This window comes from Azospirillum sp. TSH64 (assembly GCF_003116035.1).
In the GTDB taxonomy this organism is placed as follows: domain Bacteria; phylum Pseudomonadota; class Alphaproteobacteria; order Azospirillales; family Azospirillaceae; genus Azospirillum.
The window spans coordinates 2,720,348-2,763,475 of the sequence record NZ_LGQW01000015.1; the positions used below are offsets into that span (position 1 = coordinate 2,720,348).

The window sequence follows — 43,128 nt, forward strand, 5'->3', positions numbered from 1 at the left end:
AATGGGGCTGGGCACCGGAGTTCGGGCTGCTCGCCGCCACCGCGGTCGCAGGCCTGATGGGGCTGGTCTTCGGACTGCTCGCCATCCGCCGCCAGGGCATCTATTTCGCCATGATCACGCTGGCGCTGAGCCAGATGGTGTTCTTCCTGGCGCTCCAGCTTCCCTTCACCCATGGCGAGGACGGCATCCAGGGCGTGCCGCGCGGCACCCTGTTCGGGCTGTTCGACCTCAGCCAGCCGTTGACCATGTACTACACCGTGCTGGCGATCTTCGTCGCCGGCTTCGCCCTGATCTGGCGCACGGTGCATTCGCCCTTCGGCCAGGTGCTGAAGGCGATCCGCGAGAACGAGCCGCGGGCGGTGTCGCTCGGCTACCGCACCGACCGCTACAAGCTGGTGGCCTTCGTGCTGTCGGCCTCGCTGGCAGGGCTTGCCGGCGGCACCAAGGCGCTGGTGTTCCAGCTCGCCAGCCTGACCGACGTGACGTGGCAGATGTCGGGCGAGGTGGTGCTGATGACGCTGTTGGGCGGCATGGGCACCTTGTTCGGGCCGGTGGTCGGTGCCGGGCTGGTGGTGACGCTGGAAAGCTATCTCGCCTCCACCAGCCTGCCGGTGCCGGTGGTGATCGGCTGCATCTTCGTCGTCTGCGTGCTGGTCTTCCGCCGCGGCATCGTCGGCGAGATCGTTGCGCGGAATGGCCGCGGCAGGAAGCCGTCATGACTCCGGGATGACGTTGGAGATGACCCCTGGGATGACCCCCGGGATGGCCACGGGCGATGGCTGCCAAGCCGCACTGTTATCGGAGAGTGTCATGACGAGCAGAGACATCCTGGCCCATCTGGTCGGCTTCAACACGGTCAGTTCGACGTCCAACCTGGCATTGATCGACTGGGTTCGCGGCTACCTGGAGCGGCACGGCATCCGTTCCGAGGTGATCCGTGACGGGACCGGGACCAAGGCACATCTGTGGGCGACCATCGGCCCCGACCGCGACGGCGGCATCGTGCTGTCCGGCCATACCGACGTGGTGCCGGTGGACGGCCAGCCCTGGACCAGCGATCCTTTCACCCTGACCGAACGCGGCGGCAGGCTCTACGGCCGCGGCACTGCCGACATGAAGGGGTTCATCGCGGTCGCGCTGAATGCGGTGGAGCGCTTCAAGGCGGCGGCGCTCGACCGACCGGTGCATCTCGCCTTCTCCTACGATGAGGAGATCGGCTGCCTCGGTGTGCCGAGCCTGCTGGAGGCGATCGGCCGGCTCGGTATCCGGCCGGCCGCCTGCATCGTCGGCGAACCGACCATGATGAAGCTGGTGGTCGGACATAAGGGCATCCTGTGTGCCCGCGGGCATGTTCGCGGTCTGGAATGTCATAGCTCAATGGCCCCGGAGGGCGTCAATGCCGTCCAGTATGCCGCCAGGGTCATCGATTTCGTCCGGCGGGAGACCGAGCGGCGATACAAGGAGGGGCCGTTCGACCACCGCTTCGCCCCGTCCTCGACCACGCTGCATGTCGGCACGGTGCAAGGCGGCACCGCCTTCAACATCGTGCCGCGGGATTGCCGGTTCGACCTGGAGATCCGCCATCTGCCGACCGAGGATCCCCATCGCATCCTGCAATCCGTCGAACGCTATTGCCGCGACGTGCTGGAGCCGGAGATGCGCGCCGTCGCTCCTGAAACCGGGATCACGTTTTCAGTGTTCTGCGATACCCCCGGCCTCGTCGCCGACCCCGGCTCCGACATCGCTGCGATCGTACGGCGAATCACCGGCGACAATGACAGCGCCGTCGTCGCCTATACCACCGAGGCCGGCCATTACAGCCGGGCGGGCTACCCGACCATCGTCTGCGGCCCAGGGTCGATGGAACAGGGCCACAAGCCTGACGAGTTCATCGAAGCGTCGCAGCTTGAGGCCGCAGACCGCTTCATGCAGGCGCTGGCCGTCATGCTTGGGAAGCCAAGCTAGCAGCTGCTCACCGAGGGAGACCTGACGGAACCGAACTGTGCCGCAACGTCGATCGGCGGCAGCCCAGGTTCCAATGGACCGGGGCTGCCGCCGGCTTTATCAGGCGACGAGGAAACCCGATCCGACCGGGTCGTTGCGGTCGATGACCCAGCGGGCCGTCCCCAGGATGCTGGCGGTGCCCTTGACGGTCGGCCGCACCGCGCGCACGCCGTTCAGGCGGGTCTCGCCGAGCAGGCAGCCTTCAAAGGTACCGCTGCCCAGCAGGCCCTCGGAGCGGATCGTCTGGCCGATGGTCATTTTGCCGCGCGCCTCGAACATCGCCATCATGGCGCTGGTGCCGGTGCCGCCCGGCGAGCGGTCCAGCTGGCCGGCGCTGAACACATGGACGTTCTTGTAGAAGGCGCCCTCGATGGTCGGCTCATGCCAGAAGGTCACGAAGTTGAAGTTGTTGATGTGGGCCGAGGCCGGGTGCTGGATGGCGACCTTCTGGCGCAGCTGCTCGCGCGCCAGCACGCCGTAGCGCGACAGCGCCGTGCCGTTCTCCGGACCGATGCGGAGCGCGGTGCCGGTCAGGTCGATGATGCCGAAATAATTGCCGCCCCACACGATGTCGGCCTTCAGGGGGCCGATCTCGGGCAGCTCGAAAGCCACGTCCTGGGCTGCGACATAGGCCGGCACATTCTCGAACCGGGTCCACAGCACGGCGTCGCCGTCCGTCGCCACCTCGGCCACCACGAGGCCGGCGGTGGTCTCGAAGCGGATGGTGGTGCGGTCGCCCTCGCCGCGCCGGACCAGCCCCAGCGCCACCATGGCCATGGCCACGGCAATCGTGCCGTGCCCGCACATGTGCGAATACTGGGTGCCGTCGATGTAGATCAGCCCGGCGTCGGCATCCGGACCGGACGGGGGCGTCAGGAAGACACCGAACATGTCCTTGTGCCCGCGCGGTTCGCGCATCAGGGCGCAGCGCAGCCAGTCGTAGTGGGTTTCCAGGAACTGGCGCTTCTCCAGGATGCTGGAGCCGGGAGGATAGGGAATGCCGCTGTGGACGATGCAGAGCGGCTCACCCTCGGTATGGGTGTAGACAACGTCGAACACGTCTTGCTTGCGCATGACTTGGGGCCTCTCGGGGTGTTGGCGGGAAGAAAGGGGATGGAGGACCGGGACGGGGTCAGCGCCGCTTCGACAGCACGTGGAGCCCCACGGTCAGGTCGAGAAGAACGATGGTGACCGCCGCCACCGCGATGGTGATCGACGAGACTGCGGCGATGACCGGGTCGATGGTGTACTGGACGTAGTTGAACAGCTTGACCGGGATCGTCGTCAGCTCGGCGGTGGTGTTGAAGATGCTGAGCTCGACGTTGATCCAGGACGAGATGAAGGCGAAGATCGCCCCGCTCGTCAGCCCGCCGCGGATCTGCGGCAGGACCACCAGCAGGAAGGTCTCGAAGGGCCGGGCGCCGAGATCGGCCGAAGCCTCCTCCAGGGCGCGCTGCTCGGGCGTCAATTGCGGCAGGACGGAGCGCAGCACGAAGGGCGTCACGATCACCACATGGCCGACCAGCAGGGCCGCGAAGCTGCGCATCAGGCCCAGGGCGGCGCAATATTGCAGCAGGGCCGCGCCCAGCACCACGTGCGGCAGCACCAGCGGCGACATCAGCAGCGACAGCAGCGTCCGCTTGGCCGGAAAATCGTAGCGCGCGATGGCCAGGGCCGCCGGCAGGGCGAGCAGCACCGCCCCCGCCGTGGCCGCCAGCGCCAGCGCCGTGCTGGTCCCGAAGGCCGCCACGTAGGAGGTGTCGGCCAGCATCCGCCCGTACCAGTCCAGCGTGAGGCCCTGCGGCGGGAAGGCGAGATAGCTGGTGGCGGTCAGCGACGCGCCGACGATGACCACAAGCGGCAGCACCAGATAGGCCATCACCGCCCAGGCGACGATCCGCAGGAGAATGCGCGCGATCATGACCGGTTGCCTCCGCCGTTGCCGATCCGCCCGGCCAGCGCCACCAGCACCAGCGTGACGACCAGCAGGGTGATGCTGAGCGCGCCGCCGTAATGGACGTCGAACACCGTGCTGTATTGCTGGAAGATCAGCATCGGGAAGACGGTGATCTTGCCGCCGCTCAGCAGGGCCGGCGTCACATAGGCGCTCGCCGCCAGCGTGAAGACCATGATCACGCCCGCGATCAGGCCGGGAAGGCACAGCGGGAAGGTCACGGTCCAGAAGGTGGTGAAGGGGCTGGAGCCGAGATCGGCCGAGGCCTCCTCCAGCGTCGGATCCACAGTGGCCAGCGCGTTGCCGACTGCCAGGACGATGAAGGGCAGGAGGATATAGACGAGGCCGATCACGATGCCCGTCTCGGTGCCGAGGAAGCGGACCGGCCGGTCCAGCAGCCCGATCCCGACCAGCGTGTCGTTGACCAGACCGTTGCGGCCGAGCAGGATCATCCACCCGAAGGAGCGGACGATGTTGCTGGTGAACAGCGGCAGCAGCAGCAGGATGACGCAGCTTCGCCGCAAGGCGTTCGACGACACCACCCGCACCAGATAATAGGCCAGCGGATATCCCAGCAGCGTGACGGCCAGCGTGGTCAGCGCGGCGATCCGGAAGGTCACCGCCAGGACGTCCCAGTGATACTGGTCGAGCAGCACGCGGGCGTAGTTCGCCAGGGACGGCGCGCCGCCGGCCATGAGGCTGGAGGACAGCACGACGACCATCGGCACGGCGAAGAAGGCCACGAAGAAGGCGACGGGGGCGGCCAGCAACGGCAGGGCGCGGCGTAGGGCGGTGGGCGGCGCGGCGGCGGGGACCGTCGCGGGGTCGCCGGTCAGGGCGGCGGTCATGGCGCCGGCTCGCCGGCGACGACGTGCAGATGCTCCGGGCGGAAGCCGACGACGACCTGGGTTCCCCGGCCGAGGCCGGCGCCCGGCATGCCCAGGCGGCGGCTCGCCAGCAGGGCGTCGCCGACCCGGACCATCACGAGGGTCTGGCCGCCGGTGTTGATCACGTCCTCGACGATGCCGCGCTCGGTGAGGAAACCGGGCGCGTCGGCGCGGTCGAGAAGCTCCAGATGCTCAGGCCGCAGCACGCCGGTGCGGCTCTGCCCGGCACCGGTGCCGATGCCTGTGCTGGCGCCGGGACCAGGATGAGGAACCGCCGCCGTCCCGAAGGCCAGCCGAAGCCCGCCGTCGCCGTCCGCAGCACCGGGCAGAAAATTCGCTTCCCCGATGAATTCGGCGACGAAGCGCGTTGCCGGCGTGGCGTAGACCGCCGTCCCCGACCCGACCTGCTCGATCAGGCCGCGATTCATCACGACGATCCGGTCGGCCATGCTCATCGCCTCCTCCTGGTCGTGGGTGACGAACACGAAGGCGATGCCCAGCTTCTCCTGCAGATGCTTCAGCTCGATCTGCATCCGCTTGCGCAGCTTCATGTCGAGCGCGCTCAGCGGTTCGTCCAGAAGCAGCAGCTTGGGCCGGTTGACCACCGCGCGCGCCAGGGCGACGCGCTGCTGCTGTCCCCCGGACAGCTCACGCGGGTACCGCGCGCCCAGCGCCTCCAGCCCGACCAGTTGCAGCGCCTGCGCCGCGCGCTCCGCCGCCTCGCCCCGCGGAACCCCGTGCCGGCGGGGGCCGTAGGCGATGTTGTCGAGGACGCTCATGTGGGGGAACAGAGCGTAGTTCTGGAAGACCGTGTTCAGGGGCCGCCGGTGTGGCGGCAGCCGCGTCACGCTGTCGCCGCCGATCCGGATGTCGCCGGAATCGGGGGTGAGAAAACCGGCGATGCAGCGCAGCAGCGTGGTCTTGCCGCAGCCGCTGGGACCGAGCAGGGCGATGAACTCGCCATGCTCAACCTCCAGCGAGACGCCCTTGAGCGCGTGGAATCCACCGAAATGCTTGCCGAGATCGCGGATGGACAGCAGGGCCGGGGGCATGCCTCGTCCCCCTTACTGGCGCGCGAGTTCGCGGTTCCAGGCGTCGGTGATCGCGCCCCGGTCGCGGTTGATGTCGGCCCAGTTGAAGAGCTGCAGGTTCTTGACCGATCCGCCGACGCCCCAGGGCAGCTTGCGCTCGATGTCCGGCGCCACGGAGACGCCTTGCACGGACGGGCCGAGATAGAGCTTCTCGGCGAGGCAGGTGGCGGCTTGCGGAGTCAGGGCGGTGTCGATGAAGCGTGCGGCTTCGGCCGCGCGGGGCGTGCCCTTCACCAGATGCAGGCGCGCGTCGGTCGCCCACACGCCTTCCTTGGGAACGACGAAGCCGATCGGCAGGCCCTTGTCCGCCAGATCCCAGGCGCCGACGCTGAAATGGGCGCCGACGATCGCCTCGCCGCTCTGGTAGGCGTTGGAGGCGGCGCCCGAGCTGTCGAAGTAGAGCGCGGTGTCGAGGGTCTTCAGCTTCGCGAAGGTCTTGGACAGGTCGTTGGCCGGGTTGCCCCAGATCTTGTTGAGGAACAGGATGAAGGGAACGCCCGACGAGTTGGCCGGGGACGGGATGGTGACGGCGCCCGCGAATTCCGGGTTCCAGAGATCGTTCCACGAGGCCGGGGGCGTCTTGACCTTCTGGGTGTTGTAGGTCAGGCCCAGCGAATAGTAGCCGGTCCCCACCGCGAAGACGGCGCCGTCGGCCTTGTAGACCGCTTCGGGCGAGACCTTCGCGAGGTTGGGCACGGCCTGCGGGTCGATGGCGCCGGTGACGCCGGCGGCCTGCGCCAGTTCGCTGATGCCGCCGTCCATCCAGGCGACGTCGATGGTCGGCGCGCCCTTCTGCTGCTGGAGCTTGGCCAGCGTCACCGTCGAAGTCCCGATCTCAGGCACGACCTTGATGCCGGTCGCCTTGGTGAAGGGCTCCGCGACGCAGCTCCGGAAGGCCTCGCCCCAATTGCCGCCGTACCAGGCGACGGTCAGGGAGGTCGACGCGGCGGCGGATTGGGCGGCGGCGGGCTGGGTGGCGGCAATTGGGGCGAAGGCGGCACCGGCCATCAGAGCGGCGCAACAGGTGGCAGCACGCAGAGAAGTCATGACGCTCTCCCTCAATGTCGGCCCTTGCGGGCGTGAAACCCTTGCAACAGGGTCGATGCTAGCCAGGGGGCGGCTTTTTCCGATAGAAGAATGCGGACGGATGCTTGAATAATTCCGACATGAGCAGCGAACACCCCGGCACCCGATCCCCTCCCGGCGCGGACTCAGCCATGGTCTCCGGCACGGTCCCCCGCCTGCGGATCGGCTTCGTCCTTCTGGATCAATTCACGCTGACCGCCTTTTCGGGGTTGATCGACGCGGTCCGGCTGGCCGCCGACCTCGGCGGGCGCAGCCGGCAGATCGACGCCAGCTGGACGGTGATGAGCGTCGGCGGACAGGCCCGGCGGTCCAGCTGCGGCGTGCTGGTCACGCCGAACGAGGATCTGCGCGATCCGACCTCCTTCGACTATGTCGCCGTCTGCGGCGGCAACGATTACCTGAACGATGTCCAGCCGGCGCGGCTGACCGACTATCTGCGGCGGGCGGTGTTCGGCCGCGTCCGGCTGCTCGGCGTCTGCACCGGGACCTTCGCCATCGCCCATGCGGGTCTTGTCGGCAGCCGTCGGGTGTGCGTCCATTGGAACGTCCTGGACGCCTTCCGCGAGCGCTTCCCGACCGTCAACGCCGCGGTCGACCAGCTGTTCATCGACGAAGGCGACCTGATCACCTGCGCGGGATCGACCGCCGCCATCGATCTCGGCCTCTATCTCGTCGGCCGGCATTGCGGGGGCCAGAAGGCGCGGCAGGCGGTCCGCCACATGATGCTGCAGGACATCCGGTCCGCCGCGCTGCCGCAGGCCCATTTCTATGCCAACCTGGACGGCATCGCCGACATCCGCGTCCGGCAGGCGTCGCATTTCATCGAGCAGCGGCTCGATTCCCCGCCGTCGGTCGAGGCCATCGCCCGCTATGTCGGGGTGAGCGCCCGGCAGTTGGAGCGCGCCTTCCAGGCGGCGCTCGGCGTGTCGCCGGCGGCCTTCCAGCGCCGGTTGCGGCTGGATTACGGGCGCTGGCTGCTGGAGAACACGCGCCGCTCGATCACCGACATCGCGTTCGACTGCGGGTTCGCCGACACCGCGCATTTCTCGCGCGATTTCAAGGCCCAGTTCGGCCGGATGCCGAGCAAGGCGCGCGGCCCCGCGCCGGGCTCGTGACGGTCCCAAGGGCAAGATGCCGTGTGATGAGTGACATTCGGCCTATCGTTTTTGTGAGGATCGGACCGGACGCTCGAACGATCCTCGGTGCTCAGTTGAGTGAAGGATCATCGTCGGCACAGCGCCAGAGTTCATGCCGCAGCCGTTCGGAGACACGGGGAGTTCGCGTTGATCGACATCTTGGATACACGACCCATGGCAGATGGATCGAACCGTGAGGAGCGACGAGCGGACCATTTCGGCATAGACACCGCCGAGTGCAAGCAACTCATCATGTCCGCCCTGCTCGACGAGTTGCCCATGATCCATCACAACGATGGGATCGGCATGTCGGACCGCGCAGAGCCGGTGGGCGATGGTGATTGTCGGCGATGGTCGCGTTGAGCAGGTACGGTTCCTGGGTGACCATGCCGAGCATGTCGTCAACACCTGAAAACTCAGATCGCAAACATCGACGCCGTCGTAGCAGGTCGAGCCCGCATCCACATCGTAGAGCCGGGTAAGAAGGTGGCCGGGCATGGCGATCATCGTCATCACCACCGTGCTGACGTTGCGCGTCAGCTCGCTTGCGGTGTGGGTGACGAGCGCCTGCAGGTTGCCGATGTCGCTGGCGATGCGGGACTGCACCTCGCCCGTCCGCGTCGTCGTGAAGAAGCCGAGGGACAGGGCTTGCAGATGCGCATGAACCCGCACCCGCAGGCCATGCATGATCGCCTGTCCGACCCTTGACGTGATCGCCACCTGAAGGGCACCGATCACGGCTCCGAAACAGGCAAGGGCGATCAGGCTGCCGGCGAGACGTGCCAAAAGCCCGAGATCGCCGTTCAGCAGCGCGTCATCGATGATGGCGCGCAACAGGAAAGACGAGGCGATGCCCAAAGCCGACGACGCAACGATCAGGATGAGCAGCAAGATCAGGCGGGCGGCATAGGCCTTGAACAGACCAGGCACGCGGCGCACGGAAACGTGCTTCGCTGCAAGATCGTCGTGAGGACTCCTCGAATTCCTGACGTCTATCTACCATAGGTCATCTCTGGTCGAACTGTAGGTTTTGCCTGGCGCCGAGGCGGGCGCACGGGCGCAAGGCAGCTCGTCCGGCGCCGGACCTGCCGAGCGCCGGGCAGCACTTGCGGGTGTATGGTCAGAGTTTCGGTAAGCGGATCTCGAAGGTAACGCCTTGCGGTTCCGATGCCATGGCCACCGCAACGCCGCCATGGGCCTGTGCGATGGCCTGCACCACCGCCAAGCCCAGGCCGCTGCCGCCGCTCTCCCGCGAACGGGACGCGTCGCTCCGCCAGAAGGCGTCGAAGACCTGGGTCTCCGCCCCCTTCGGCAAGCCGGGACCGTGATCGCAGACCCGCAGGATGGCATGGTCGCGGGTCACACGGGTTTCGATGCGAACCTCGCAAGGGGCGGCGTAGCGCCGGACATTGTCGAGCAGTGCGGTCAGGGTCTGACGGATGCGGGCACCATCGCCGCGGATCACCACCGATCCAAGATCGACATGGACCGACACGCCGGCCAGCTGAAGCATGGGCGCGGTGACGGCCACCACCGAGGCGACTTCCTGGGCAAGGTCGATGGTCTCCAGCCTCAGTTCGAGACGCCCGTTCTGCGCCAGGGTCAGAACCTTCAGGTCGTCGACGATCCGGCTCAGCCCCTCGACCTGGACAAGCAGCCCCTGAAGCGACGGGGTGTCGGGTGTGAACACGCCATCGACATACCCCTGGATCTGGCCGCGCAGAATGGTCAGGGGCGTGCGCAGCTCATGGGCGATGGCGGCATGCCACGCCCGCATCTCCGTTTCCGCCCGGTTCAGCTGCCCGGCCATGTGGTTGAAATCCTCGATCAACTGGCGGGTTTCGGCAAACGACGCTTTCGTCGGCGCGGCGCGCGCGCTCAGATCGCCCGCGGCAACCCGCCGCGCCGCCGTCGCGACCGCCTCCAGCGGCTGGATGAGCCGGCGGGCGAAGCGCATCGCCGCAACGATTGCCCCTCCCAGTCCGATGGCCCACAGCCCAAGGAAGGCGACCCACTCCGGCGTCGTCGGCCAGTAGCTGTCCGGTTCGGGAAGGCCCTCCAACCCCTCGGGTGCCCAAAACCGGAAATAGACGAACTCGTAGAACAGGAAGGACCCGGCGCACATGATGATGAGCGCCAGCCCGGTCACCCCCGCCATGGACGCAACCAGCTGCCGGTTCAATGACTTGGCCGCTTTCATGGAATGGTCGACAGCCGATAGCCGACGCCCCTGATGCTCTCGAAGAGAGTAAGGTTTCCGGCGGCATGGAGCTTGCGCCGGATGTTGCTGGCGTGCGTGTCGATGGTCCGCTCCAGCGTGTTGCCTTCCGGCAGGCAGGCGTCGATCAGGTCGGCGCGGCTGAAAACGCGCGTGGGCTGGCGGGCCATATGCGACAGGATGCGGAACTCCGTCGCCGTCAGGTCGATGCGGACCCGGCCGTCGGCGCCTTCGACGACGACGGCATGGGCCGTCAGGTCGATTTCCAGCGGACCGACCCGCAGCACCGCGATGTCGCTCCGGCCCATCGCGCGACGCAGGACCGCCTTGACCCTGGCAACCACCTCCAGCGGGTTGAACGGCTTGACGATGTAGTCGTCTGCACCGATCCGCAGCGCCTGGAGCTTGTCGAGGTCCTCGTCGAGCGCCGTGACCATGATGACAGGGGTATCGCCGCGCCGTCTGATCGCCGCCAGAACCTCGTAGCCGTCGAGCTTGGGGATCTTGACGTCGAGGAGCACGATGTCGGGCTGCAGCTGACGATGCAGATCGAGGGCGATCTGGCCGTTCTCCGCACGGACCGTCCGCAGCCCCTCACGGTCGAGATATCCCGTGATGATCCGGGCAACGTCGGGCTCGTCCTCCACAACCAACACCAGCACGCTCATTTCCAACTCCAGATTTCGGCCGTGAGGCTCATGGTAGCGCCGCTTTATGGAGGTTCCGTGGAGAACGTGCAGAGACTGTCGCGCCGTCCGCAGAATGACGGGCCCGACCTATCCGGAAACCGCCGGACAGCCGCCCAAGGCGCGGTAGAGAGATGCGGCAGTCTCCAGCCGCGCCCGCCTGGCGTCCAGCAGCGCCTGATCGGCGGCGAACAGGCTGCGTTCGACGTCCAGAACCTCCAGGTAACCGACCGCGCCGGCCAGATACCGGTTCATCGTCATCGTGCGGCGACGTGCCTCGACCTCGCGCAGGGCGGTGCGGGCCGCGATATCGCGCTCCAGAGACGCCTGCCCGGCCAGGGCATCGGACACCTCACGGAACGCCGTCTGGATGGTCCGCTCATATTCGATGACGGCGGAGTTTTCGCGCGCCCGCGCCAGATCCAGGTTGGCTTGGTTCCGCCCGCCGTCGAAGATCGGCAGGCTCACCTGGGGAACGACCTGCAACGCAGCGCTGCCGGCGGTGAAAAGGCTGCTGAGTTCACCGGACGCGACACCTCCCATGGCCGTGAGCCGGATCGAGGGGAAGAAGGCGGCGCGGGCGGCGCCGATCTGGGCATTGGCGGCCTGGAGCCGCTGCTCCGCCGCGACGATATCGGGACGCGCCGTCAGCAGTTCGGACGGCAGGCCGGCCCGCATCACCCCCCATCCCGCACCGAAAGCGGCGGCGGTGAAGGGCGGCGCATCCTCGGTTCCACCTCTGTCGCCATAGCCGGTCAGCAGGGCCAGGGCCTGTTCGGCGCGCGCATGGACCAGCTGCTGCTCGATCAGGTCGGTGTCGGCCGCCCCGACCAGCGACCGGGCCTGCTCCAGCTCCAGCGGGGAGGAAACGCCGGCCGCGACGCGCCGCGTCAGCAAGGCGACCGCCGCCGTCCGCGACGCGGCGGCACGCCGCGCAAGCTCGACACGGGCCGTCGCCGCGCGCTCCAGCACGTAGCCCCGCACCACCTCGGCCACCACGCTGATCCTCGCCGCCCTCTGCGCCTGCTCCGTCGCCAGATACTCGTGCAGGGCCGCATCGGACAGGCTCTGGGCCTTGCCGAAGAAATCCAGCTCATAGGCAGCCAGGGTGACTCCCGCCTGATGGGCGGACTCGTTGTTTCTCGCCGGATGGGTGGTCGTGGCCTCCAGGGCGACGGTGGGGAGGCGGGAGGCCGATTGGATGCCATGCAGAGCCCGCGCCTCCACGACCCGTGCCGCCGCCAGTTTCAGATCGCGGTTGTGCTCAAGCGCCGCCGCGACAAGGCGCCTCAGCACGGGTTCGGGGAATTGCGTGCACCAGGCCGTGCTGCGGAAGACGGATGCCGCCTTGCCTCCCGGCTCCGGCTGATTGGCCGACCGGGGATCGGACGATTGTGCCGCAACCGGATAGCTGGCGGGGATCGGCGCTGCGGGCCGCTCGTAAAGGGGGGCCAGCGAACAACCCGATAGCAGGGCAACGGCGCAGACGGCGGCAAGGGCCGCGGCCCGGCGATGAGGCTTCGACGGAGCGGTCATCCCCGGACCTCCTTCGGGGTCCGCAGCGACGGCGTCTCCGGCCGTGCGTCGCCGGGAACCTGGCGGGCGGTGAGGAACTTCGCAAGTCCGCGCTGTCCGATCAGGAAGCGTTGGCCGGCGCGGGCCGACAGGGCGACCACCACCTCCACCACGCGCTCGTCGACACGCTGCGTGGCATCGCTCGGGTCGATCTTCCTTTGCCCGAGGATCTCGCCGATGCGCAGAACCTCGCCGGACAGCGGCTCGGGCGTGCTGTCCAGCGTGACCGTCACCGGCTGGCCGGCATGGACCTGCCGCATCAGCCGCTCTTCGACATCGACGCGGAAGATGAAGCGCTCGTTGGGCACCAGGGTGAACAGCGTCGAGACGCTGAGGGTCGAGGCGCCGCTGCCCGGCCGGGCCTGGAGCCGGACGATCCGTCCATCGACCGGCGCCCGGATCTCGCGCTGGGCGATCTCCATGTCCGCGGTCGCCAGCCGTGCCTGGGCGAGGCGGATCGCCGCCTTGTGGACGGCCAGATCGGCCTCGGCTTCCTCCAGGCGGCTCTGGGCCTCGTCGACCAGCTTGACCGCTTCGGCGCCATCCCGGCGCAGGCGGTCGAGCCGGTCGCGTTCGCGGCGGGCGGCGGCGGCACGGACCCGCAGAACAGCAAAGCGGGCCTCCGTTTCGGCAAGGGCGGCACGGGCTTCGTCCAGCGTGGCGCGGGCCGCCCGGTCGTCCTGCCGCGCCAGCAGATCGCCGGCCCGCACGTCGGCGCCTTCGGACACGAAGATCGCAGAGATCACGCCGTCCCGCTGGGCGGCGATCTGGATCATGCCGCCTTCGACATCGATCCGGCCGCGACCGGCCGCCGCGACCGGCGCCTCCACCGACAGAATTTCCTGGTCTCCCGAACCGGCCCCGGACAGCTCATCAGTCAGTCCGGTGGAGACGGCCAGCCCGATGCAGGATCCAATGGCGATCACCGCCAGTCCGCCCAGCATCAGGCGCTTAGGACGCAGCATGTTCAATGTCCCGATGATGGAAGGTGTCCGGCGTTTCCGGCCGTTCGTCGCTCACGATCCGCCCGTCGTCGATGGTGACGATGCGGTCGGCATGGCCGGCCAGACGGCTGTCGTGGGTCACGCACAGGACCGCCGCCCCGTTGCGGTGGGCGATCCTGCGCAGGATGCGGATCACCAGATCGCCGTTGGTGCGATCCAGGGCGGAGGTCGGTTCATCGGCGAACAGCAGGGTCGGCTGCTTGACCAAGGCACGGGCGATGGCCACCCGTTGCTTCTCGCCGCCGGACATGGCCGAAGGCTTGAGATGGGCCCGGTCGCTCAACCCGACCTCCTTCAGGCTCTCCCACGCGCGGCTGTCGATGTCCGCCGCCGGGGCGCCGGTCAGCTGAAGAACCAGCCGCACCTGATCCAGGGCGCTCAAAGCGCCGAACAGGTTGGGGCTCTGGAAGATGAACCCGCAGTGACGCAGGCGCATGGCGGTCAGATCGTCCTCGCCGAGATCGGCGATCGGCTGGCCCAGAATGCTGACCGTGCCGCGGTCGGGACGCGACAGGCCGGCCAGCACGGCCATCAGCGTGGATTTGCCGGAGCCGGACGGTCCCATCAAGAGGGTCAGCTCGCCGCACCGCGCCGTCAGGTCGATCCCCTTCAGGATGTCCATCCGGCTGTCGCCGCTGCTGTAGGATTTGTAAAGGCTCCGGGCGGCGAGCGCCGGCGTGTCCGAGGAAACGAGCATTGGTGTTCTCCTATCGCAGCAGATCGGCCGGTTCGCTGCGGTACAGCACCGACAGGGCGACCAGTCCAGACAGACAGGCGATGGCGGTGACGAACAGGGTGGTGATGCCGCCGAGCCACCAGGTCAGCACCAGCGGGATTCCCATGACCCAGGCCAGCCCGCTGAGCAGGCCGGCGATGACGACCATCAGGAGGTTGCCGACAAGAGCGACCCACAGGGATTGTTCAAGGACGATGGCGCGCAGTTGGCCGACCGTGACGCCGAGGGCGCGCAGCGTCGCATATTCCTTCAGCGAGGCGATCACCGCTCCGCGCAGGGTCTGGCCGGTCACGCCGACGCCGACCAGAAGCGCCAGCAGCATGGAGAAGCCGAACGAGGTTCCAGCCCCCGACTCCTCCAGCCAGAACAGGGCGGACTTTGCCGTCAGCTCCTCCGGCGTCGCGACGCCATAGGTCTGCACCCCGCCGGCGGCTTCCAAGTCCTGCCGGACCTGTTCGACATCGAAGCGGGGATCGAGCTTCAACAGGAAATAGGGAGGCCCGCTGCTGGTCCAGTCCGCGTTGATCCGCCGGAGCGACTCGGCCGAGGTGAAGACGAGCGGCATGAGATTGCTGCGGAATCCGCGAACGAAACCGCCGATGGTCACCCGCCTTCCGGCAATCTCCGCGGTGCCGCCGATGGTTGCCCCCAGCTTGGCCGCGTCGGCTTGGTCCACCAGCACCGTCTCGGGAGCCGACAGGACCGCCAGCGTGTCCGCCGCAATGCCGTCAAGCCCGCTGAGCGCGCCGGGCCGGATGTTGACGCCGACGATCATGACGTTCTGCCGCGCGCCATCCCCGGTCCGCCAGTCGGTGTATCCGAGGCTCATCTCATGAACATCCAGAACGGCGGGGTGCGACCAGAACAGCCCTTCGACACGGGCCGGAACGACGGTCGACTGGTCCCAACTCTGGATGTTCGGGGCGGTGATCCACAAATCGGCCCTGGACCGCGTGAGCGGGAGGGTGAAGGCGTCGAGCTGGCCCAGCAGCAAGCCGACCTGGACCAGGATCAACAGACCGGAGAAGGCCAGCGTCAGGATCGCCGCGGCGAACCGCCTCCATTCATGCACAAGATTTTGTCGAGCGAGCGAAACCATCGAATGTCCCCGGGCTATCTGCCCGAACCAAGTGCCATCCGGCCGTGGAGGGACCGTCCATCGATTGTCGAGATCGTGCAGAGACGGCGGACCGGGGGGTGAAATGCGCAAGCCGACCCGGCCTTGATCGAAGCTCCATGAAATCTGCACGGAGCGATGGAAGGTTTTCGGCAAGCCGCAGTCGCCGCGATGCGACGCAGCCTCCTTCCCTCAAGGACTAGATACGGATGACGACTGTTCTTTTGACCGGCGCGACTGGCTTCATCGGCGGCGCCGTTCTCGCCCACGGCCTCTCCCACGATCCGGATTGGCATTGGATCTGTCTCGTGCGGGGCAAGGGGGAGGAACAGGCCCGTGCCCGGCTTGCCGAAAACCTGGGCCGCTTCATGGGCGCCGAAGCGGCCTGCAAGGCCATTCGGCGGGTCGAGATCGTCGTCGGCGACATCACCGATCCGGCAAGCCTGGAAGACGGGCGTCTGGATGGCGTGACCCACATCCTGCATCTCGCCGCCGACACCTCCTTCCGTGCGCAGGAGCTTTGCCATCGGATCAATGTCGAGGGCACTCGGGCGCTCGCGGTGCGGGCGCGGCGCATGCCGCATCTGCATCGCTTCCTCTATGGCGGAACCGCGATGATCTGCGGGGGCAACCCGCCGCCGGTGGTCCGGGAATCCGATGCACCGGCGGAGGCGGCGCAACACCTCGTTCCCTATACCCGGACCAAGGTTGCCGCCGAGACCATGCTCAGGCAGGAGTTTGCCGATTTGCCCGTCGTCATGGTGCGCCCGTCCATCGTCACCGGGCACCGGACGCTCGGCTGCATCCCCAGCAGCAGCATCTTCTGGATGTTCCGTGCCGGCGACCGGCTGCGTCTGGTGACGGGCGAGCTGGCGGGCGGCATCGACGTGGTTCCGGTCGATTGGACCGCCGAGGTCCTGGTCGGGCTTCTGGCCAAGCCGACGCTGGCCCATGACGTCTATCATCTCTCGGCCGGCGAGGCGAAGCGCACGAGCTGGGACAGTCTGGCCGCCGCCTTCGAGCGCTGCGATCCCCAGGGCGGCCCCCGTTGCTACAGCCGGTTCGACGACGGCGATTGGAAAACGCTGCGGGCACGGTTCCAGGCGGTCTTCGGCCTCGACCAGCCGATCAAGCTGGCGATGCTGCGGGCGATGCGCGCCTATTACCAGTTCAGCACGCTCGGCGTCGTCTTTGCCAACGAGCGGCTGACCGCGGAGGGCTTTTCCCTGCCGCCAACGCTGTCCGACTATCTGCCCGCCTGCCTGTCGGCCCCCGCCAACCTCTCGATTCTCGACCAGTTCGCCGACGATCTCGGCATGTTCGACGAAGCCCCCGCGGTTCAGGAAAATTCGGTTCAGCCGGATTCGGTGGCGGCATGACCGCGGCCGGCGCCTATGGGCTTCTCGGCCTCGCGATCCTGGCGGAAATCACCGCCACGATCGCGCTGAAAGCCGCCGACGGGATGAGCCGGATCGGCCCGATGGTGATTGTCGCCGTCGGCTATGCCCTGTCCTTCTGGCTGTTGTCCGTGTCCCTCCAGCGTTTCCCCATCTCGCTCGTCTATTCGGTCTGGGCGGGGTTCGGCATGGCCGGTGCCGCCATCGGCGGCTGGTGGCTGTTCGGTGAGGCCCTGGCCCCGTCCGCACTGCTCGGCATCGCAATCATCGCCCTGGGTGTCTTCATCCTGGCCGGTGCGATGGAACCGTCTGCGGCCTGACCTCCCCGGCGCAACCGCTCACGACCCTTCATACATCGACCAAGTACTCGCTTCATGACTTGGAGATCCTTGGTCGCCGGCTGGAACTGACTCACGCGAAATCAGCGGAGGAAGCCTATGCCATTCTGCGGGAGGATAGCGATTTTGCTGTCATCCTGCTTGATGTCGTGATGGAGACGCCGGATGTAGGCCCGACCGGTTCATCCCGGTTGCCGAAGACGCCGGCCACATCCTCAGTCTTGGCGAATTGGTCCTGCGGCAGGCCACGCAGGGCCAGTTCGTTGAATCCGCCGTCCGTCTTGGTGTTGTTGAAGATGATGGCGAACTGGCGGTTCGCCGGAGTTTCGGCCCGGCCGGGTGAAACCATCGCCACGACAAACAGCACGATCAGCAGGAAGGGCATAGGGCTTCACCTCGTCAGGACCGACTTGGCTGCACTGTCGCAGACCTGCTTTGCGCCAGAATGAATATCACATGACGGTTTGGGGAATTTCGAAATAAAACCGACAATAAAATGCAATTGCCTCCACAAACACGTAAACAATAAATGAACAGTGAATTTTTTGTGAAAATATTCAAGAGGATTAAATTGGTAACGGGCAATTAATGATGCGGAATCGACATTGTCACAGCGCCTTTCACAACGTGCCTCTCCGCCCTCCGGTCCTGTGCTGGAACCGGGGTCTGGCCGTCCAAGGAGTATTGCCGTGATTGGAAGACTGATAGGTCTTACTCTTTTCCTGGCCGGAACCGTCGTGGCGTCCGCCGCAGGAGCCAAGGCGGATACGGTTCGCCTGACGACGCTGGAGTGGCCCCCCTATTCCGGTTCTCTGCCGGACAATGGTTTCTCGAGCATCGTGGTCCGCGAAGCGTTCAAAGCGATGGGGCATACGGTCAGCATTGACGTATTGCCCTGGCAGCGCGCCGTCCACAGCGCCAAGGAAGAGCCCGGCATCGTCGGGTACTTTCCGGAATATCCGGCGGATCTCGATGGCTTCGCCCTTTCCGGCCCGATCGGCGACAGCCCGCTCGGTCTGATCGTTCCGGCCGGTGCCAGGATCGCCGACACCAGCCCCACCGGCTTGGCCCGCCTGAAGCTGGGCGTGGTCAATGGCTATGTGAATGCCAAGCCGGTGGGCGACGCCATCGCGGCAAACGGCCTGAAGCCGGAAGCGGTGGTGGACGATACCACCAACATCCGCAAGGTCGCCGCCGGCCGGATCGAGGCTGCGGAGATCGACCGTTATGTCTTCTCCTACCTGATGCGCAACACCGCAGAACTGAAGCCTCTTCAGGACAAGGTTGAATTCGGCCCGCTTCTCGAAGCGAAGACGCTTCACGTCGCCTTCAATACAAAACCGGAAGGGCAAAAGTGGGCTGCGATCTTTGCCGAAGGGCTGAAGAAGATCGACATCGGCACCCTCCAGAAGCAGCACCTGTCGGCCCTCACGCAATAGCGGCATCCGCCCGTCAGCCCCACTGCGATCCCGGAGACAGGGGCAGTCCCGAAGATGATGGATTGGATCCCCGCGTCGCCGGGGCTGCCGCGTCAAAAGGAGTAGCGATGTTCGGACTCTACCGCCGCAATCTTACGGTCCGTGTTCTGTTTCCGATCGCCGCCCTCTTCGTCGCTCTTGCCCTCGCCGCGATGACGGGCGTCGCCTACATGAACATGGCCGTTGCCCGCAATGGGCTTACGGAACGGGCGCAGATGATCGCGACGGCTCTTGCCGGCGGGGCCGGCGAGGCCCTGTGGAACATGGATGGCAATGCGGCGTCGGCTCTGCTTGCGGCACTGTCGGCCGATCCCGACTATGTCGGCAGTTCCATCAAGGACAAGGACGGCAAGGTCTTCGCCTCGCACGGCGCCACGGTCTCGCAGTCCGAAGCCGGAATCATGGGCACAGCTCCCGTAACGCGCAGCGAGGGCGCGAAAGCGACGGAGATCGGAACGCTCCAGGTCAGGCTGTCGACCCAGCGCATCCAGAACGACATCCGCACGACCACGGCGATCATCGCGCTGGCCGCTCTGCTGGCGGTCCTGGTGATCTGCGGCGTCCTCGGCGCCATCGTCCGAACCGTCACCCGTCCGATCGCACAGATGACCCGCGTGATGAGTGCACTTGCCGCCGGCGAAACCGACGTCGACGTTCCGGCCACCGGACGGGAGGACGAGGTCGGCAAGATGGCCTTCGCCGTACAGAGCTTCCGGGAAAACGCCATCGAGCGGCGCCGGCTGGAAGCCGAGCAGCTGCACCTGCGCGAGGAAGCCGAACGGCAGCGGCAGCATGCGCTGGCCTCGGTCGCCGAAACCTTCGACCGCGACGTCGCACGCCTGCTGACGGACGTCAACAGGACATCCTCCTCCATGGGCCTGTCGGTCGGCGAGGTGGCCGCCAGCGCCGGCGAGAACGCCACGGTCAGCCAGACTGTCGCCCACACATCGGAGGAGGTCAGCAGCAGCGTGCAGACCGTGGCAGCGGCTGTGGAGGAACTGGCCGCATCAATCCGTGAGATCTCCATTCAGGCGCAAAGCTCGCAGGCCGAATCGCAGGGTGCCAGCCGGCAGGTCGCCGCCACGGTCGATCTCATGAACCGGCTCGTCGGCGATGCCGGGCGGATCGGAGACGTCCTGACGCTCATCACCTCCATCGCAGGGCAAACCAACCTGCTGGCGCTGAACGCCACCATCGAAGCGGCCCGGGCGGGCGAGGCCGGCAAGGGCTTCGCGGTGGTGGCAACCGAAGTGAAGAATCTCGCGGGTCAGACCGCCAAGGCGACGGAGGAGATTTCCGCCCTGATCGGAGCGATCCAGGCATCGACCGGGGATGCCGCCGGCAAGATCGGCGATATCTCGCGCGTCATGGACCAGTTGAACAGCATCAGTGCGTCGATTGCTGCAGCCGTCGAACAACAGAATGCGGCGACGACGGAAATCAGCCGTGCGGTCCAGCAGGCTGCCCAGGGGACCGAGCGCCTGCGCCTGAACGTTCACACCGTTGCCGACTCCGCGCAGCGCAACGGGACCGCCGCTGCGTCCCTGCATGGCGGCATTCAGGACCTGGAACGCGGCGTCCATGAACTCCAGGCGCAGGTCGACCGCTTTGTCGGGACGTTGCAGGCTGGCTGAGCGCGCGGAATGCAGGCCGAGTTTATGAGGATGATGACTCGGTCTTTCAAACGGCATTCAGCACACGGCATGAACCGCCCCGGGTTTTCCGGAGGCCATTTGTGTTGAGTCACGCCGCGATGGCGACGTCCTCGGTTTGGGCATAGTAACGCGCTTCGGCCTCGGCGGGAGGAATGTTGCCGCTGGGTTCGAGGAGGCGCCGGTGGTTGAACCAGTCGATCCACTCCAGGGTGGCGAACTCGACGGCTTCCAGGGTGCGCCACGGTCCTCGACGGCGGATCACCTCGGTCTTATAGAGGCCGTTGATGGTCTTGGCCAAGGCGTTGTCGTAGGAATCGCCAACGCTGCCCACGGAGGGCTCGACGCCTGCCTCGGTGAGGCGATCGGTGTACCGAATGGCAAGGTATTGCGACCCGCGGTCGGAGTGGTGGATGAGGCCGCTGCCCTTGGCCGGCCGGCGGTCGTGCAGCGCCTGCTCCAGGGCATCCAGAACAAAGCCGGCGTGGGCTGTGCTGGACACCCGCCAGCCGACGATGCGGCGGGCGAAGGCGTCGATGACGAAGGCCACGTAGACGAAGCCCTGCCATGTGGATACGTACGTGAAATCGGCCAACCACAAGGCGTTCGGACGCGGCGCCTGGAACTGCCGGTTCACCCGGTCAGCGGGGCATGACGCCGCCCGGTCACTGATCGTGGTGCGCACCGCCTTGCCGCGTGTCGCGCCCTTCAGGCCCATTTGGCGCATCAGCCGGGCCACCGTGCAGCGTGCCACGTCGATGCCTTCCCGCCCCAACTGCCGCCACACTTTCCTCACCCCATAGACCTGGAAGTTTTCATTCCAGACCCGTCGGATAGCCAAACTCAACTCCGCGTCGCTTCGCGAGCGGGCCGGCGCCTTGGACGGATCGGCCCGACGGGCGGCATGGGCATGGTAAGTCGACGGGGCGATCGGCAGCACTCGGCAGATCGGCTCGACCCCGTGAACGGCGCGGTGCGCGTCGATGAAGGCGATCATTTCTTGAACGGGCGGTCGAGCTCCGCCTGGGCGAAATACGCCGATGCATTGCGTAGGATCTCGTTCGCCTGGCGCAGTTCCCGCACCTCACGTTCCAGTGCCTTGATCCGCTCCTGCTCGTCTGTTGTCGGACCGGGCCGCTTGCCCTGGTCACGCTCGGCCTGCCGGACCCAGTTTCGTAGCGTCTCGGGATTGCAGCCGATCTTTGCCGCTATCGAACTGATCGCCGCCCACTGCGAGGCATGCTCGCCTTCGTGCTCGAACACCATCCGAACCGCGCGCTCGCGCACTTCAGGGGCGTATTTAGGTGATGCCTGCTTCGTCATGATGACCCCATTCTCTCAGATGATGGGGCCTCCGGAAAACCCGGGGCGGTTCAGTCGTAGAAGGCAGCCAGCATTTTGGTGCGGATGCGCCGTCCCTGTGTCGAGATGGGCTCTCCATACCGGTGCAGCCAGGCATCCGCACGCAAGGCGTCGAACGTGTCTTCAAGAGCACAGACGCCGAACTCCAGCGCGATCGCCGTCACCTCCGCATGGGGCAGCAAGCGAAGGATGCCGATCAAGCCATTGCCCGACAGGTCGGCCGAGACGGAGCTGCCGTCTACGCTGGATGTGACGCCTGCGCCGAACCAGCGGGCTGCCCGTGTGAAGACTGCGGTGTCGCGGCGTTCGCTCACGATCTCCTCGGCGACACCCCACGCCCCCAGTCCCGTGTGGTAGTCGATGACCGCCACCCGGCCGGCGGCGGACAGGCGGCCGGTGAGAATGTCGGACAGCGTGCGTCGTGCGCGGGTTGGCTCCCGACCACCATAGAACAATCCCCGAGGATCGGTGTATTGACCGCCGGAAACGACGGCCTGGAACCTGGGGAACCCATGTACGCCGATGTACGCGCCGAAGATTTCGGCGCTGGCCGCCCGCGATTTCGGCGTCCACATCCTGGGCACCAGGGCTTCGCGCAGCATCTCGTAGTCCGGGTTCCCCGGAAGACGAATCTCGAAATCCACCCAGTTGCGGTTGAGGTCGACGTTCTCTTCGGTCACGCGGCGGGTCCAGGCGAAACCATGGGGGTTGGCTGCATGAATGAGCAGCGCGGCCGTGCCCTCCGGCATCCTCGCCGCTTCGCCGCTCCGCATCCAGTCGACCTGGGCACCGGAGCCGCAATACCCCTCCACGCCGTGGACGCCGGAGATCAGGGTCAGCACACGCTCTGCCTCACGCGGTCCGATCCAGGCGACGTCGGTCGACAGAGACTCGCCATCCGGTCCGAGCATCGGACTGGCCAAGCACTCGACGTCGGCCTCAACCGCGTCCGCCGCCGCCCGGAACTTGGCCCGCGCTTCCGAATAGCTGGTGCTGAAACTCTGGATACCGTCGGTGTTTCGCTTCCCGCGCATTGGCCCACCTGGACAAGAGCTTCAGTGGGCGCGGTTCAGAAAATGCTTGGCGTACTTGCCCGACAGGTCATCCATCGGGACGATGAGGCAAACATCGGTCGTGTTGAACTCTCGGTCGATGACGGCGCCGTCGCCAATGCAGCCACCGACCCGCAGGTATCCTTTGAGCAGGGGAGGAAGCCCGGCCACGGCCGCACGGGCGCCCAGTTGCTTCACCACCGCATCGCCCGACGCTGCCGGCATCGGCAGGCGGTCCAGCGCAACGCGGCGGTCCGGCAGGGCCCGTGTCCGGAGAGCCAGCGGCGCGAGATGATGGCGGTGCAGATAGGCGAGCATGGGGGCAAGCGCGTCGATGTCCGTGCCGGGCAGGCTGGCGCAGCCGAACATCAACGAGATGTCATGCTGCAGGATGTAGGCGGCGATGCCCTGCCACAGCAGCTGCATGGTCGCCCCGTTGCGGTAAGCGGGGTCGACGCAGGACCGTCCAAGTTCCAGCAGTTCGCCGGGATGATCGAACAGGGGAGCGATGTCGAATTCGGTGGCCGAATAGAAGCCGCCGCACCGTTCCGCCACCGACCGCCGCAGAAGGCGGTAAGTGCCGACGATCGCGCCCCCCATCTTATGGTCCAGCGCATGGTCGAGGATGACGAGATGGTCGCAGACGGCATCGAAGGCGTCCACATCACGGCCAGGGACCACGCTCGCGAGCGTGGCTCCGAGTTCATCGTGGAACACGCGGTAGCGCAAGGCCTGTGCGGCGTCAATTTCCCGGGCGCTCGTGGCCAGCCGCACCTCGAAGCGTGCCACGGCCGGGGACGCAATGGGGGCTGACACGACGTTCAAAGTCAACGAGGCCAAGTGCCATCCTCCCGTTCATTCCCCCATAGTTCTGCCCGAGATGCGCGACTCTATGATGAAGCGGTGGCGACGGTCATGTTACATGACAACCGCGAAGGCACCGTCGCCAGCGAACCGGATGGCCGCCCGACTGGCGGCCGCTACTGCTACCGCTCCTCGCCGTCGGCGATCTGCACGGCCAGACGAGCCATCTCGAACGCGCGGCCCAGCGCGGCGGGCGGCGGCGAATCCGTGACCAGAAGCCCGAAATCGCCGGCCGGGGCGATGCGGACGATGGCGGAACGCGCGAATTTGCCGGCGTCCGCGACCGCCACCGACCGGCGGGCGGCGGCCATGGCGACCCGCTTGATGCCGATTTTCTGCATGTCGAAATCCATCGGCGCACCGTCTTCATCGAAACCGGAAATGCCGATCACCGCCAGATCCAGCCGGCAACGCTCCAGCGTCGCGATCACCGCGTCACCGACCAGCGAGCCATCGGCGCCATGCACGACGCCGCCGGTGACGAACACGTCGATGCCGGGCCGTCCGGCCAGCAGGCTTCCCGCCGACAGGCTGTTGGTGAAGACATGCAGCCGCCGCTTGCCGCGCAAGGCCCGCGCCACCGCCTCCACCGTCGTGCCGACATCGAGGAAGACCGACGCCCCCTCCGGTACCAGCGCCGCGACGGCGGCGGCGATCCGTTCCTTGCCCTGCGGCGCGATGGCCTGCTTTTCGACATAGCCCAGCCGGACCGACTGGTCGCGCACCCCGGCGCCGCCATGGAAGCGCTGGAGCAGACCGACGCCGTCGAGCCGGATGATGTCCCGCCGGATGGTCTGGTCGGACACAGCGAAATGCTCGGCCAACGCCTCGATCGTCACGAAGCCCCGGTCGCGGATCAGCGCCAGGATTTCCCGCTGGCGCAGCGGAAGACTCTGTTCCGGGTCATCCCCCTGCCCGTGCGCCGTCATGTCGCTCAAACCCCACGTCGAATGGTTGTGGAAGAAAACGATCAATTTCTTACAGCAAGCCCCCGCCGCTGACAAGCGGCAGCCATCGCCCGCCATGGTTGCCCACACCCGTGACAGCGCCGGCTTCCCGTCGAAATGTCCAGGAATTGCAGCCGGACGGTCACAAAAGGATCATCGAGCCGTGCTATGTAAGAAAACGATCAGAACGTGATCGAAATCTTACAGACTCGGCACCTCATGCCCATCGTCACCGCCCTCTACCTGCTGTATCTGGCCGCCCCCATCGCCCTGCTCGCCATCGGGTCGGTGGGGCAGTCCTGGACCAACAGCCTGTTGCCCAGCGGCCTGACCGCCGGATGGTACGGGCAGCTCTGGGCCGACGCCAGCTTCCGCCGGGCCTTCACCGTCAGCCTGACCGTCTGCGCCGCGACCTGCGCCGTTACGGCGCTCATCGGCGTTCCGCTCGCCTACGCGATCTATGGCGCCTCCCGCCGGGGCGTGCGCGCCGCCGCCCGCGTGCTGTTCCTGCTGCCGGTGGCGGCGCCGCCGCTGGTGTTGGGGTTCGGCTTCATCCTGGTCTTCTCGTCGGACAGCCTGCCCTTCCTCGGCAGCGGCTGGCTGCTGGTCGCCGGCCATGTGGTCTCGACCCTGCCCTACCTGATGCAGACCCTGGTGTCCGACATGCGCCATCTCGATCTCGTCACGCTGGAAACGGCGGCGGAATCGCTGGGTGCCGGCTTCCGCCAGCGGTTGGTCGGCATCGTGATCCCAAGCCTGCGCCAGAGCCTTTCCTCCGGCCTGATCATGGTGGCCGCCCTGTCGATCGGCGAATTCCAGATGTCCAACCTGATCGCCGGCTTCCTCTCCCGCCCCTATCCGGTGGTTCTGCTCCAGGCCTTCTACGGCGCCACCGGCTTCGCCTGCGCCGGCACCATGCTGTTGCTGCTGCTGGCCGTTCTGTCCGCCCTCGCCTCGGCTTCGGCCGGGCGCGGGCTTCCCTCCAGCAAAGGGACGCCGTCATGAGCGTCGTCGTCGATTCCCTCGCCTTCCGCTATCCCGCCGCCGGGGCGGGCCTCGACGGCGTCAGCCTCGATGTGGTGCCGGGCGAGTTCTGCGCCGTCATCGGCCCGTCGGGCTGCGGCAAATCCACCCTGCTGAAGCTGATCGCCGGCTTTCTCAGCCCGGCGGCCGGGCAGATTAGGATCGCCGGGACCGACATGACCGGCGTGCCGACCCGGCTGCGCAACCTCGGCATCGTCTTCCAGAATTACGCCCTGTTCCCCCACATGACGGCGCTGGAGAATGTCGCCTACCCGCTGAAGCTGCGCGGCGTCGGCCGGGCGGAGCGGCTGCGCCGGGCCGGTCAGGCGCTGGAGCGCACCCGCCTGTCGGGGCTGGCCGACCGCCACCCCCGCCAGCTCTCCGGCGGCCAGCAACAGCGGGTGGCGCTGGCCCGCGCCCTGGTCTTCGCCCCCGGCGCCCTGCTGCTGGACGAGCCGCTGTCGGCGCTGGACGCCGCCCATCGCGCGGCGATGCGGGACGAGATCCGCGCGGTGCAGCGCGAACATGGCATCGCCACCCTGCATGTCACCCACGACCAGGAGGAGGCGCTGTCCATCGCCGACAAGGTCGCGGTGATGCGCGACGGCGCCCTGCTCCAGCTCGCCAGCCCGCAGGAGCTGTACGACCGTCCGGCCGACCGCTTCGTCGCCGGCTTCGTCGGCCACGCCAACCTGTTCGACGGCACGGTGCGCGGGCCGGATCTGGTGGAGACCGCCATCGGTCCGCTGGCCTGCGCCACCGGCGGCCAGCCGGCCGGAACCAGCGTCACCTTGCTGGCGCGTCCGGAGGCGGTCCGCACCGATCCACCCGACGACGCCGTCAACCGCTTCGCCGGGACGCTGGTGCGCGACCGCTTCCTCGGCTCTCTGCGCCGCTACGACCTTGCGGTGCCGGGCGGCACGATCCTGGGCGAGACCCTGTCCCGCGCCGACATCCGCTCGGTTCAGATCCCGCCGGAGTGCCTGCGCATCCTTCCCGCCTGACCCGCAGTTCCCCCTTCCCTGCCGGCCCCGTCCGCCGGCCTCCCTGGAAAGGCCTGACCCGATGAAACGCCTGATCACCGCCGTCGCCCTGTCGGCGGCCGGCCTGATGACCGCCGCCCTGCCGACTGCCGGCACCGCGCTGGCCCAAGCCACCGCCGTCGAGGCGGTCACCGCCGGCGACGAGCTCTATCAGGGCGAACGCGCCCTCTACGAGCAGTCCCTGAAGGAGGGGCTGGTCGTCTCCTTCGACACCGGCCCGACCTGGGCCAACTGGGCGGCGGAGTTCGCCGCCTTCAAGAAGCGCTATCCCGGTGTCGAGATGACCTACAACGATCTCGGCTCCGCTGCGACTGTGGTGGCGCTGGACAAGGCGCGCAACCGCCCGCAGGCCGACACCGCCTATTACTTCGCCGCGTCGGCCTTCGATGCCATGGCGAAGGACGTCGTTGCCCCCTTCAAGCCGGTGAATTTCGACAGGCTGCCCGAGGTGTTCCGTGACCCCGACGGCAAATGGTTCACCATCCATTCGCTGACCGTCGCCTTCGTCGTGAACACCAAACTGGTCAAGGAGGTGCCGAAGAGCTGGGCCGACCTGCTGAAGCCCGAATACAAGAACAGCGTCGTCTATCTCGACCCGCGCTCCACCGGCATCGGGCAGGTGATCGGCTTCGCCGCCAATTTCGGCAATGGCGGCGACATGGACAATCTCCAGCCCGGCTTCGACTATTTCGCCCGCCTGCACAAATCCGGCAACGTGATGCGGGTGGAGGGCACCACCCCCTACGCCAAATTCGTCAAGGGCGAGATTCCGATCTGGATCTCCTACGAGAACGACGGGCTGAAGGCCAAGCACACCGACGGGCTGGGCGACGCCGTCTCCGTCGTCATCCCGGCCGAGGCATCGGCCGCCGCCCCCTATGGCATCAGCCTGGTGAAGAACGCCCCCAACCCGAACGCCGGCAAGCTGTGGCTGAACTTCATCATGAGCGCCAAGGGCCAGGCGATCTTCGCCGAGGGCTATGTCCGGCCGTCGGTGCCCGGTATCGCCCTGCCGGCCGACATCGCCGCGAAGCTGCCGCCGGCCCCGCAGGTCCGTCCCCTCGACGTCAAGGCGGCGGCGGCGCGCAAGGCGGCGGTCGATGCCGGCTGGACCAAGGCGGCTCTCGACAAATGACCGCCACCCGCCCCGGCATCGCTCGCTCAGGGTCCGGATCATGAGCGGATCGCCCATTCTCCGTCTGCTGCTGGCGGTGCCGGGGCTGGCGCTGCTGATTCTCTTCTTCCTGCTGCCGCTGGGCGCCGTGGCATGGCAGGCCCTGGCCGGAGACGCCATCCAGCGCGTCTTCGCCCAGGGCGACCTGCTGGCGGCGCTGGGCAACTCGCTGCTGCTGGGTTTGGAGGCGGGACTGGCCTCGGTGGTGCTGGGCGTGGCCGTCGCCCTGCATCTCGCCCGCCTGCCCCCGGGCCGCCGCGCCCTGCTTCAGGTGGTCATCGCCCTGCCGCTGACCTTTTCCGGCCTGATCGTCGCCTACGGCTTCATCCTGCTGCTCGGCCGCGCCGGCTTCGCCACGCTGCTGCTGGCGGAGCTGGGCGCCGATCCGGCGGCGATCGCCGCCTTCCTCTATGACCGGCCGGGGCTGGTTCTGGCCTACAGCTATTTCCTGACGCCGCGCGTGATCCTGACCCTGCTGCCGGTCTTCGCCAATTTCGACCATCGCCAGACCGAGGCGGCGGAATCGATGGGGGCCAGCCGGCTGCGCGCCCTGATCGACATCCTCGCCCCGCAGGTGGCGCCCACCGTGCTCGCCTCCTTCGCCCTGGTGACGGCCGTCGCCTTCGGCGCCTATGGCACGGCGCTGGCGCTGGTCGGTACCCAGATCAACATCCTTCCCCTGCGGCTCTACAGCCTGATCGCCGATGCCGGCGCCGATTTTCCGCTGGCCGCCGCGCTGTCGGTGCTGCTGCTGGCCGTCTGTTCCTTCCTGATGGCGGTGGCGGAGATCGCCGCCGCCCGTTCCGAGGCCGATCACCATGTTCGAACTTGACCGCGACACCAACCGCCTGCACCACGCCGGCCGTCTCTTCGATCCCGCCACCCGGAGCTGGAGCGCCGCACCCCAGCCCGCCGGGACGCAGGCGCTCGGACCGGAAGAGGCGTTGCACTGGCTCCAGACCCGGGGCGGCCATCCCCTGCGGGCGCCGGTCGGGGTGATCGGCCCAAACGAGGCGACCGATGCCGCCCTGGGCGCTGCCCGCGCCACCGGCGCCATCCTCGCACGCTGTGGCCTGACTCTGTTGTGCGGCGGTCGCCAGGGGGTGATGGAGGCGGCCTGCCGTGGCGCGGCGGAGGCGGACGGCCTGAGCATCGCCCTGCTGCCGGGCGCCGATCCCGCCACCGCCAACCCCTATGCCGGCATCGTGCTGGCGTCCGGCATCGGCGAGGCGCGCAATGCGCTGATCGCCCAAGCCAGCCACTGTATGATCGCGGTCGGCGACAGCTATGGCACCCTGTCGGAGGTGGCGCTGGGCCTGCGCCTGGGCAAGACCGTCTTCGGGTTGGCCGGCGCCGCAACGGTCGAAGGGGTGCGACATCTCGCCGACCCCGCCGCCCTGCCGGAGGCGCTCGCCGCCCATCTGTTCGGGCTGGACGCGCCCATCGTCCCGGTGCGGGCATAGGTCCAGGCGGTGCTCATGCGCGACCAAGCCGGTTGGCTCGGGTCACGGGCTCCGCTTTCCGTGCCAATGACGGTGAGACATCGGCCCCCCGGAAGTTTAGGCTTGAGGGCGTAAGAAACTGATTTCATGGTCATGCCCAACAAGACGCCCCTGCCAGCCCCTGCATCGGAAGTGGCTCCTGACGCCGGTGAGAAGCTTCGGATCCTGGCCAAGACGGATCGGGCGGCGGATACCGGCGGGATCGCCGCGATTTTGCGGCGGGAAGGTCTTTATTGATCGACCCTGACCGATTGGCGCCGACAGCGCGATGCCGGCGCCTTCAAGGCGTTCAAACCGCTCAAGCGCGGGCCGAAGCCGGCCCCCGCCAACCCGCTGGAGGTGGAGCTGGAGGTGGAGGCGCAGAGTCCTGGCGACCTGCTGGCGATCCTGGAGGCGTGCGCCGGGGTGGACCCGAAACGCCGACAGCCCGCCTCGTTGGAGGCGGGCTGTCAAGTGTCGGTGGTTGCGGGGGCGGGATTTGGCCTTTACCGAACGATGACCCGATCCTGGGTGCGGCAGGATTGACACCCCGCTTCCCTACTCAATAGGGCCGGTCACCCAAAACAGTGGCGCGGTGCATAATGCGCCGGTGCGGCGAATAGTCGTTCACCGCGTAATGCCGGGTCGATCTGCTGTCCCACAGCACCAGATCGTCGGGTTTCCAGTGCCAGCGCACCGTGTATTCCGGTCGGCTGATATGGTCGTACAGGAAGTCCAGAATCGCCGCCCGCTCCCGGTCGCTGAGCCCGACGATGCGCGCGGTGAAGGTCTCATTCACGAACAGGGCCTTGGCACCGCTGACCGGATGGGTGCGAAGGCCGGGATGGACGACCGCAGGGTGCTTGTCCCGCGCCGCTTTCCAACGCGCATGGGTCTCCGGATCGCCGTTGTGCCGCAATTCCGGAACGGAGCGGGTGAAGTCGTGCAGGGCCTTCAACGGCTCCAGCAGACGGCGGATCGGTTAGGACATGCCGTTGTAGGCGGCGACGTTGCTTGCCCACACCGTGTCGCCGCCGATGGCGTCCGCCTGGAGTTCCCGATTGCGCGGCGTTGGCCTGGGCCTCCCGGATCAGACCGGAATACATCATCTCATTGCCGGGGTACCAAGGCATGGAGCCGATTGTTCCGAAGCCGGGGATCCTCTCCATATGCGCGACCATGCGGACACGCATGCGGTCGTCGGGAAGCGGGCAGGTCATCGCCTGGACGGTGCGCGGCAAGGCGCGCGTCAGTACATCCGGATTCGATCCCGAAGCCGACAACCCCGCCTTCGTATCCTGGACCTGAGCCGTGGCTTGGTTGGCCAGGGCAAGCCCTGTTGCCACCGCCCCCATCGTGCCGATGAAACCGCGCCTGTCGATCTTTGACTGGTCCATGAAATCCCTCCTCTTTCCCCGGCGTCAGAACTGCCAGTCGGCAGGCACCCAGATATAGGCGCCATCGGTCTTCAGCATCCGGCCGAGGCCCGGGAACGGAAAATGGAAACCGAGCACGGGAATGCGATCGGCCGCCGCCCGATCGAAGATGCGCCGGCGGGAGGCCAAGGCCGTCCCCTTGTCGCGGTCCGGTCCCGGAACCCAGGGCTCATCCACGTTGACGACCGGGTGATAGGCAAGGTCGGCCGTCAGCAGCAGTTGGTCGTTCCCCGAATGGACAAGAAACGTCGCCATGCCCGGGGTGTGGCCGGATGCGACGATCGTCGTGAGGCCGGGCACGATCTCGGCGCCGGCTTCATAGAACTCGATATCGGTCTTGACCGGCTCGAGGCTGCTCTTGATGGCCGCCGCGAAGCGCACACGGAAATCCTCCGGAACCGGCATGTAGGAGAGATCCGGATCGGTGCGGACGAAGAAATCCCAGTCCGCCTTCGGAACGAAGACCGTGGCGCGGGGGAAGGCCTTGCCGCCGTCCGCGGTTCTCAGGTTGCCGACATGATCGGGGTGGGTGTGGGAGACGACGACCACGTCGATGTCAGCGGGACCGAGGCCGATCGCCGCCAGATTTTCAAAGATGCGGCCGCCGTTCGGACCCATTGTCCTGCCGGCGCCGGCCTCGATGAGAATCCGCCGCCCACCGGTTTCGATCAGCAGCGTGTTGAGGTTGAGGGTCAAATGGTCGGTCGGAAGGAATGCCCGCCGCAGCACCGCCTGAAGCTCCGCCTCGGGCGCGTCGCTCGCATAGATGCGAGGTGGGCCGCCGATTACGCCGTCGCTCAAGACGGTCGCACTGATCTCACCGACACGCAAACGGTAGTGGCCGGCGTTGCCGCTCGGCGAGGATGCGGCCCGGGCCGTCGCGCTGCCGAAGCCGCCCGAAGCCGGGACGAGCATGCTCGATGCGCTTGCGACGGCGGACACCATGATGGTGCGTCTATTGAGAGTGAAGGCATTCATCTGTCTTCCCTTTTCAGTTGGACGCACTCGCGCTTCATTCGGATTTACCGGGCGGATGTACCGGGCAGAACATGACCGCTGAAAGGAAGCGGGGGAGCGCGACAGCCAGCTTGGTGCCAACCATGACATGGGAGAATTGATCCGATAAGCTATGCAGTTATAATCAGCTTGATTAGAGATGCTTCCCAATGAATCCGGTTCGGCTGGACAACCTCGATGTGTTCGTTTCCATCGTCCGCTGCGGCGGTTTCCGTGCTGCCGCGCTCGAACGAGGCGTGTCCTCATCGGCTTTGAGCCAAACGATGAACGCCTTGGAAGAGGCTCTCGGCATTCGGCTCCTCAATCGAACAACGAGAAGCGTGGCTCCGACGGAAGCAGGACAACGCCTCCTCGATCGTTTGGCCCCGGCGTTGAGTGATATCAGGCTCGCCATCGCAGAGGTCGACGAGTTGAGGGACAGCCCATCCGGCACTTTGCGGTTCAACGCGCCGGGCCCCGCCGTCGATCATCTTCTCGGCCCGCTGGCCTTCGACTTCATGGATGCTTATCCCGAAGTTAAGATCGAGATCGTCAGCGACGCGGCTGTCATCGATATCGTCGAGCAGGGGTTCGATGCCGGCGTCAGGTTCGGCAAGCAGTTGGCGCAGGACATGATCGCACTCCCGTTTGGCCCTACGCTTCGATATGCGATTGTCGCTTCACCGGATTACATAAAAAGGCATGGCCGGCCGCAGATCCCGCAAGATCTCGTAAATCATGACTGTATCAAGCGCAGATTTCCCGGTGGCTCCCTGGTTACATGGCGGTTTGTCGATGGCGACGACGAGATAGAAATCTCACCCACAGGCCGCCTGACGGTGAGCGCGGCGCACAACGAACTGCAAGCGGCGCTGGCCGGCAGAGGAATCGCGCATGTCTTCGATGACTATGCCAAACCCCTTATTCTGAATGGTCGGCTGGTGGAACTCCTTGCCGATTGGAGCCCAAATTTGCCGCACTGGTTCCTGTACTACCCCAGTCGCCGCCTGCCGAGCGCAGCCATGCGCGCATTTCTGGATTATATGAAGAGCTATGATTGGCAGGCTATAAAGTAACAAGCCCATCACGGCGTCGAGATCGCCCAGGCGGAGCAACTCGTAGCCTCGAACCGCAGGACGGCACAACGCGCTGGACAAGCTGATCGGCTGGCTGGTTCGCACCGGCACCGACCGGCGCGGTGGCTTCGTCCCTACCTTCAGCCGCGCCAGCCATGAACTGGTGCAGAAGGACGCGCGCCTCGGCATCGGCGGGCTGGTCGCCATTTCCGAACCGACCGGCATGGCGGTGCGCATCTGGCCGGCACGCGATCATCCTTCGTTTTCCTCCATCCGGCGGCTGATCAGATCGCTAGGCCCCTGGAGATGCTCGCGAACCAGGAACTCCACGCGACTGCCCTGCCGGCGGACGACGGCGTCCAGGATGCGGCGGTGCTCGTCGTTGTAGCGGCGCAGGGTGGCGCAGTCCCGCTCCATCTCCAGCACGTCGTCGATCTTGGGAACGCGGTAGACGAGCTGGAACATCCGGCTGAACAGCCCGCTGGAAACCTGTGCCATCAGTCCGTTGTGGAATCTCTGGTTGAGCTGGCGCCATTGAGCCAACCCCTCCCCCTCCAACAGCCCCTCCCCGCTCACCAGCGCCTCGGCACGGTCCAGTCCCGCCCGCAAGGTCCGCTCCACATCCGCCGGCAGACCGCGCTCGGCGACGATCCGGCAGCCATGCCCCTCCAGCAGGCCGCGCATCTCATAGCTTTCCAACAGGTCGCGCAGGGTGAACTGGCGCACCGTGTAGCCACGGTTGGTTTCGTAGGTGACCAACCCTTCCCGCTCGGCCGCTACCAGCGCCTCGCGGATCGGGGTGCGGGACACGCCGAACTGAGCGGCAAGCTCCGTCTCGCGGAGCTTGGTGCCGGGGGGCAAACGGCCTTCGAGGACCTGGTTCCGCAGCGCGATCATGATCGACCCCACCTGCTCGGAGCGGTAGGGCTCGGCCGTCTTGCCTTCGGGAAACTCGGACATGGACATCCTCCAGCATGGGACGGCCAGCGCGCGGGGCAATGTTGATGGAACTGGCGCAGGGTTTCTAGCTGCGGCGCAGAACCCGCACAAGCAGAACGCTGAGCAGGATCGTTCCAAACAATCGCAGCGTCTGCAGGGTCAGGATGAAAGGCACGTCGGCCGCGCTGCCCAGCGCCACCACGGTGACGGAATCCAGCCCGCCGGGACTGGTGGCGAGATAGGCGGTCAGCGGATCCTTCCCGGTCAGCCTGCTGAGCATCCAGGCCGACCCGACCGACAGGAGCACAAGGCCGAGGGTGGACAGCAGCATGGCCGGGATCGAACTCACGAGGTCGCGCAGCAGGTCGCGGCGAAAACGCAGACCGGTGGTCCAGCCGATGATGGCGAAGGCGACGGCGATCAGCCAGCTTGGCGCGTCGAGCGTCACCAGACCGGACATGCCGAGCACGCCGCCGAGCAGGATCGGCCCCAGCAGCGGCCCCGCCGGCAGCCGCAGCACGGTGCCGAGCCAGCCGCCGAGAAGCGCCACCCCCACCAGCGTCAGGGTGGAAAGCGGCGTTGCCATCGACACGGCGGCAGCCGCGGTGGCGCCGGCAAGGGGGGCACCGGCCGGAACACCCAGCAGGAAATGGCAGGCCAGCGACGCAAGGACGACGACGACGATGACCCGGAGATACTGCATCACCGCGACGAAACGGGGGTCGCCGCCGAAATCGCCGGCCATGGCGATCATCGCCGGGGCGGCACCCGGCATGGTACCCCACAGGGCGGTGCCGGCCGGCAGCCGGCCCGAGCGTTCCAGCAGCCAGCCGACCAGAACGGCCCCGGCCATCATGCTCGTCAGAGCCACCAACATCGGGAACCAGTGCAGGGCCACGTCATGGAGGATCGACGCGTCGAGCGAGCGCGCCACCACCCCGCCGGTCAGCGCCTGGGCGAGCCACAGGGACCGCTTGGGCAGTTCGATGGTCGAACCGCGCACCCCGAGGATCACGGCGGCGAACATCGGGCCGAGCAGCACCGCCCCCGGCACGGTCGCCACGGTGAACAGGCCGGTGAACAGGAGGGTGGCCGCCACCAGCAGGCACCACTGGAGAGGAATGGGCAGGGAACTCATGATGGACGATCTGTCGGGTGGCGGGCCACCGCTCCTTGAGGGTGTTTGGGGAACAGCCGTTCCCTTCGGGTTGGGGCATCGCAGGTGCGGACCATGAACGGTCCCGCCCGATGCGGTTGCCCCACCCTTCGGGGAACCTTGACAGAGCCGGCCGATCAGGCCGGCTGGCCCACCGCCCGGGTCCCGGCATGAGCGCCGGTCTGGGCGCTGGCATGGGCGCTGACATGGGCGCTGACATGGGCCATGACGTCCGCCACCGGCAGCACGTCGCCGTATTTGGCGTTCATGTCGAACAGCGCGGCCTCGTGCGGAGCCGGATGGCGGTCGCCGACGCATTCCGCCGGAACGATGACACGGAAGCCGTGCGATACCCCGTCCACCGCCGTTGCGCGGACGCACCCGCTGGTCGAGCAACCGGTGACGATCACCGTGTCGCATTCCAGCACGCGCAGCATGGTGCTGAGCGGCGTGCCGAAGAAGGCCGAGGAGTGATGCTTCACCAGCACGATGTCCCCCGCTTCGGGCGTGACGCGGGCGTCGAAATTGGCCAGCGGGTTGTCGGCGGTGAAGGCCCGCAGGGCCGGCACCTTCTTCACGAACATGCCGCCCTCGCTGCCCGCCTCGTCATAGACGACCTTGGTATAGATCACCGGCAGCCCGGCCCGGCGGGCGGCCGCATAAAGCGGGACGCTCGCCTCGACCGCGTCCACCACGCCCTGCCCGAAGAACGGTGCGCCGGGCTGGGTGTAGAAATCGATGAAGTCGATCGACAGCACGGCGGCCTTCCGGCCGAAGCCGATTCGGTTCTGGAAGACGCCGGAATAATTGTCCTTGAGTTCGTCGGTGACACTGAACATGGGATTTCGCCTTCAGACGGATTGCGGGGAGATCGGGCGGATGGGCGGATAGCCGATGTCCTGAAGGACGGCCGCCGCCACCTCGGATCGGGTTTCCGGGGTTTCGGGGAAATGGCAGGCGACCTGATCGCCGGCGCCCGTGCCGGTCTGGTCGCCGCAGGGGCGCAGCGCCGGCTGTTCCATCAGGCAGGCGCGCGGCAGCAGGGCATCGCCGCTGCGCTCGGTCGGCACGTCGCCGCCGGCCGCCACCAGCCGGGCGCGGTAGCAGCGGGGATGGAAACGGCAGCCCGACGGCACGTTGGTGGCCGAGCCGATCTCCCCCATCGTCACCGAGGTGCGGCGTCGCTTGCGCATGCGGAGATCGGCAATCGGCACTGCCGACAGCAGGGAAACGGTGTAGGGATGCAGCGGCCGGCGGTAGAGCGTGTCGCGCGCGGCCAGCTCTACCACCGTGCCGAGATACATCACGGCGATGCGGTGGCTGACGTGGCGGACCACCGCGAGATCATGCGCGATGAACAGGTAGGAAAGCCCGCGCTCGCGCTGGATGCGCTGGAGCAGGTTGATGATCTGGGCCTGGATCGACACGTCGAGCGCCGACACCGGCTCGTCGAGCACCAGGATCTTGGGATCGAGCGTCAGGGCGCGGGCGATGCCGATGCGCTGGCGCTGGCCGCCGGAGAACTGGTGCGGGTAGCGGTCGGCGTGCGACGGGTCGAGCCCAACGAGGCTCATCACCCCGGCCACCTTGTGCGGCCCCCCCTTTGGATCCCACAGGCCGTGGACCTTCAACGGCTCGGCGATGCTCTGGCCAATGGTGACACGGGGATCGAGCGAGCCGTAGGGATCCTGAAACACCATCTGGATGTCGCGGCGCATCGCCTGCATCGCAGCCTTCGGCACCTCGGTCACGTCGCGGCCGTCCACCAGCAGACGGCCGCTGCTGGGATCCACCAGTCGCAGGGCAAGGCGGCCCAGCGTGCTCTTGCCGCTGCCGCTCTCGCCGACCAGTCCCAGCGTCTCGCCGGGATGGATCGCCAGCGACACCCCGTCCACCGCGCGCACCGGGGTGCCCGCCTTGCGGAAGAGGCCGCCGCGCCGGGTGAAGACGCGCGAGGCGTCGACCAGTTCCAGGGCCGGCGGCTGCCCGTCGGCGGCCCCCGATGCTGTCTGGAATCGGCTCTGGGTCTGGCTCATTGGGCAGCCTCCATCTGATCGAGCCGGTCGGCATGGAAACAGGCGCTGCGGTGGCCGCTGCGGTCGCCGGCCAGCGGCAGCGGGCGCTTGGTGCAGCAGTCGGCCCGGCCGCGGCCCAGCGTGCAGCGCGGTTCGAACGCGCAGCCGGGCGGCAGGCGGGCGACGTTGGGAGGCTGGCCCTCGATGGCCGGTAACTCCTCGTCCACCGGTCCGTCGAGGCGCGGAATGCTGCGGAACAGCGCGCGGGTGTAGGGATGGCGGGGGTCGGAGAACACCTCTTCGATGGAACCGACCTCGACCAGCCGGCCTGCATACATCACCGCGACATCGTCGGCGTAGCGGGCGACGAGGCCGAGATCGTGGGTGATGAGAACGAGCGCCATGCCTGTGTCGGCCTGAAGCTCGGCCAACAGGTCGAGAATTTGGGCCTGCACCGTCACGTCGAGCGCGGTGGTCGGCTCGTCGGCGATCAGCACCTTGGGGGACAGGGCGATGGCCATGGCGATCAGCACGCGCTGACGCTGGCCGCCGGAAAGCTGGTGCGGATAGTCGTCGATGCGCCGCGCCGGGTCCGGGATCTGCACGCGGGCCAGCAGTTCGACGGCGCGGGTGCGGGCGGCGGCGCGGCTGAAATGGCCGTGCGCGCGCAACACTTCGACGATCTGTTCCCCGATGGTGAAGACCGGGTTCAGCGCGGTCAGCGGATCCTGGAAGATCATCGACACAACCGCGCCGCGCAGGCGGCGCAGCTGCTCGGGCGTCTGGCCCAGGACATCGGCGCCGCCGATGCGCACCTCGCCGCGCTGGACCCGGCCGGGGCTGGCGACGAGGCCGAGCGCCGACAGGAAGGTCATCGACTTGCCCGAGCCGGATTCGCCGACCACCGCCAGCGTGCCGCCGGCCCGCACGGCCAGCGAGATGCCGTCGATGACGGTGATGGGACCGTCATCGCCGGGAAAGACGGTCGTCAGGTCGCGCAACTCCAGCGCCACCGGTCGCGGGACCGGAACGGGGGCCACCGGCGGCGGCGGGGCAACGGACAGGCCGGGGTGCGGGTTTGGGTTTGCCATGGTCGGAGTCCTCACAGCAGCTTGCCGGACGAGCGGCGCATCTGCGGATCGAGCGTGTCGCGCAGCCCATCACCCAGCAGGTTGAGGGCAACCACCATCAGGGCTATGCACAGCCCCGCCGACAGCGAGATCATCGGGTTCGACGCCAGGAAGCTCTGACCGTCGGCGATCACGTTGCCCCAGGTCGGCGCCGGCGGCTGCACGCCCAGGCCAAGGAAGCTCAACCCCGCCTCTGCCAGGATGGCGGTGGCGGCGCCGATGGTCGCCACGACGATCACCGGGGGCAGGCTGTTGGGCACGACATGCAGGAACAGCAGCCGCAGATTCCCCATGCCGATGGCGCGGGACGCCTCGACGTAGGTGCGCGGCTTGATGGTCAGCACCACCGCGCGCATGACGGCGGCGACGCGCGGGGTATAGGCCAGCGCCACGGCGACGATCACCGATTCCAGCGAGGAGCCGCGCGCGGCCACCAGCGCCAGAGCCAGCAGGAAGCCGGGGAAGGCCAGCAGGATGTCGATGATCGAGACGGTGATCCGCTCGACCCAGCCGCCGAAGAAGCCGGCGACGGCGCCGATCACCATGCCCAGCGTCAGCGACAGCGCCATCACGGCAACGGCGACCTGCAAGGAGATGCGGGTTCCCCAGATCAGCCGGGACAGCACGTCGCGGCCATACTGGTCGGTGCCGAGAAGATGCTGGCCCGAGGGGGCCGCCAGCGTATTGGCAAGGTCGGTGTCGAGCGGCGACCAGGGCGCGATCCAGGGGGCGGCGACGGCGATGACCAGCATCGCCGCCAGCAGGATCGTACCGATCAGGAATCCCGGATGGCGGAAGTAGCGCATCAGGGAGGACCGCCTGGGCGGGGCGGACACGGCTGCGGTTGCGGACATGATCGGTCTCACCGTGTGGACAGGCGCGGATCGACCAGCCCGTAGGCGAGGTCGAGCAGGCTGTTGACGAGGACGACGGCCACGGCCAGCACCAGCACGCCCGCCTGGACGAGCTGGTAGTCACGGGCCGAAACCGCCTTGAGGATCATCGAGCCGATGCCGGGACGGCTGAACACCACCTCGATCAGGATGGCGCTGCCCAACGACCAGGCGAAGGTGACGCCGACGATGGCGAGGATCGGGACGAGCGCGTTCTTCAGCGCCAGCCGCCAGACCACCCGGCGCTGCGGCACGCCCATCGCGCGGGCCACCCGGACATAGTCCTGGCCCAGAACCTCCAGCATCGCCGAGCGGGTCAGCCGGGTTATGTAGGCGGCGACCGAGATGCCGAGCACCCCGGCCGGCAGCACCAGATGGTGAATCTGGTCGAGGAAGCCCCCGCCCGAGCTGGCGCCCAGCGCCGGGAACCATTTCAGCTCCTGCGAGAACAGCAGGACCGAGGCGAGGCCGAGCCAGAAGACCGGAAAGGAAATGCCGAACAGGGCGACGACCATGATGAGCAGGTCGCTCCACGAACCCTGCCGTTCCGCCGTGACGATGCCGAGCGGAATGCCGATCACCACCGCGATGGCCAGGCCGGCGAAGGCCAGCACGGCGGAATCGGGCAGGCTGAGAAGGATTTCCTCCAGCGCCGGCCGCCCGGTCACGACCGAGGCGCCGAAATCCCCGGTCAGGGCGCGCAGGGCGTAAAGCCCGTACTGCACGATCACCGGGCGGTCGAGGCCGAGTTGGGCGCGCAGTGTCGCCAGCGCCTCCTCGGTCGCGTAATCGCCCAGCATGTATTGCGCGGGATCGCCCGGAATCATGCGGACGAGGAAGAAGGTCACGGTCACGATGCCGAACACCGTGATCGCGAGCTGCGTCAGTTGACGGAGGAGGCGATCCATGGCGTCACCCGGCCAGCACGACGGGATAGGCGCTCATGGTGAAGAGCGAGTTCTGGACGAAGCCGGTCACCGCCTTGGTGTGGGCGATGTAGAGACGGTCGGCATAGAGCGGCACGATGGGGGCGTCGCCCATCACCTTGGCCTGGATCTTCCCGTAGACCTCCTTGCGGGCGGCGTCCCCCTGGGCCTTGCGGGCGGCGGCGATCAGATCCTCGACGCCCTCGTAATGCGAGGTGTTGAGGCCCGGCGGGAAGGACGACTTGGCGAACATCGACAGGATGGGGCTGTCGGGATCGGGAGCGCCGACCACGCCGGTGATGCAGGTGGGGACGGTTCCCTTGTTGCGCGCCTGGAGATAGGCACCGCGCTCCAGCACCTTGATCTTGGCGTCGATGCCAACGGCGGCGAGGTCGCTGGCGATCGGCACGACGATCTTGTCGTAGGGGTTGGCGCCCGGTGCCACCAGATCGAGCGTGAAGGGTCCGACGCCGGCCTCCTTCAGCAGCGCCTTGGCCTTCTGCGGGTCGTAGGGGTAGGCCGGCACCGTGTTGGTGAACTCCTGGAAGGAGGAGGTCAGGAAGCCGTCCGATTCGGTCTTGGTGCCCTTGAAGAAGCCGTCGATCAGCGCCTTGCGGTTGATGGCGTGGCTGATGGCCTGGCGGACTCGCAGGTCGTTCAGCGGCTTGATGCTGGTGTTGAGGATCAGGTTGATGGTGTGGTTGGCGTCGCGGTCATGCACCGTCACCACGCCGCCGCTCTTCAGGCGCTGTATGATCTCCGGCTGCTGCAGACCGAAGAAGATGTCGATCTCGCCGTTCTCCAGCGCGATGGCCGCCGCCGTCTCGTCCTTGATGACGCGGAACAGCAACTCCTCCACCTTCGGCGCGCCGGCGAAATACTCCTTGTTGGCGGACAGCCTGACCTCGCGGCCCGGGGTCCAGACCTGGAAGACGAAGGGGCCGGTGCCGACCGGGTTCAGCGCGTAGGCCTTCTCGCCAATCTCGCCCAGCGCCTTGCGGCTGAGGATCCAGCCCTGGTTGAAGGCCGACACCTTGTGCAGGAAGCCCGAGTTCGGCTCCTTCAGGGTGATGACCACGCGGTCTGGTGCCGGCGTCTCGACCGACTTGATGGAGGCGAGCTGGCCGGCGTAGCTGCTGCCGGTCTGCGGGTCGAGCACCCGCTCGAAGGAGAACTTCACGTCGTCGGAGGTGAAGGGTCCGTAGTTCTTGTGCCAGACGACGCCACTGCGCAGCGCGAAGCTGTAGACGGTGCCATCGGGCGAGATCTCCCAGGAAGTGGCAAGGTCGGGAACCAGGGCGTTGCTCGCCTCGTCGTACTTGACCAGCCCGTTGTAGATCTGGGTGGCGACCGTCTGGTTCTCGATCTGGAAGATGCGGGCGGGGTCGAGGTTGCCGATGTCGCTGCCGATGCGCACACGCAGCACCGGAGGGGCGGCGACGGCGTCGAGCGGCCATCCGCTGCCCGCCACCAGCGCACCGGCTGCCAGCAGAGTGCCGAACTGCCGGCGATTCACTCCGTTCCGCTCCTGTCGATGGGTCCCGACCATGGCCTGCTCCTGTGTCGTCTGGAATTGGTTGGGCGGTGGCTGCAGATGGCCTCGCAAGAATGCACACAATCTGCGCTATGCCGATGCGACAAGGGGAATAGCAGAAACCGTACCATCCCTGACAAAAGCGCTCAGGAATTCCATGAATTCTTATTTATCAGTGAGTTATTTTGTTAGTTCAAAGAACATTCGTACATACCGCGATATGGAAAATTGCGTGCTCCGTGGGCATCTGCACCGCTCAAATGGCGAAACTATGGACTTTGAATGCATATTAAACTGACTGTATGCTTTTTCTGCGCTTGTCATCCGGCGCTCCCACCGGAAAAGGACATCACCCGACATGAGCGACCTTTCCATCTACGAACGCCAGGGACTCGGCCAACCGCTCGGCTTCGGCCGCAAGACGGCGCTGCTGGTCATCGACTTCCAACTCGGCTTCACCCGTGAGGACGCCTTCGGCGGCTTCAACATCAACGACGCGATCACGGCGACCGCCGAACTGTTGGAGCACGCCCGCGCCTTGGGGATGCCGATCGCCCACGCCTGCTTCATCGCGCCGGACGCGGTCGGCGGCATCGGCCCCTTCGGCGAGAAGATCCCCAACCTGCTGAAGCTGACCGAGGACGCACCGGACACCGCGTTCGCCCCGGCGGTGACGCCGCGGGAGGGCGAATACATCGCCCGCAAGCAGCATGCCTCGGCCTTCTTCGGCACCGGCCTGTCGACCTGGCTGCGCGCCAACGGCGTCGATACGCTGCTGGTGACCGGCTGCACCACGTCGGGCTGCGTGCGGGCCAGCGTGATCGACGCCTCCGCCCACGGGCTGCGGCCGATCATCGTCGAGGAGTGCGTCGGCGACCGCGCCGAGGAGCCGCACCGCGCCAACCTGTTCGACATGCGGCAGAAATACGCCGACGTGACGTCGCTCCAGGCCGTCATCGCCCACATCGGCATGGCCAAGGCGGCCTGAGCGCGGGCAACCGCATGCTCCTTCTCCCACCCCGGGAGAGGGAGCATGCGGAGCATGGGAAGGGTGAGCGGCTCTCGGCACATGGGTTTCGTCACACCCGCCAGCCCCTTACCCTCCCCGCTCCGCGGGCTCCCTCCGTCTCCCGGGACGGGAGAGGGCTTTAGCCCCCCCTCGCCAACCGAAAGCAGCAGCGCATGTCCACCACGACCATTCCGGCCGGGACCGCCACCGGCTTGCCCGGTTCCTGCGAAAGCGAAACCCGCGCCTGCCTGGACGCCATTGCCAGGCGGAACCCGACACTGAACGCCGTCCTGACCGTCACAGGCGACGCGGCGCTCGGCCGCGCCCGCGCGCTCGACCAGGAGCGGGCGGCCGGCGAATGGCCGGGACTGCTCGACGGCGTGACGGTCACCATCAAGGACTGTTTCGAACTGGCCGGTGAAACCACCAGCTACGGTTCGGTCCGCTTCGCCGCCGAGGGGCGACAGGACGCCACGGTGGTCCGGCGGTTGAAGGCGGCCGGCGCCGTGCTCATCGGACGCAACAACCTCAGTGAGTTCTGCCTGGGCTCGACCAACCAGAACGAACACCATGGTTCCTGCCGCAACCCGTGGAACACCGCCCATGTGCCGGGCGGGTCGAGTGGTGGGTCGGGCTCCGCCGTAGCGGGCGGGCTGTGCCGGGTGTCCATCGGCACCGATACCGGCGGGTCGATCCGCATTCCCGCCGCACTG

The 43,128-nt window shown here is 67.1% G+C and carries 42 protein-coding genes, 2 pseudogenes and 1 other annotated feature; of the genes and pseudogenes, 17 read left to right on the forward strand and 27 right to left on the reverse strand.

Annotation, left to right across the window (positions count from 1 at the left end):
• Both TSH64_RS13835 and argE read left to right on the forward strand, forming a co-directional pair.
• Positions 1 to 719, forward strand: a 719-nt coding sequence (locus tag TSH64_RS13835; protein ID WP_109452641.1) for a branched-chain amino acid ABC transporter permease, incomplete at its 5' end; no start/stop codon positions are given.
• Positions 720 to 810: 91 nt separating this feature from the next.
• On the forward strand, positions 811 to 1,965 hold the full coding sequence (gene argE, locus TSH64_RS13840; protein WP_199237555.1) for an acetylornithine deacetylase: 1,155 nt from the start codon (positions 811 to 813) through the stop codon (positions 1,963 to 1,965).
• A 99-nt stretch (positions 1,966 to 2,064) separates the two neighbouring features.
• Here the strand turns inward: argE and TSH64_RS13845 are convergent, their stop codons facing one another.
• From TSH64_RS13845 to TSH64_RS13865, 5 genes are read right to left on the reverse strand one after another with little or no spacing between them, the layout of a single operon-like run.
• Positions 2,065 to 3,078, reverse strand: a complete 1,014-nt coding sequence (locus TSH64_RS13845) for a proline racemase family protein (protein ID WP_109445676.1) — start codon at positions 3,076 to 3,078, stop codon at positions 2,065 to 2,067.
• Positions 3,079 to 3,136: 58 nt separating this feature from the next.
• Entirely contained in the window at positions 3,137 to 3,925 is a 789-nt protein-coding gene (locus TSH64_RS13850) for an ABC transporter permease (RefSeq protein ID WP_109445678.1), read from the reverse strand.
• Positions 3,922 to 4,806 (reverse strand): ABC transporter permease, encoded by an 885-nt coding sequence (locus tag TSH64_RS13855; protein WP_109445680.1) that lies wholly within the window; start codon positions 4,804 to 4,806, stop codon positions 3,922 to 3,924. The genes TSH64_RS13850 and TSH64_RS13855 overlap by 4 nt, the downstream gene beginning before the upstream one ends.
• Complete coding sequence (locus TSH64_RS13860) at positions 4,803 to 5,897, reverse strand: ABC transporter ATP-binding protein (protein ID WP_109445682.1); 1,095 nt, start codon at positions 5,895 to 5,897, stop codon at positions 4,803 to 4,805. Before TSH64_RS13860 ends, TSH64_RS13855 begins: the two co-directional genes overlap by 4 nt.
• 12 nt (positions 5,898 to 5,909) lie before the next feature.
• Positions 5,910 to 6,983 carry an ABC transporter substrate-binding protein gene (locus tag TSH64_RS13865; protein ID WP_109445684.1) on the reverse strand — a complete coding sequence of 358 codons (1,074 nt, stop codon included), beginning with the start codon at positions 6,981 to 6,983 and terminating at the stop codon, positions 5,910 to 5,912.
• Between the two features lie 170 nt (positions 6,984 to 7,153).
• Here TSH64_RS13865 and TSH64_RS13870 point away from each other — a divergent pair, with 170 nt between their 5' ends.
• Positions 7,154 to 8,137, forward strand: coding sequence for a GlxA family transcriptional regulator (locus TSH64_RS13870; protein ID WP_199237556.1), 984 nt, complete (start codon positions 7,154 to 7,156; stop codon positions 8,135 to 8,137).
• 42 nt (positions 8,138 to 8,179) lie between these two features.
• Here TSH64_RS13870 and TSH64_RS36645 read toward each other — a convergent pair whose 3' ends face one another.
• The 7 genes from TSH64_RS36645 to TSH64_RS13905 form a co-directional block, all read right to left on the reverse strand.
• A complete protein-coding gene (locus tag TSH64_RS36645; protein WP_199237557.1) occupies positions 8,180 to 9,097 on the reverse strand; it encodes an ABC transporter transmembrane domain-containing protein in 918 nt (305 codons plus the stop codon).
• A gap of 181 nt (positions 9,098 to 9,278) precedes the next feature.
• Positions 9,279 to 10,316 (reverse strand): ATP-binding protein, encoded by a 1,038-nt coding sequence (locus tag TSH64_RS13880; RefSeq protein ID WP_247872928.1) that lies wholly within the window; start codon positions 10,314 to 10,316, stop codon positions 9,279 to 9,281.
• Positions 10,317 to 10,354: 38 nt separating this feature from the next.
• Positions 10,355 to 11,044, reverse strand: a complete 690-nt coding sequence (locus TSH64_RS13885) for a response regulator (protein ID WP_109445690.1) — start codon at positions 11,042 to 11,044, stop codon at positions 10,355 to 10,357.
• 108 nt (positions 11,045 to 11,152) lie between these two features.
• On the reverse strand, positions 11,153 to 12,598 hold the full coding sequence (locus TSH64_RS13890; RefSeq protein WP_109445692.1) for an efflux transporter outer membrane subunit: 1,446 nt from the start codon (positions 12,596 to 12,598) through the stop codon (positions 11,153 to 11,155).
• A complete protein-coding gene (locus TSH64_RS13895; RefSeq protein ID WP_109445694.1) occupies positions 12,595 to 13,602 on the reverse strand; it encodes an efflux RND transporter periplasmic adaptor subunit in 1,008 nt (335 codons plus the stop codon). Before TSH64_RS13895 ends, TSH64_RS13890 begins: the two co-directional genes overlap by 4 nt.
• Positions 13,589 to 14,338, reverse strand: coding sequence for an ABC transporter ATP-binding protein (locus TSH64_RS13900; protein ID WP_109445696.1), 750 nt, complete (start codon positions 14,336 to 14,338; stop codon positions 13,589 to 13,591). Before TSH64_RS13900 ends, TSH64_RS13895 begins: the two co-directional genes overlap by 14 nt.
• 10 nt (positions 14,339 to 14,348) lie before the next feature.
• A complete protein-coding gene (locus tag TSH64_RS13905) occupies positions 14,349 to 15,476 on the reverse strand; it encodes an ABC transporter permease (RefSeq protein WP_109445698.1) in 1,128 nt (375 codons plus the stop codon).
• Between the two features lie 227 nt (positions 15,477 to 15,703).
• Here TSH64_RS13905 and TSH64_RS13910 point away from each other — a divergent pair, with 227 nt between their 5' ends.
• Positions 15,704 to 16,873 carry an SDR family oxidoreductase gene (locus tag TSH64_RS13910; RefSeq protein ID WP_109445700.1) on the forward strand — a complete coding sequence of 390 codons (1,170 nt, stop codon included), beginning with the start codon at positions 15,704 to 15,706 and terminating at the stop codon, positions 16,871 to 16,873.
• The gene (locus TSH64_RS13915) at positions 16,870 to 17,211 is read left to right on the forward strand and encodes a multidrug efflux SMR transporter (RefSeq protein WP_109445702.1); all 342 of its coding nucleotides are present in this window, start codon (positions 16,870 to 16,872) and stop codon (positions 17,209 to 17,211) included. Before TSH64_RS13910 ends, TSH64_RS13915 begins: the two co-directional genes overlap by 4 nt.
• A 115-nt stretch (positions 17,212 to 17,326) precedes the next feature.
• On the opposite strand, the gene TSH64_RS36380 is transcribed toward TSH64_RS13915, so the two are convergent.
• Positions 17,327 to 17,614 (reverse strand): hypothetical protein, encoded by a 288-nt coding sequence (locus TSH64_RS36380; protein ID WP_247872929.1) that lies wholly within the window; start codon positions 17,612 to 17,614, stop codon positions 17,327 to 17,329.
• A gap of 304 nt (positions 17,615 to 17,918) precedes the next feature.
• Between TSH64_RS36380 and TSH64_RS13925 the strand changes: the two genes are divergently transcribed.
• Together TSH64_RS13925 and TSH64_RS13930 are read left to right on the forward strand one after the other, a co-directional pair.
• Positions 17,919 to 18,668, forward strand: a complete 750-nt coding sequence (locus TSH64_RS13925) for a transporter substrate-binding domain-containing protein (protein ID WP_247872930.1) — start codon at positions 17,919 to 17,921, stop codon at positions 18,666 to 18,668.
• 107 nt (positions 18,669 to 18,775) lie between these two features.
• The gene (locus TSH64_RS13930; RefSeq protein ID WP_109445704.1) at positions 18,776 to 20,341 is read left to right on the forward strand and encodes a HAMP domain-containing methyl-accepting chemotaxis protein; all 1,566 of its coding nucleotides are present in this window, start codon (positions 18,776 to 18,778) and stop codon (positions 20,339 to 20,341) included.
• A 109-nt stretch (positions 20,342 to 20,450) separates the two neighbouring features.
• Here the strand turns inward: TSH64_RS13930 and TSH64_RS13935 are convergent.
• The 4 genes from TSH64_RS13935 to TSH64_RS13950 all read right to left on the reverse strand — a co-directional run bounded on the left by TSH64_RS13935 (position 20,451) and on the right by TSH64_RS13950 (position 24,566).
• A protein-coding gene (locus tag TSH64_RS13935) for an IS3 family transposase (protein WP_109445706.1) occupies positions 20,451 to 21,682 on the reverse strand; the annotation gives its coding sequence in 2 pieces (ribosomal slippage) (positions 20,451 to 21,388 and positions 21,388 to 21,682; 1,233 coding nt in all).
• Positions 21,282 to 21,398, reverse strand: a sequence feature (AL1L pseudoknot). (Overlaps the previous gene by 117 nt.)
• 50 nt (positions 21,683 to 21,732) lie before the next feature.
• The gene (locus tag TSH64_RS13940; protein WP_109445708.1) at positions 21,733 to 22,755 is read right to left on the reverse strand and encodes a M14 family metallopeptidase; all 1,023 of its coding nucleotides are present in this window, start codon (positions 22,753 to 22,755) and stop codon (positions 21,733 to 21,735) included.
• Between the two features lie 21 nt (positions 22,756 to 22,776).
• The gene (locus TSH64_RS13945) at positions 22,777 to 23,562 is read right to left on the reverse strand and encodes a GNAT family N-acyltransferase (protein ID WP_247872931.1); all 786 of its coding nucleotides are present in this window, start codon (positions 23,560 to 23,562) and stop codon (positions 22,777 to 22,779) included.
• 197 nt (positions 23,563 to 23,759) lie between these two features.
• Complete coding sequence (locus tag TSH64_RS13950) at positions 23,760 to 24,566, reverse strand: DeoR/GlpR family DNA-binding transcription regulator (RefSeq protein WP_109452649.1); 807 nt, start codon at positions 24,564 to 24,566, stop codon at positions 23,760 to 23,762.
• 237 nt (positions 24,567 to 24,803) lie between these two features.
• On the opposite strand from TSH64_RS13950, the gene TSH64_RS13955 reads away from it, so the two are divergent.
• The 6 genes and pseudogenes from TSH64_RS13955 to TSH64_RS13980 form a co-directional block, all read left to right on the forward strand.
• A complete protein-coding gene (locus TSH64_RS13955) occupies positions 24,804 to 25,589 on the forward strand; it encodes an ABC transporter permease subunit (protein ID WP_109445710.1) in 786 nt (261 codons plus the stop codon).
• On the forward strand, positions 25,586 to 26,611 hold the full coding sequence (locus tag TSH64_RS13960) for an ABC transporter ATP-binding protein (protein WP_109445712.1): 1,026 nt from the start codon (positions 25,586 to 25,588) through the stop codon (positions 26,609 to 26,611). The genes TSH64_RS13955 and TSH64_RS13960 overlap by 4 nt, the downstream gene beginning before the upstream one ends.
• Before the next feature lie 61 nt (positions 26,612 to 26,672).
• Entirely contained in the window at positions 26,673 to 27,785 is a 1,113-nt protein-coding gene (locus TSH64_RS13965; protein WP_247872932.1) for an extracellular solute-binding protein, read from the forward strand.
• A gap of 40 nt (positions 27,786 to 27,825) precedes the next feature.
• Positions 27,826 to 28,656 carry an ABC transporter permease subunit gene (locus TSH64_RS13970; RefSeq protein ID WP_109445714.1) on the forward strand — a complete coding sequence of 277 codons (831 nt, stop codon included), beginning with the start codon at positions 27,826 to 27,828 and terminating at the stop codon, positions 28,654 to 28,656.
• On the forward strand, positions 28,643 to 29,287 hold the full coding sequence (locus tag TSH64_RS13975; RefSeq protein WP_109445716.1) for a hypothetical protein: 645 nt from the start codon (positions 28,643 to 28,645) through the stop codon (positions 29,285 to 29,287). Before TSH64_RS13970 ends, TSH64_RS13975 begins: the two co-directional genes overlap by 14 nt.
• Before the next feature lie 126 nt (positions 29,288 to 29,413).
• A pseudogene (locus TSH64_RS13980) lies at positions 29,414 to 29,674 on the forward strand (helix-turn-helix domain-containing protein); the annotation flags it as partial.
• A 193-nt stretch (positions 29,675 to 29,867) separates the two neighbouring features.
• Here the strand turns inward: TSH64_RS13980 and TSH64_RS13985 are convergent.
• A complete protein-coding gene (locus tag TSH64_RS13985; protein WP_348770339.1) occupies positions 29,868 to 30,284 on the reverse strand; it encodes a TauD/TfdA family dioxygenase in 417 nt (138 codons plus the stop codon).
• Between the two features lie 442 nt (positions 30,285 to 30,726).
• Positions 30,727 to 31,719 carry an MBL fold metallo-hydrolase gene (locus tag TSH64_RS13995; protein ID WP_109445718.1) on the reverse strand — a complete coding sequence of 331 codons (993 nt, stop codon included), beginning with the start codon at positions 31,717 to 31,719 and terminating at the stop codon, positions 30,727 to 30,729.
• 188 nt (positions 31,720 to 31,907) lie between these two features.
• Between TSH64_RS13995 and TSH64_RS14000 the strand changes: the two genes are divergently transcribed.
• Both TSH64_RS14000 and TSH64_RS36650 read left to right on the forward strand, forming a co-directional pair.
• Entirely contained in the window at positions 31,908 to 32,813 is a 906-nt protein-coding gene (locus TSH64_RS14000) for a LysR family transcriptional regulator (RefSeq protein ID WP_109445720.1), read from the forward strand.
• 70 nt (positions 32,814 to 32,883) lie between these two features.
• Positions 32,884 to 33,039, forward strand: a pseudogene (locus tag TSH64_RS36650) (formate dehydrogenase accessory sulfurtransferase FdhD); the annotation flags it as partial.
• A 26-nt stretch (positions 33,040 to 33,065) separates the two neighbouring features.
• Here TSH64_RS36650 and TSH64_RS14010 read toward each other — a convergent pair.
• From TSH64_RS14010 to TSH64_RS14045, 8 genes are all read right to left on the reverse strand, one after another.
• Positions 33,066 to 33,773 carry a GntR family transcriptional regulator gene (locus tag TSH64_RS14010; protein ID WP_158285372.1) on the reverse strand — a complete coding sequence of 236 codons (708 nt, stop codon included), beginning with the start codon at positions 33,771 to 33,773 and terminating at the stop codon, positions 33,066 to 33,068.
• 64 nt (positions 33,774 to 33,837) lie between these two features.
• On the reverse strand, positions 33,838 to 34,890 hold the full coding sequence (locus TSH64_RS14015) for an AbrB family transcriptional regulator (RefSeq protein ID WP_109445724.1): 1,053 nt from the start codon (positions 34,888 to 34,890) through the stop codon (positions 33,838 to 33,840).
• A 155-nt stretch (positions 34,891 to 35,045) separates the two neighbouring features.
• Positions 35,046 to 35,747: an isochorismatase family protein gene (locus TSH64_RS14020; RefSeq protein WP_109445727.1), complete on the reverse strand. Its 702-nt coding sequence runs from the start codon at positions 35,745 to 35,747 to the stop codon at positions 35,046 to 35,048.
• Positions 35,748 to 35,759: 12 nt separating this feature from the next.
• Entirely contained in the window at positions 35,760 to 36,944 is a 1,185-nt protein-coding gene (locus tag TSH64_RS14025) for an oligopeptide/dipeptide ABC transporter ATP-binding protein (RefSeq protein WP_109445729.1), read from the reverse strand.
• Positions 36,941 to 38,014, reverse strand: a complete 1,074-nt coding sequence (locus TSH64_RS14030) for an ABC transporter ATP-binding protein (protein ID WP_247872934.1) — start codon at positions 38,012 to 38,014, stop codon at positions 36,941 to 36,943. The genes TSH64_RS14025 and TSH64_RS14030 overlap by 4 nt, the downstream gene beginning before the upstream one ends.
• A gap of 11 nt (positions 38,015 to 38,025) precedes the next feature.
• A complete protein-coding gene (locus TSH64_RS14035; RefSeq protein WP_109445731.1) occupies positions 38,026 to 38,907 on the reverse strand; it encodes an ABC transporter permease in 882 nt (293 codons plus the stop codon).
• A gap of 8 nt (positions 38,908 to 38,915) precedes the next feature.
• Complete coding sequence (locus TSH64_RS14040) at positions 38,916 to 39,854, reverse strand: ABC transporter permease (RefSeq protein WP_109445733.1); 939 nt, start codon at positions 39,852 to 39,854, stop codon at positions 38,916 to 38,918.
• Positions 39,855 to 39,858: 4 nt separating this feature from the next.
• Positions 39,859 to 41,388: an ABC transporter substrate-binding protein gene (locus TSH64_RS14045; protein ID WP_247872935.1), complete on the reverse strand. Its 1,530-nt coding sequence runs from the start codon at positions 41,386 to 41,388 to the stop codon at positions 39,859 to 39,861.
• Positions 41,389 to 41,764: 376 nt separating this feature from the next.
• Here TSH64_RS14045 and TSH64_RS14050 point away from each other — a divergent pair, with 376 nt between their 5' ends.
• Both TSH64_RS14050 and TSH64_RS14055 read left to right on the forward strand, forming a co-directional pair.
• A complete protein-coding gene (locus tag TSH64_RS14050) occupies positions 41,765 to 42,394 on the forward strand; it encodes an isochorismatase family protein (protein WP_109445737.1) in 630 nt (209 codons plus the stop codon).
• A gap of 194 nt (positions 42,395 to 42,588) precedes the next feature.
• The coding region (locus TSH64_RS14055) for an amidase (protein WP_146208119.1) at positions 42,589 to 43,128 on the forward strand (540 nt) is incomplete at its 3' end.

Coding starts and splice junctions, on each gene's coding strand:
- TSH64_RS13910 (WP_109445700.1), top strand. CDS start 15,704: ATGACGACTGTTCTTTTGACCGGCGCGACTGGCTTCATCGGCGGCGCC.
- TSH64_RS14025 (WP_109445729.1), bottom strand. CDS start 36,944: ATGAGCCAGACCCAGAGCCGATTCCAGACAGCATCGGGGGCCGCCGAC.
- TSH64_RS14035 (WP_109445731.1), bottom strand. CDS start 38,907: ATGTCCGCAACCGCAGCCGTGTCCGCCCCGCCCAGGCGGTCCTCCCTG.
- TSH64_RS13895 (WP_109445694.1), bottom strand. CDS start 13,602: ATGCTGCGTCCTAAGCGCCTGATGCTGGGCGGACTGGCGGTGATCGCC.
- TSH64_RS13865 (WP_109445684.1), bottom strand. CDS start 6,983: ATGACTTCTCTGCGTGCTGCCACCTGTTGCGCCGCTCTGATGGCCGGT.
- TSH64_RS14010 (WP_158285372.1), bottom strand. CDS start 33,773: ATGTCCGAGTTTCCCGAAGGCAAGACGGCCGAGCCCTACCGCTCCGAG.
- TSH64_RS13955 (WP_109445710.1), top strand. CDS start 24,804: ATGCCCATCGTCACCGCCCTCTACCTGCTGTATCTGGCCGCCCCCATC.
- TSH64_RS13930 (WP_109445704.1), top strand. CDS start 18,776: ATGTTCGGACTCTACCGCCGCAATCTTACGGTCCGTGTTCTGTTTCCG.
- argE (WP_199237555.1), top strand. CDS start 811: ATGACGAGCAGAGACATCCTGGCCCATCTGGTCGGCTTCAACACGGTC.
- TSH64_RS13890 (WP_109445692.1), bottom strand. CDS start 12,598: ATGACCGCTCCGTCGAAGCCTCATCGCCGGGCCGCGGCCCTTGCCGCC.
- TSH64_RS13900 (WP_109445696.1), bottom strand. CDS start 14,338: ATGCTCGTTTCCTCGGACACGCCGGCGCTCGCCGCCCGGAGCCTTTAC.
- TSH64_RS13940 (WP_109445708.1), bottom strand. CDS start 22,755: ATGCGCGGGAAGCGAAACACCGACGGTATCCAGAGTTTCAGCACCAGC.
- TSH64_RS14040 (WP_109445733.1), bottom strand. CDS start 39,854: ATGGATCGCCTCCTCCGTCAACTGACGCAGCTCGCGATCACGGTGTTC.
- TSH64_RS13855 (WP_109445680.1), bottom strand. CDS start 4,806: ATGACCGCCGCCCTGACCGGCGACCCCGCGACGGTCCCCGCCGCCGCG.
- TSH64_RS13905 (WP_109445698.1), bottom strand. CDS start 15,476: ATGGTTTCGCTCGCTCGACAAAATCTTGTGCATGAATGGAGGCGGTTC.
- TSH64_RS13885 (WP_109445690.1), bottom strand. CDS start 11,044: ATGAGCGTGCTGGTGTTGGTTGTGGAGGACGAGCCCGACGTTGCCCGG.
- TSH64_RS13870 (WP_199237556.1), top strand. CDS start 7,154: ATGGTCTCCGGCACGGTCCCCCGCCTGCGGATCGGCTTCGTCCTTCTG.
- TSH64_RS14050 (WP_109445737.1), top strand. CDS start 41,765: ATGAGCGACCTTTCCATCTACGAACGCCAGGGACTCGGCCAACCGCTC.
- TSH64_RS13915 (WP_109445702.1), top strand. CDS start 16,870: ATGACCGCGGCCGGCGCCTATGGGCTTCTCGGCCTCGCGATCCTGGCG.
- TSH64_RS13845 (WP_109445676.1), bottom strand. CDS start 3,078: ATGCGCAAGCAAGACGTGTTCGACGTTGTCTACACCCATACCGAGGGT.
- TSH64_RS14020 (WP_109445727.1), bottom strand. CDS start 35,747: ATGTTCAGTGTCACCGACGAACTCAAGGACAATTATTCCGGCGTCTTC.
- TSH64_RS14015 (WP_109445724.1), bottom strand. CDS start 34,890: ATGAGTTCCCTGCCCATTCCTCTCCAGTGGTGCCTGCTGGTGGCGGCC.
- TSH64_RS13975 (WP_109445716.1), top strand. CDS start 28,643: ATGTTCGAACTTGACCGCGACACCAACCGCCTGCACCACGCCGGCCGT.
- TSH64_RS13970 (WP_109445714.1), top strand. CDS start 27,826: ATGAGCGGATCGCCCATTCTCCGTCTGCTGCTGGCGGTGCCGGGGCTG.
- TSH64_RS13860 (WP_109445682.1), bottom strand. CDS start 5,897: ATGCCCCCGGCCCTGCTGTCCATCCGCGATCTCGGCAAGCATTTCGGT.
- TSH64_RS13950 (WP_109452649.1), bottom strand. CDS start 24,566: ATGACGGCGCACGGGCAGGGGGATGACCCGGAACAGAGTCTTCCGCTG.
- TSH64_RS13960 (WP_109445712.1), top strand. CDS start 25,586: ATGAGCGTCGTCGTCGATTCCCTCGCCTTCCGCTATCCCGCCGCCGGG.
- TSH64_RS13965 (WP_247872932.1), top strand. CDS start 26,673: ATGAAACGCCTGATCACCGCCGTCGCCCTGTCGGCGGCCGGCCTGATG.
- TSH64_RS13995 (WP_109445718.1), bottom strand. CDS start 31,719: ATGAATGCCTTCACTCTCAATAGACGCACCATCATGGTGTCCGCCGTC.
- TSH64_RS13850 (WP_109445678.1), bottom strand. CDS start 3,925: ATGATCGCGCGCATTCTCCTGCGGATCGTCGCCTGGGCGGTGATGGCC.
- TSH64_RS36380 (WP_247872929.1), bottom strand. CDS start 17,614: ATGCCCTTCCTGCTGATCGTGCTGTTTGTCGTGGCGATGGTTTCACCC.
- TSH64_RS14030 (WP_247872934.1), bottom strand. CDS start 38,014: ATGGCAAACCCAAACCCGCACCCCGGCCTGTCCGTTGCCCCGCCGCCG.
- TSH64_RS14000 (WP_109445720.1), top strand. CDS start 31,908: ATGAATCCGGTTCGGCTGGACAACCTCGATGTGTTCGTTTCCATCGTC.
- TSH64_RS13880 (WP_247872928.1), bottom strand. CDS start 10,316: ATGGCGGGGGTGACCGGGCTGGCGCTCATCATCATGTGCGCCGGGTCC.